Here is a 56093-nt window from a genome sequence, read left to right as displayed (position 1 = left end):
CAGGCTACTTCTCATCGGCCAACGTCAAGGCCTGCGCGGAACAAAACATCACCCCATATGGGGATTGTAGGGTTTTGAAGTGTGGCGTCAATCCAATGTCATGAGGGGATGGCAATGGGTGAACCAAACACGGATATCCTGGAGAACATTTGTGGCTTGTACCGACACCAAAACGCCGCACAAACTGTCGGGCAAAGCACCTTTCTGTTGCACGGATGAGCACATCCCGGCTGGTGAAACCACATAACCGTCGGTTGAAACGAGCGTAAAAACAAAAAGGCTTCATGATGTACCCGGCCATGTAGTTATTGTGGGTATTGAATAGGTGCGATCTCGTCGGACAAAACTGGCTAGGCAAAAACTTGCCGGGTAACACTGAATAAATTGACGCTTTCTTAACGGCTTACCACGTTCAATTCCGGCTTCAACTCGTTTTCATCGATATAACCGATGGCGCCGGGTGTGGTTTGGACAAAGCTAATAACTTCGGCGGCACTCGATAGCTCTCTTGGCGGGATACCCTTGCCGATGAAGCGGCGCACCGTCCAATAAGCCGTGTATTTGTCATCTTTCTGATTCAGGTAGCGCTGCAAGAAACGATCACGCAATGCGCCTGCCTTGAGATTCACCGCTGTGACATGCACGCCATCGATTTCGATGACCTTGCCGGTAAATATTCTTTGTACGGTATTCGCGTTCAACTTACTTAGACCAGCATGGCCGATGACAACCACGTTGTCCGCATGCGCCTCGCATATCGCAAGCGCCAGTAGCGCGGAGATCAGCTTGAGTTTGAATTTCATCATGGCTGTCTCCCTTAGAACGTAAAGTTGTAAGAGAGAGAAAACACATTGATGCGTTGATCGCCGGATTTTCCACCCGGCGGCGCATCAATAAAACTGGACGCGATGCCGGTTTGCACGACAGACCATTCGGCTTTGATTTTGCTGTTGATGCCAAGTGAGCAGGAGGTGCCGAGCGCCCATGTGTTTTGGTTATACACCACCATCGCATCGGCTAGGTTGCGTTCAAAAGCATTGACCGCCGGGATAATCGTCTGAACGCCATTTACCGCCTGATACAGGTCGCGGTTTTTCGTGGTTAGCTTGGCGTAGGTCAGATAGGGTGTCCAGTCACCGATTTCTTTTTGCAGACTCAGGTAAAAACCTTTGCTGTCGGGAGAGAGGGTTGAGCCTTCATTTTTGCGTCTGACATATTCGCCGATTGTGCGAAAGCCGTGCCCCAAATCAATGCTGGCACCTAAATTGGTGGTAACGGTTTGTATCTTGGATGGGCCGTCCGCAGCAGGGCAGTAATAGTCACCAATGAATGCCGGCGGGATACCAATCGGTGCGCAACCGCCAGCCGGCGCGGGCACGTACGTCGAAGGCCCCAGTGTCGTGCCGTTGCGTGCCGTGGTATCGGCGAAATGCATACCCGCCAAAAAGGTGTTTCCGCCGCGATTCAAGCTCAGCCGCAGTCCTTTTGACTCGATCGCCAAGGGTGCAAAGAATTCACCCGCCGCACCGCTTTTGGTGAGTACATTACCGGGGTCACGCGCATAGAAGCGCCATGATTCATTCACGGCATTCCCCCAATAGCCATCGAGAATGAATTCGTTCTCGTTGAGCTGCCAGGTCTTGGCGAACGATGCCCCAATGAAGTCCACCGTAGATGCGGAGGCATAAACCTCAACCGGCAAGCGGGCGGACACGTAAGTCTTGCCTATGTTGGCATTCTCGGAATTCAGGTAAAAGGGAATACGTAATTTCCCTACGCGAAACAACCAATCGTTAGTCGGACGGTAGGATAAAAATGCCCAAGTAAAGGTTGGTTGCCAGTTTTGATTGTCACTTAGCAGTGCGGGCGGCGCTACGTTGACTTGTAGCGTTGCGCTCCATTCGGGATTGAATTGGGCATTTAATTGTGCGCCGAATATGGTGTCACGTTCGAAGCTGCCTTTGTTATTGATATAACGCTGATAGGTGTAGTTTTGGTCGGATATGGCATAGCCTATCGTGCCATAACCCGACAGGGAAAAATCGACGGCTTGCGTCGATAAGCTGACTGCGCCGAGTAGGAGGCAGGCAAGCGTGCGCGAACTATTTCTAAGCCGCTTTTGCATGGTCATTAGCATTGTATGAGGCGGATCAAGGCGGCTGCAGGATTTTAGAATTCAACGGCTCTATTGAGAACGCGGCAAATTATAACCGTTTGACTTTTCCTTGGCAGGTTTGCTCAATGCGCAGGCTTTGGACATTTGCAATAGCCATTTAGCTCCACATAGGCCTGGCCGCTTACTGCGCCGCTGACGGTGCACGCGCCTTCCCAATACACCGGACCGACCCAGAAGCTGTGGCTGCCGCGCAGTTCCTGGTTTTGCACGGCAGGCTGCACGGTGAATGTTTCGCTGCCGATTGTCACCGTCCAGCCGGCGGGATAGGTGCAGCCAGTGGTGGGGCTGGTCCAGTAATCCAGTATGGCCACGTCGAATTGATGTGCGGCGAGATTTGTGGTTCGCCCCTGTACGTCGGTGATTGAACCTGATTTTTCTACCGTGGCATCTTCGCCGTTGAAATCGAACAGCATGAATTGGCGGTTGTCTGCCAGTTCGATGGCAAACCATTGCCAGCCTTTATCGATCGCTTGAAACAGCTCGCCGTACTGGCGGTCAAACCAGCTGGTTCCGGTGACTTTGTAAGACTTGTCTTTAATACTCAAGGTGCCAGTCGTCGCCATGTGAGTGCGCGAGTACTAGTAGGTGTAGCCGCCAAAAACATAGGGGTGTGCGTCGCCGCCGTAGTGCAGCGCGGGCGGTTTGGTTGATTGCAGGTCAATATCCAGCACGTAATCGCCGATTGCGCTGTGCAAATGATCTGTGCCATTGCCACCCACCGCGGTGACGGATTTGTTCGCACCGGCACTGAGCTTGAAGCCATTGGGGGTTTTGTTGGGAAGATGGAATTCGACAAATTCCTTGAATTCAAAGCGATTACCGTTCACATCGGTGATGGCCGCTTGCACCAGCTGATCGCGCATGAACAGGAAAGCATCGAAGCTAAAAAACACCACTTCAAAACCGAAACGCTGGCCGTCTTCCGTTTCCAGATGGCCCGTCCAGTACCACCACTGCACCTGCTCGGTGGATAAAAATGCATCGTCTGCGGGCAAGCTCACCGGACCAATCAGACCGCGCTTTGGGCTAAACCAGCACATGAAAATGACCGCTATCAAGAGTATCCACGGCAGTAACGGTGGGTATTTCCAAACCATCAGCGCCAAAATCAGCACGATGAGCCAAGGTAATTTTTGCCAGATTATGCGCATGCTTAGACGTTCCTCGGGGTGGATTTTTTGTGATGCCAAGACTTTACCTGATTGCGTCCAGATTGTTTGGCTAGGTAGAGCGCCTGGTCAGCCAGCTCGAGCAACTCCGCAGCTGAGTTTGTTTCGCTCTGGGTGTTGCAAGCGACCCCGATGCTGATCGTGATATGTGCTGCGGCCGGTGAGTGGGCGTGGGAAATCTGCATGGCAGCAACGGTTTTGCGCAAGGACTCGGCCACTTTGCGCGCACCTTCCAGATCGGTTTCTGGTAGCAAAATGACAAATTCTTCGCCGCCGTAACGCGCTATCAAATCCATCGGACGGTTAATCTCGGCCTGCATGACTTGGGCGACCCGCGTCAAACACTGATCACCCAAGCCGTGACCATAGTGGTCGTTAAACAGTTTGAAGTAATCCACGTCCAGCATCAGCAAGGACAGTTCATGTTGCTGCCGTGCCGCACGCCGCAGCTCGTTGCCCAGCGTTTCGTCGAAACGACGTCGATTGGCGACCTGGGTTAGTCCATCCATGAACGAAAGGCGTTTTAACGCATCGGTTTGCAGTTTGAGCGCAATGTGGTTGCGCACCCGTGCTTTGATAATCGGCGGGCTAATCGGCTTATGAATATAGTCCATTGCGCCCAGCGTCAGTCCAAGTTCTTCATCTTCGGTTTGATTGCGGGCGGTGACGAACAACACGGGAATATCACACGTGTCTGGATTGGCCTTGAGGCGTTTGCAGACTTCATAACCATCCATCTCCGGCATCATCACATCCAGCAAAATCAAATCCGGCGAGCTGGCCGCAACTAGTGCCAGGGCTTTGGCGCCGCTGGTCGCCAACTGGACACGGTAATCCTCGCGCAAGATACTGCTCAACACGCTCAGGTTGGCGGGCACGTCGTCCACCAGCAAGATAGTCGCGCGTTCTGTTTTGGCAAACATGGGGTTGTATTCCGCTATGTTATAAAGTTTCAAGGTTTTAAAGTTTCAAGATTCCGGCAACAAGGCCAGGGCAATATCAAAATCAAAATTATCCAGCGCCACCGAGATGCGATGTACGGTTTGCACTGGCAGCAGGCTTGAAAATGTGGGCATGTGGGCTTGCCATAAATCTGCCGCCTCAACATTGCATTCTCTCAGCAATATTCTGAGTTGGGACAAACAGTCTGGCCATTGCCCTGGTAGCGTGACAGCCTCTGGCTGTGCGCTTGGTTCATACGGCGGCGATGCGGGCGCATTCTCCGACAGATTTTTGAGTAAATGCCGCAGCGCCTCAGGCAATACAGGTTTGGACAAGAATAGATGAGCATTCAACCTGGAGGCCGTGTCGTGCATGAAATCCGTATCGTAGGCGGAGACGATTACCGGTAATGGCTGGTTGTCTGGAGGTTGTGCATGCAGACTGCGCAAGACTTGTTCGCCGTCCATGTCGGGCATGACCCAGTCCAGCATAAGCAGATGATAGGGGCGGCTTTGTTGCCGTGCCTCGGCAATCATCTCTAGCGCAGTCTGCCCGTTTTCGGCGCTGTCGATGCCGGCTCTCGGTGTCTGACCCACGCCAAGATGACGCAGCATTTTAACCAGCGCCATGCGCGCTTCGGGTTGATCGTCCACGACCAAAACGCGCAGGGTCTGTACGCCGGGCAAGCTCGCTGGGGTAGCCGTGCGCTGTTGCGCGCGCAAGAGGCGGGCGGTAAAGATAAAGCGCGAGCCTGCATCGGGTTTGCTTTCCACCCAGATACGCCCTCCCATCAGCTCGACAAAACGCTTGGCAATCGCTAGCCCCAAGCCCGTCCCCCCGTATTTTCGCGTGGTGGAGCCATCCGCCTGGCTGAACTCTTGGAATAAGTGTTCTATCTGTTCCGCCGTCATACCGATACCCGTATCGCTCACGGTAAAGCGTAGTGTCATCGATTCGGCATCTTGTACGTCGATGCCCAGTGTCAACTTGACATGACCGTTATGCGTAAATTTGATGGCGTTAGATAACAGGTTGATAAGGATTTGCCCTAGGCGCAGCGCATCCCCAACTAAAGCGCCACCTTCATCCAGCAAATAAGGGGTGTCCACTTCGAACAATAATTCCACTTCTTTTTCGTAAGCGCGTTGCTGCAACAAGGCCAAAGCATTTGAAACTACCTCCTCAACTAGAAAGCGATTTTGTTCCAGCTCCAGCTTGCCAGCTTCAATCTTGGAAAAATCCAGGACGTTATTTATGATGTCCATCAACATCTTGGCGGCGTTATGCACCTTGGAAACGTAATCGCGCTGACGCGTATTCAGGTCTGTTTTTAGCGCTAAGTAGGCCATACCAAGAATAGCGTTCATGGGCGTGCGAATTTCATGGCTCATCGTAGCCAAAAACATGGATTTGATCTTGGTCGCATTCTCGGCTTGATTGCGTGCTTTTTCCAATGCCACCTGTACGGTTTGACGGCGGCTGATATCGGCTTCAATTGATTGCGCCATACTATCAAACGTCTCGCTCAACACGGCCAGCTCATCTACCTCTGAGTCCCGTGCCGAATCCAGTCGGGTGCGGCTGGTGTAGTTACCCGCGGACAATCGGTCGGCAGACAGCTTGAGTCGCTCGATCGGCTTTAATACTTGGCGACGCACGGTATTAAAAGCTAACCCAACCAGACAGATGGTGACCGCCATGCTTGCCAGCAAAACCATAATGAGCCGCTGCAAGCGTGCGGTTGCTTGCTCGACCTCGCCCTGAGTTCGCTTGCTGACTTGTTCCTTCAGCCCCTCTACAGCGTGTGCCAAATTGGCTTTCAGCTCGTTATAAGCCTGGCTGTAAACCAGCTTGCTGGCAAAATCGAGGCGGGGAGTCCCTTCGGAAACGAATGCACGTTTGTCTGGGTCATAAAGCCCTTGCGTAGCGGCAAAAGCGATCTGTTCGGTTTGTTTCATGGCCTCGGTGGCCGCGAAAACCTGTGTTAGTGTCTGGAGTTCCTGTGCGTTGAAACCCAAAGCGCGCATCCTGTCCGTTAATACATGGCGTTCAACTTGTTCGGGTAGGACATGCAGCACCCGCTCTGCAATCACATCATCCCAATAAGTCGCGGGATTAAACATGGCAGGCGCGGATTTTTTGCCCTGACGTACGGCGAGGATGTCGTAGTAATAAAACAGATAGCGCGGTTCACCGGTGGTCGTGTAGGCGCGCACCAAACTGGCCAGTTGCTCGGTCTCTTGTTGCAGTTCGTTGGACAATTGAATGGACAGCCGCCGATGCTCTTGCACGGCCATCATTTTGCTGTACGCCTGCTCAATCAGCACGACACATAACATATTCGCGCCCAATACCAGCAGCACCCCCACAGAAAACCAGATTGAGAGTTTGCGCAGTTTCATCAGTGCGGGCGACTGTCTAAAGCGATGTGTTCACAATGTTCAGGCATATTCGTCGCGCATGACTGCTTTCAGCATAAGGTTTCATCATCGTGCCACAAGTTTCACCGTCAGGCCATCAGAGTTCACCATCCGGATAGCTGGATTGTATCGAATACTCTCAGGCACTTCACTAACCGCAACATAGCCGTGGTCATATCACGACCAACGGCATGCAGAGTGAGAGCATCAATATTTCCTCGATCACCCTCACTCCATAAACTGCTCAAGATGCGCAAGAAAGGCGCGCGTCTTGGCGGGCAGGTAGCGGCGCATGGGCATCACTGCCCAGGCGGGGACGACGGGTAGACACCACTTCGATAATATCCGCACCAAACGTTTGTGGCGCACGTCTTCTGCCACAAAATAATCCGGTAACGCACCGATACCAGCACCATCCAGCAGAAGCTGCTGGATCATGTCAGGTGAATTCAGGGTGAGACGTCCGGGTGGAACCCCTTCCCAAACAGCCTTGTCACGTATTAGTTTCCATGGGACTGCGCTTCCTCGTGCCGAGAGCAAACGAACCGCCGCATGATGCTCCAGCTCATCAGGATGCCGCGGTGCAGCATGAAGTGCGAGATAAATAGGGCTGGCGTAAAGGCCGAAACGAAGCTCGTCTATCTTGCGTGCCACCAGCGTGGAGTCGTTTTCCAGCGCACCCATTCGAATGGCAAGGTCGAAGCGTTCGCCGATCAGATCAACGCGCCTCGAAGACAGATCGAGATCAAGTTGTATCTCGGGATAGGTTTCGATGAAAGTGGCGATGGCGCGCGAGAAATAGTGTCTGGCATAGTCACCCGGCATGGAGACGCGCAAGCGTCCACGCGGCTGCACATCCTGACTGCGCACGAAATCTTGCGTGATAGCGACCTCTTCTGCAACGCGCCGACAATGATCAAGGAATTCCTGCCCAAAGTCGGTGAGTGTGAGTCGACGAGTAGTGCGCAACAGCAGCCTCTGTCCAAGTGATGCTTCAAGATTCGTCAAGCGGCGAGAGACCGTGGCTTTGGGCATGCCGAGATGTTCTGCTGCACGCACCAAACTTTCTTGCTCGACGATGGCGGCGAATAGGATGTAGTCGTCAGCGGAGATATTTTTTTGTTCCATTTGTGGAACAGTTTATCCCATATTCATGGCTTTATCTATTTTTTCGAGCCGTCTAATATGTACTCACTATCTGTCAATTGAGGAGTCAACATGAACACCATCAATCAAACAATGCTGCACCAATCGCGCGGTGTCGACCGCATCATCGAAGGTGTTGCCACCTCGGATGGCGCAGGCGTGAAACTGACCCGCGTGCTTACGGGCAAGCTGCAGCACCGCCTTGATCCATTTTTAATGCTGGATGCATTCGGCAGCGACAACCCGGACGACTACATCGCGGGTTTCCCGGATCACCCGCATCGTGGTTTCGAGACGGTTACCTATATGCTGTCCGGACGTATGCGGCATCGAGATAATGCAGGACACGAGGGGCTGCTGAAACATGGTGACGTTCAGTGGATGACTGCTGGACGCGGCATAATTCATTCTGAAATTCCCGAGCAAAAAGATGGCGTGATGGAAGGTTTTCAGCTGTGGCTCAACCTGCCTGCGAAGCGTAAGATGGCCGAGCCTTGGTATCGCGACATCGCAAGCCAGGAGATTCCAGAATACGTAACGGCAGAAAACGTTACCGTGCGTGTGATTGCTGGAACAAGCAACGGCGTGGCAGGCGTTGTTACACGCGAAGATACAGAACCAATGTATCTGGACATTCACTTGCCTGCGGGCGCTTCGTTCTCGACGGCATTGCCTGCCACGCATAACGCTTTCATCTACGTCTATCGCGGCGCGGTGAAGGTTGGTGACACGCTGGTGGAGTCTCATCGCATGGGTATTTTGAACAATATAACGGAAGCCGATGGCGTGACGCTCACAGCGACGGAAGATGCGCGTCTGCTTCTTATCGCCGGCAAACCGCTCAACGAACCGATCGTGCAGTACGGGCCGTTTGTGATGAACACGCAGGAAGAGATCCATCAAGCGATGGACGATTTCCGCAACGGGCGCTTTGCATAGGTTTCAAGTTTTTTACGACTCAATTCAAAAGAAGGAAAATAACATGACCACCACTTTGTTTACCCCCACCACGCTAGGCAAACTGCAACTGAAAAACCGCATCGTCATGGCACCACTGACGCGCTCACGCGCCATCGGCAATGTGCCGAACGAACTGATGGAAAAGTATTACCGGCTGCGCGCCGGAGCCGGACTCATCATCACTGAAGGCACATCGCCCTCGCCGAACGGACTCGGCTATGCGCGCATTCCCGGACTATTTAATGACGCACAAGTGCAAGGCTGGCGGCGAGTAACGGACGGCGTTCATCAGGCAGGTGGAAAAATATTTGTGCAACTGATGCACACAGGACGAGTTAGCCATCCAGCCAATATGCCAGCCGACGCCAAGGTGATCGCACCTTCCGCCATTGCCGCGCCGGGCGAAATGTGGACGGACAGCAATGGACTGCAGCCACATCCTGTCCCTACCGCAATGAACGAAGCCGACATTGCTCAGGCCATCGCCGAGTATGCGAATGCTTCCACGCGGGCGATTGAAGCTGGATTTGATGGTGTCGAGTTACATGCAGCAAACGGCTATTTAATCGATCAATTTCTTAACACAGCTTCCAATCAGCGCACTGACCGCTGGGGCGGCAGTATTGAAAATCGAATCCGCTTCGCCGTGGAAGTTGCCAAGGCTGCTGCCGTTGCTATCGGTGCAGATCACATCGGTATGCGCATTTCACCTTATGGTGTTTTCAATAGTATGACTGCCGATGCTGAAATGGACGCGCTTTACGAACGCTTGATCGCCGAATTAAACAGTATCGGCTTGGTGTATATCCACATCGTGGATCACAGCTCGCAGGGCGCACCGGAAGTTAGCCCAGCGTTGAAGGCAAAAATACGTGCCGCGTTCAAAGAGAAATACATTTTGTCAGGCGGCTATGATTTGACTCGGGCGAATGCCGATCTCGATTTACAACGTGGCGACCTCGTCGCATTCGGCCGCCCATTCATATCCAATCCCGATCTGGTGGAAAAACTACGCAATGACAGCCCCTTGGTTTCACCAGACTCCAATACCTTTTATACACCCGGAGAAAAAGGATATACCGACTATTAATGGATCAATGGCTATGACGGAGCCATTGCTGCTAGTCTTCTATTCTATGGTTAGCTGCTATCTTATGATTCGGCTGCTGACCAGCATATTTTGTTTGTTGGGCTATACCTAATGGAAGAATACAAGATGAATCTGCGCTTCATAAAATCCGCAACCAGTTCTACTGAATATAAGGGCTATGCATGAACAACAATACCAAGGCAGTGGCTCTGGTTATCGTCGGGGCTGCCCTGATGGCAATACTTGCTTTTTACTTCAAGGACAATCTCGCTTCTGCAGTGCAGTGTAATGATGGTATGCGCAATCCTGTAAATATCGATAATTTCACCACCAAATATTGGGCTAACTCTGCCGAGTTTGAAGCCAGCATTGGGGAAAAGGGAAAGCTGTCTGGAAAACTGAACCCGACGCAACTTAAAGCTGTAACTGATGCGTTGCAGCAGGCGAACAAATTCAGGAAAGTTGTAGTGGCTGGGTCTAATAGCTGCGCAATAACGAAGCTACAATACGCCAAATTCGGTAGCCGTTTTCAACAGTTGGACAACTTGTCGCGGCAGATCGACAGTCTCGCTGCTGTTCCGAGCCCGACTGATAGCGACAAAGCCGGGCTAACCCGGCTGATTGACGAATATGTCGCGATTAGCCAGCAGCTAGCGAAGAGTTCCAAGAACCAGTAGATGATCACCGGCTGGACACTCATCGACAGCACATCCGCCCAATTTACGCCTGGAAAAAAAAGTGGACGCTACCCTTTTAAGCACGCTTGGATATACGGAAGAGTATTGTGGCCATGCTTCACGAAAAGGGTAGCGTCCACTTTTTTCAAATTCACATAAATTCGTGCGGTCAAGTTTTGGGGTTTGCACCTAGGAATTACAGGATTGATCCTAATCTCGGCTGAAATGTTACATTAATAATTTAACGGTTCCATAGCATAAAATTGCCGGGATGCGTTATGCGAACTCAGGCATGGGTGGTGAAACATGAGGAGGTATATTGCACAGCTTGGCCAAGATTAGTTGAGCATTCCACAACCTGGCCGCCTGAGTGCGGTTTTCTACGTCAAGCTATGCAAGAGGATCAGAACAGCAGCAAGAATCAACTTAGCAAAAAAATAAAAAGCCAGCATATTCACTGGCTTAATTCGCTTTCTTGGCGGAGAGGGTGGGATTCGAACCCACGGTACGGAAAACCGTACAACAGATTTCGAGTCTGTCGCATTCGACCACTCTGCCACCTCTCCGCAGGAGTTGATTTTACCATCAAAGGATAAAATCAGGCAGAATGTTCATATGATCAAGTCTATACATTCATTCCTTTCAACATATATCAGAGCAAGACTCTTCGCACTTGCATTGCTGAGTGTCGCTTTGCTCGCCGCCTGTGCGCCTGAAGAACCATCCAAAAAGCCATGGCGAGAAGAATTAACGGTCATCGTGGTGCCAGCTGAGAATAGTGTGGACTCTGAATTCGAGCTTCAACTCGTTAATCTTTTTGCCGAAAAATTGCGCGTAAAAATAAAGTTTATACCGCTGCCGCTGGATCAAGTGATGCAGTCCATTGTGACGAACAAGGCACATTTCGCCGCATCCGGATTACGCAGCAACGGGGGTGAGAGCGTGAGGTTTGGCCCGTCCTATCAAACGGTAAGTGAGCAGGCGGTATGCAATGGCGCGCCTCTGCGGCGCATGGAGGGGCTCCTTAAAAAAAATATCGCCGTCGTGGCCGGTTCCGCACAAGAAACTGCCTTGCATGAAGCACAGAAGAAGTTTCCAGCCCTGCACTGGCACATACGCCCCAATCAGTCAGCTGCACAACTACTGAAAGAGGTGGCGGAGGGCAAGCTGGAATGCACTGTCGCCAATGAGGAACAACTTGCGCTGGCACGCAATTTCCATCCCAACCTGGATTCCACGCTCGATATTGCTACACCTTCCAAGCTAGCTTGGGCGTTTGCGCCGGACGCCGACGCTGAGTTATTGGCAGAAGCAGAGAAGTTTTTCACTCTCATTAAACAAGATGGCACTTTGCACCGCCTGCTGGATCGCTATTACGGACACAACAAGCGGCTTGAATCGGACGACGCGGTTGCATTTATCACCAAGGCGCGAACTGTGTTACCACATATTCGAAGTCTGTTTGAAGAAGCGGCTACTATAACCGGGATGGAGTGGCAACTATTCGCCGCTCTCGCCTATCAGGAATCGCATTGGAATCCGCTTGCCACTTCGCCTACAAAAGTGCGCGGCATGATGATGCTGACTGAAGAAACAGCTGACCGTATGGGCGTAACCAACCGGCTAGATGCACGCCAGAGCATTATTGGCGGGGCGAAATATCTGCTGTTGCTGAAGGAGCAACTGCCACCACGCATCAATGAACCAGATCGCACCTGGCTAGCTCTGGCAGCTTATAACCAAGGATATGGGCACCTGGAGGATGCACGCGTGCTGACACAACAACAAGGTCACGATCCAGACAAATGGGCAGATGTGAAGAAGGTGATGCCGCTACTGGCGCAACCACAGTATTTTGAACAGACCAAATACGGTTATGCACGCGGCGGCGAAGCGGTTAATCTGGTTGAGATGGTGCGTATGAACCATGACATGTTGAATAGCCTGCCTTTAGGCACCGTGCCGCGACTGATTCCTCCGGCGCAAGATAATAAGATGCTGGGAAAGAGTAAGAAAGAAACACAACACCACTCATCCTCAAATGCCATCAATGATCTATCTGCGTCCAGTAAATCTCTCAGCATCTATCACCCTGCAAAGGACGGGGCACAGCATGCACGCTAATTCAACTCACCCCGCCTCCAAATCATTACACTTCACGAATCACCAAGAGAACTTAATAGCCATAACTTTCATGTACTCTTTATTAACACGGCCCAGCATTGTTTCAAGTTCACCTTGCCAAGCGCCTGTCACCTTTAACAAACCTTCCTCTTTACACAGCGCTTTAAGAGCAGTCGAATCCGGTATATTGTCATTGAGAAGTTGTTTCAGGTTAAGAACCGACTGGTAAAAATCTGCGCAACTTTTTGCGAAATCCTTGAATCGCATGTCGATTGCCAAATGCTGAAGAACTGGACTCTCCTCTTCCAGAAATGTGCTATCCACATGCTTTAAATCATCCATCAGATTCATGATTTTATTTTCAGAAGCTTCAGAATCCACTTCGTTCACTTGCTTCGCAATGTGGAACGTGTTTTTCAATGATGTCGCCAGTTTTTGGCAGTTTTCCTGCAACTCAGCTGCCATCTCTCTGCGCTGGGCAAGAGCATCACTTCTAAGCTCAATGGGGCGCTTCAAAATGGTGCTCAATGTTGAAATTCCCGATATTTCCATTTCTATCTCCTTATACTCATACAACAACGACTACCTATCAGGTAGACACATTTTTTAAAGGCACCTTAAATATACATTGCTACCGGGAATGGTATGTCACACCATTCCCCATTGCGACAACCATGATCATCACGATGCCCTGATATATTCCAATTTTCCCATATAAGGCCGTAACACCTCAGGTACAACAACACTCCCATCAGCTTGCTGGTAATTTTCCAGTATAGCAACCAATGTACGCCCTACCGCAAGACCGGAACCGTTAACTGTATGCAGCAATTCCGGCTTTCCCTGTTCATTTCGGAAGCGCGCCTGCATACGTCGTGCCTGGAAGGCTTCAAAATTGGAGCAGGAAGAAATCTCGCGGTAGGCATTCTGGGCCGGCAACCAAACTTCAATGTCATAAGTCATTGCGGCAGAAAAACCCATATCACCCGTACACAGTTTCATTACCCGGTATGGCAAAGCCAGTTTTTTCAAAATCGTTTCGGCATGTGCCAGCAATTGTTCCAGCGCATCATAGGAATGCTCAGGATGCACAATCTGCACCAACTCTACTTTGTCGAATTGATGCTGACGGATCATGCCGCGCGTGTCGCGCCCGTAGGAGCCGGCCTCGCTGCGAAAGCAGGGGGTATGCGCCACAAATTTCAGCGGCAGTTTCTCTAGTGGAGTGATGCTGTCACGCACCATGTTGGTCACTGGGACTTCAGCCGTGGGAATGAGGTAGAAATTCTGTTCACCTTCTTCACCCAGCTGACGCGGCACACGGAACAAATCCTCCTCGAACTTCGGCAGCTGTCCGGTGCCACGCATGGAGTCTGCATTTACCAGATAAGGCACATACACTTCGGTATAGCCGTGCTGCTCGGTATGAATGTCGAGCATGAACTGCGCCAGTGCACGATGCAGGCGCGCCAGCGGGCCTTTTAACAGCGAGAAACGCGCGCCGCTGATCTTGGTGGCAGTTTCGAAATCCAGCCCACCCACATCCTCGCCCACACTGACGTGATCCTTAACTTCAAAATTAAATTCAGGCGGCGATCCTACACGGCGCATTTCAACATTGTCGGCCTCTGACTTACCTACAGGCACACTGATGTGTGGTGTGTTTGGAATGACCGAGAGAAAAGCCTGCAAATCTTGCTGTATATGCTCAAGTTGCGCCTCAAGTTCCTTAAGCTCATCGCCCAAGCCGGCCACTTCCGCCATGATGGCCGACACATCCTCGCCCTTGGCCTTGCCCATGCCAATCTGTTTGGAGGTAGCATTGCGCTTGGCTTGCAACTCTTGCGTGCGTGTTTGAATGGTTTTACGCGCACTCTCCAGCTGCCCAAAACGAGCCGTATCCAGCGGGTAACCCCGTGTCGCCAGACGTTCCGCCACACCGTCCAAATCATTGCGTAATACTTGTAGATCTAACATGCTCTTCTCCAAAGCGAAACAACTCTTACTCGGTTACATGCTGTAATCATTTTTCATTTCTCTTTGCCGCAGCATCCAGCTCACGAAGGTGGGCCAGTTTTTCCGCGATCTTAGCTTCCAGGCCTCGCTCGGCAGGTTGGTAAAAACTGACCTCCGGCAACCCCTCCGGAAAATAATTTTCTCCTGCTGCATAGCCTTCCACTTCATTATGTGCGTAACGATAGTCTTTACCGTAATCAAGCTGCTTCATCAATTTGGTCGGCGCATTGCGCAAATGCAGCGGCACCGGGCGCGACCCGTCTTGGGCAACCAAGGCGCGGGCGGCATTATACGCGACATAACCCGCATTCGACTTGGCCGCAGCTGCCAGGTATAGCACCGCTTGCGCCAATGCCAGCTCGCCCTCCGGCGAGCCCAGTTGCTCGTATGTCTGGGCGGCATTCAGCGCTAATTGAATCGCGCGCGGATCGGCCAAACCAATATCTTCCCATGCCATACGCACAATGCGTCGCGACAGGTAACGCGGATCGGCACCGCCATCCAGCATACGCACCAGCCAATACAGAGCGGCATCAGGATTGGAACCTCGCACCGATTTATGCAAGGCGGAGATCTGATCATAGAATGCTTCGCCACCCTTATCGAAACGACGCAGGTTCTGCGCCAACGTGTTGTCCAGGAAGTCGGCATCGATGCGCGTAACATGTGCGGTCTGAGCGGCGGTTTGCAACTGCTCAAGCACGTTGAGCAAGCGGCGCGCATCGCCATCTGCATAGCCGACGATGCGTTCACGTACCGCATCGTCAAATTCCAAATCCGGCAAGGCAAGCTGTTCCGTGCGTTTGAACAGTTGATTCAATTCTGCCTCGGACAAGGCTTGCAACACATAAACCTGGGCGCGCGACAACAACGCGCTAATCACTTCAAATGAAGGATTTTCGGTGGTCGCGCCAATGAAGGTGACCAAGCCCTGTTCGACGAAAGGCAGGAATGCATCCTGCTGCGATTTATTGAAGCGATGTACCTCGTCCACAAACAAAATGGTGTGGCGCCCGCTCTGCTGCAAGGTGTGCTGCGCTTGCGCAATAGCGTCGCGGATGTCCTTCACCCCGGACAGTACCGCCGATAGCGGAACGAACTCGGCATCAAACGACGAGGCCATGAGCCTGGCCAAGGTGGTCTTGCCCACTCCGGGTGGCCCCCACAGAATCATGGAATGCAGCTTGCCGGATTCAAACGCCAAGCGCAGTGGCCGGCCCGGTCCCAGCAGATGGGATTGCCCGATAACCTCGTCGATATGCTTGGGCCGCAGACGCTCGGCCAGGGGCGCGGCGGGTGCAGGAGGATCGAACAGGTTTTCACTGGTGGGGGACATAATCCGGCAATGATTAAGGAGAAGTTGCCTTTTTTAAAAAAGGCTGAATAATACTGGCTATGAGATGCTATCTTAAATAAGTCTAAAGTGATTATTTTGATTGCGCAAAAAAAAAATAAATTTCCTATAAATAATTTATTGAACCCATTAGCGCTTAAATATTTAACTACATTAATAAATCAAAAACAATGAGAACTTTAACTAAACAAATGCAATCAGCCATTACTCCTGCAATGGCATTAATGTTATTAAAAGAAGGCAATAAAAGGTTTGAAAAGAACATTAAAATAAACCGTAATCTGTTGCAACAAGCCGGTGAAACATCAGAAGGTCAAAATCCATTTGCGGTTATTTTAAGTTGCATAGATTCTCGCACCTCAGTGGAATTAGTTTTTGACCAGGGTTTAGGCGATGTATTTAGTGTGCGAATTGCCGGCAATATCATGAATGAAGATATTCTTGGCAATATGGAATTTGGCTGCAAAGTCGCTGGCTCTAAAATAATAGTGGTTTTAGGCCATTCCAAATGCGGCGCCATAAAAGGTGCTTGCGACCACGTAGAAATGGGTAACCTAACCGCCCTATTAAGTAAAATACAGCCAGCGGTTTATGATGAAAATAGCGAAACCGAAAATCGTAATTCAAGCAACCCTGAATTTGTGGAAAAAGTAGCCACCATCAATGTAAAAAGAACATTACACGCCATCATGGAACGTAGCCCCATTTTAAAAGAGATGGTTGAAGCAGGTGCGATTGGCCTTGTCGGCGGAAAACATGACATCGCAACAGGTGTGGTAACTTTTTATGACGACACGTTGATTATCAATAATCCTAAATAGACTGCTTTCAAATATGATCTTATCCCCAGAATAAGTTAGGGTTAGGAAAGGGTTACTCACCCAGTACGTCCGCCCCTTTGGGCGGTACAAACTTGAACAATTGCGGTGATAGTTGTGGGTTGCGTTGCAGCTTCGAAAAACGAAGCACGGTGGTATGGCCAAAAGCATCTTGCAATTCCATAACCATTAGCTCGGATTGCGCGTTAAACCCCATGAGAATTTTCTCGAAGCTGGTGTCCTTCGCACGGGGCGTAGCTTGCAGCCATTCCAGGCTATCCTTGGTTCCGTTATCTTTCAACTTAAAGCCGCGCTCAATTTCATTGTTACCAGACAAGAGCGCCGCCGGGCTGCTGCCCAGCGCTGCATCTATTTTTTTCACTGTGACCTGATTAAGTTCCACGTCGTGCAGCCAGAATTTCTCGCCATCGCCCACGATCAATTGTTCAAAAGGCTTCTGATAGACCCAGCGAAATTTTCCGGGCCGTACAAACTGCATGGTGCCGGAAGCCGACTGAATGCGCTTGCCACTTTTGTCCCGAACCTCTTGAGTGAAATTGGCCTGTGCTGAATGCGTGGACGCGATGAAATTTTTCAGCTTATCAGTGGCTCCGGCATACGCGGAGAGAGGCAAAGCAAAAAATAAAAAAATAAAAAACTTGTACATGTGGAATTCCTCTCTGCATTGACCTCTTCTTGTCGGGAGAGGTTAGATGGGTTTGGGTTTAACTGCTCACTCCTGCCTGGCAGGCGCAATCACTTCACGGTTGCCATTACTCTGCATGGGCGTCACCACTCCGGCGCGCTCCATCTGTTCTACCAAGCGCGCGGCACGATTGTAGCCAATACGCAAATGGCGCTGCACCAGCGAGATAGAGGCGCGACGCGATTTCACCACGATATCCACCGCCTGATCATATAGTGCATCGGCTTCTACGCCACCTCCACTTTCGACTTCGCCGCCCGCGTCAAGTTCATCCAATGAAGTTAGCACGCCTTCGACATATTGCGGTACACCCAGCGCCTTGAGATATTCGGCGACGCGGTGCACTTCCTGGTCGGAAACGAAGGCACCATGCACCCGCTGCGGGTAGCCAGTACCAGGCGGTAAATAAAGCATGTCGCCTTGGCCGAGCAATGCCTCCGCACCCATCTGATCGAGGATGGTGCGCGAATCGATCTTGCTGGACACCTGGAACGCCACGCGTGTTGGCACGTTCGCCTTGATCAGGCCTGTGATAACGTCCACCGAGGGACGCTGCGTCGCCAATACCAGGTGAATACCGGAGGCGCGCGCCTTCTGCGCCAGACGCGCAATCAACACCTCGACCTTCTTGCCCACTACCATCATCAGGTCGGCCAACTCGTCGATAAACACCACAATGAACGGTAACTCTTCCGCCGCTTCAGGGTTTTCCGGAGTAAGCGTGAATGGATTGGTCAGCGGTCGATCCGCCTTGATGGCATCGCGCACCTTCTGGTTGTAACCGGCAATGTTGCGCACGCCGAGTGCCGACATCAGGCGATAACGCTTGTCCATTTCCTGCACGCACCAGTTGAGCGCAGACGCAGCTTGGCGCATATCAGTCACCACGGGGGCTAACAGGTGCGGGATGCCTTCATACACTGACAGTTCGAGCATCTTGGGATCAACCAGCAACAGCCGTACCTGCTGCGGCGTGGCCTTGTACAGCAGACTCAGAATCATGCCATTGATCGCCACCGACTTGCCGGAACCGGTGGTACCTGCCACCAAGACATGCGGCATTTTGCCCAGATCGGCAACCACGGGTTTGCCGGAAATATCCTTGCCCATTGCCATAGTGAGCGGCGAATTCATACCCGCGTAATCCTGCGAACTGAGAATTTCGGACAACCGCACCATCTGCCGCTTCGGATTGGGCAATTCCAACGCCATGTAGGATTTGCCCGGAATAGTTTCCACCACGCGAATGCTGACCACAGATAGTGCGCGCGCCAAATCTCTCACCAGACTGGTGATCTGGCTGCCCTTTACCCCTACTGCAGGCTCGATCTCGTAGCGCGTAATGACCGGCCCCGGGTAGGCCGCCACCACTTTCACTTCCACGCAGAAATCTTTAAGTTTGCGTTCAATCAAACGCGAAGTAAATTCCAGCGTGTCGGCAGACAACATTTCAACCTCATGCACCGGCTGATCCAGCAGATGCAGCGGCGGCAGCGGCGAATCGGGCATATCCGGAAACAATGGCACCTGCCTCTCTTCCGACACACGCGCAGACTGCCGCACTTCAATCAGTGGCTGCTCGATATATATCGGCAGATGGTTCTCTACACGTTTTTTTTCTTCTTCCACCACAACCTGACGCTCGCTCAATGCTTGTGCACCAACACGCTTGTCCTGCCAGGTCAGCCAAGCATTCTGCGTCCAGAAATAGAAAGCTTCAAGAGCCGTTCCTAATCGGTCAGTAAACCGCAGCCAAGACAGACCACTGAACAAACTAAATCCGATGGCTATCAACACCAGCAGAAACAAGGTGGCACCGGTAAACCCCAGCAAATGCGCCAACCCGTCACCCAGCACCACGCCCAACATACCGCCTGGCGCGTATGGCAGCGCGGCCTTCAGGGTATGCAGCCGCAGCGCTTCCAATGAACTGCTGGCCAGCAACAACACGACAAAGCCGATCAGCGCTACCCATAAGGCACGACGATCGAACAGGCTGTTTTGCGATATGCCGCGATAGTCCACCCATATCTGCTGCAACAGGAATGCAACCCACCACCAGGCAGAGAAACCGAATACATACAGCAGCACATCCGCCAACCAAGCACCGAACACGCCGCCCGAATTATGTGGCACAGCACCGCTGGCGCTATTCGACCAGGCAGGATCGTTTCGATCATAACCATACAAAATGAGGATTAAATAAATTGCCACCGCAACCAGCAGCAACAAGCGCGATTCGCGCAGCAATGCAGCCAACCGACCTGATAGCGGAGAGGTTTTTTCAAGCTTTCTACTCAATAACGCCATAGTGCGTTCATACCCCATTTTCTTGACCATCACACCTTACAGATAGGTGAAACCTTCCCCCGGCTCAAGACATCTTGGCGCGCCATGTGCGGTAACAATTATAGCTTGCGCGCGCAATCCGGCGCACAGGCCATTCTGTTTCTGGAGAAATAGACAGTTTCATTTACAGCCTCTCAACTCCGAACTGAACCGTTACATTTCCTCAAGCAATTCGAGTTTGAGCTGCATGGCCACCATCCTCGCATCCGGCTGTGGCTGCCAAGGTACCACGCCAAGCAGCGGTGCGGCCAAGCGTTGCTGTAATGCCACAACATTGTCTTGTACCGCGAGCATATCTGCATCCAGCACATTGGCCACCCATCCGGCACATTTTAATCCACATGCCTCAATCGCGCTTGCTGTCAGCAGCGCATGGTTGAGACAGCCCAAACGCATGCCCACCACCAAAATAACAGGCAAACCCAATTGCAGAGCCAAATCGGCAATGTCTTGATTGTTATTCAGTGGCACTCTAAATCCTCCCGCACCTTCTACTATCACCACATCCGCTTGTGATGCCAGCTCGTGATATGACGTCAGGATGCGGGCGAAATCGATGTGCACACCTGCATTCCGTGCAGCAATATGCGGCGCAATAGAACTTAGAAAACAATAGGGATTAATCTGGCCATAGCTCACCAGTACATTGCTGACCGCCTGCAATTGTTTCACATCCTGATTATGCCCATCGTCATCGCAACCCACCGCCACCGGCTTCATGCCGACTACGCGCTGTCCTCGCGCAGCAAAGGCATGCAGTAGTGCGCAGCTAATCAGCGTCTTGCCGACTCCAGTATCAGTACCTGTTATGAAGTAATTCATATTATCCTCGAATGCCTGGGTTTCCTGCGCGTAGGCTGGGGCGATTTGACGCATAGCAGGCTGGTGCTGAATGAATAAATTCGCCACAGACATAGGGTCATATAACAGGTTTCAGCGAGATATAAAGGATTGCACTAAAGATAAGGTCAAGATACTTAACTATCACGTTTCCCATATGCAAAGAATGAGTGTGGTAATTAACTGTGCCAAGCTCGAAACCGAAATGAAGCTGTCTAGCGTGTAGTGAGGCGACTGCTGGGTAGCTCGTGCTGAGTGTTACTAACGCCTTGTCTCTTTAATTTTACATAGCGTTAATTTATGCACATCGCAACTTGAATAGATTGCGATGTGCACATAGGAAGCTTATTTAAGAAATTATTTTAGTACACATTTATTTCCGAGCTTACTCTCCGCCTTGAACACCAAGGTGACCGCCCGTTCCAAGCCCGCCTTTAACCTCTTGTGCTTTGTAAGCACGCACGGCTTTCACCATATTGTTGTAGGAATCGGTGAATGCGGCCACAATAACTTTTCCTTCAGCAGTGTTGGAATAGCCTCCGCCTACCCCGCCAAGCGCACTTCCGAATAAGCCGCCCATGAATCCAAAGTCCATGTTGCGTGAACTACCCTCAGCTGCAGCTAGCTGAACGCCAGAACGGTTATCAACCAAGGTCAACATGGTACTGGACTCTTTGGCAGAGATACTGCTGCCCAGTAGAGCGCCAAATGACCCAAAGAGGCCGCCAATAGCAGCACCAGCACCTCCGGCATTAGTGTTGCTGAAAGTGATGGAAGGACTCATAGAGTAGTCAGCCGCTACCATTTGTCCTTTTTGGAACTTGGAACCCTTGCGCATCTCTCCTGATTCCGCCAATGCACGTTCCCCCATCATATTGCCCATCGCACGCCCCCGGTCTACAACCACAAAGCAGTTAGACTGTTGAACAAGCATCTTAAGTACGGGAGTAGTGGATCCTAGTTTCATTTGCCCAGTTAGGATGCCATACCATGGGGCGTTGGTGTCCTCGACGACTGCCAAGGTACCCAGAGATTCGGCACATTTTTCAAGCTTGCTGTTGGCGTTCTGTGATGTTGCACCACCCGCAGAGCCTGTGGCGGTCGTTTTCGCTTCCTGAGACCCCATCTGCATGTTGGCACAACCCGCCAGGAAAATAGAAACAACCGCTACCGTGGTTGTACGGCAGAAACTGAACTGAACAGTCTTCATAATTTACCTCCCCTTAATTGTTTTATATTATCGAACACAATAGTAAATGATTTTTTGACAAATCATTTACTCATTACGGATGCAGCTGACCAGACTTTAATAGTTGCAAACTATACTTCAGCTTCACAAGCTGTACGACCTACCCTGAAATGACATTGTATTCATATGCAGCCTCTTCTAATGAGACTACGCATAAGCCGTGGTCAGCCTCCGGCTTTATTCGTAATCCACTCGCCTCGGAATTTTAGCCACAGGTCAAGGTAAGGATGTAGCGTTATTGCTCACCATCTGGTCAAACCGAGATTTAAGCTTCTGATCTATCGTCTGCCATTGCGCAATATATTGGCTGGGCAGTTCATACCTCAGAGAGAAAACCGTCTTTTTTATGGGCGCAGATATCACCATGTCCGGTGCAGGGCGGTAAGACGTTTCAACTACGCAAATTGGGTATGCACTGTGGAAAAAATTCTCGTCCGCACATCGGATACGTACTAATTCATCCGTCGGGTGATCATGGCTAAAGAATATATTGGCTTTGCCGGATGGGTCGTAGTAATGCAACATTCCTGGTAAGTCTGGCGAATCTGGTTGCCGCTGCAATCTCTCAATAAAATATTTAAAATAGTGATCCCACGGCCTCATATGCGTAATAGAGGCGTGCAAGTTTTGTCCCCATGCTAATTTTTCAAATTGCGCTAGATTCTCTTCCCTCAGTGGAGAAAGGTCCGGCAATATGGCATCAATTTTGATGAAGTCAACAGCCAGCCTTTTCTTACCTTCAATCTGTTTTTGCGGCACATTCCCCCAGCCGCGTAATTGCTGGTTGTATCCTTTAAAGTTATATACAAGCGGCACATCAAAATTAACGTCATCCATACTTACGCGAATATTGATTTTTTTAGCCTCTGCCAGGTTGATTACCTTCCGCTGCGGAATGGTCGATTGCTTTATCTTCCCGCGATAAAAAACAGTCTCCGCCCATACTGGCAGCTGTTGCCATGTCACCGCGGTTATCACAGCAACGGTGAGGCTTCCCCACACCCACGGATTTCTGCCGCGCATCCTTGCCGCTTTGGCCGCAAAGAAACCCAGCAAAACAATACCCAACATAATGGGTAGCAGTCCGATTTTGAACACCATTATCATTTCGCCCGGCAAATTTTCAGATGACTATTTCCATATGGTTAACTCAGAGCTAACTGGCGCGCCGTTTTTGCGTGTCCGGATTGAGCGCCAAGTTAGCGCGTTCATACCGATGAGCATAAAACGCTAATCCAAGTGCATAACTTGCAGCCAAGCCTACCATTACCACCCCACCCCATAAGGAAATCGGCAGAAGATACGAAACGTCACTTCCATCGGTTGTAATGAGATATACCCACTCGTCGAGAGCCATACTCAACCCTGCCCCGAACGCTATAGCCGCTAAGTCAAGTTTCCAACTATTACCATTAAACAGGACAAGAGGCAAACCCGCGAATGTAATAAGCAGCAAACCAATAAAAAGGTGGTGGATATTGTATGAGCCAATATACAGATTGCTGCCCGGAGAGAAGTGCAAATACGCTCGCAACACTACGAAAGTCAGGAGCAGCGCCGAAACCACCCACACAACCCGTCTGATATTTAAACTCACTTGAATGACTCCTTTAAGTTTGCGCGCTAACATCAAAAAACACTGAATCCCGCGGGCACTCCGATGAATTGCTCATTAGGCAATTTCTTACTCCGATGCACAACATCCTGCCTCGATATTGTGGGCATCGGAATTGGGAAAAAAGCGTAATCGTCCTCATGCCTGCTCCACCCGTCTGTCGGCGAGGAAGTATATCGGAGACGCAGTCCTCCAAAGGAAGCGGCTTATATATTTGTTGTGGCATGACACGTTTCTCTCACTGCGTACATGCGAATTTACATGTGCATCTTAAGGCCAGGAGCAAGGAAAAGTTTAATGCGCCGCATATTTTAAAGATTTTATAAATCAAAAATAAGCAATTTGCTTATTCACTTTTCTGGGTGCCACTCTACTATTTGACCCTCACAGGGATATTTAATTGCCAGCCAACTGTCGGAGCCGGGAATGTTGGCGTTAATTGGGCTGGAGGTCGCAAGTCCATCCACCATCGACCATCCACCGTCGACCACCCCTTGCGAATTTCGCTTTGTCTGTGAGGAATAACTTGAGCCTGGCTTCTTTAGATATTGCTTGGATGTTGATCGTCAAGGGTAAACAATCATTATGACAATGCAGACAGTGGAATTTCAATTCATCACCGGCCTTAAACGGGCGATATTCCGCAACGCCCGCTTGCGCGGCAGCTGGGACGGTAGCGGCCGATATTCGGATGACTGGACGGAATCTCCGATGCAGGAGGAAATCGGCGTGGATGGCTGTCCAGTCTTTACGGCCACAGTCTCACTTCATCTTGCCGATCAGGATAATACCTTCAAGTGGGGGGTTATCCTTGACGGGCCGCAGGGTGCCAACTTCTGGGGCATTCCGACTGAGGTGCAGGATGTTAATTCCGTTGCGCGCCATCGCCAGTTTCGGCTCAACCGCGAGGCAACCGTGCCCCAGGTCGAACGCTATTACTTCACTTATAACCGTCATTTGGGAGCCAACAAACACTTCGCTACTGGAAGCACCACACCCGGTCTGCGTTTTGCCGTATGGGCTCCAAATGCCAAAAATGTGGAAGTGGTCTTCGGAAATCCGGCCAGCGGCTACATAGCCGACGATAACACCGGAGTGAACCAAGCACTGCCCATGATCACCCTTTCCCGCCTGGCTGATGGTACATGGGAAGGCGGACCGCAGGGAGATTTTGAGACTTTCAAAAGCCTGCCTTACATGTATCGCATCCTGAACGCGCAAGGGCAGCGCGTCTATCGCACCGACATCTTCTCCCGCAGCCAGATCGGCAGGGGCAATATAAATCCTGTCAAGATTGCTTGGCCGGGGACGGTTGAAACTCTGGACGGGTCCGTGAGTTGCAGCGTGGTCATTGATGCCGATGTGGTGCGCCGAGATTTTGCATCCACGCCTCGCGGAATGAAACTGGACACCATTCCATCGGAAGAATTCTGGACAAGAGAATCTACGTCCGGCCTGCCGGTACCTTCGCACCTCGAAGACCTGATTATTTACGAATTACATGTCGGGTCATTGGGGTTCGGAAAGCCCGGCCCCGGTGATTTGAGTGACGCGCTGCAATTCCTGGACCATCTCGTTGAACTCGGTGTGAATGCCATCGAACTGCTGCCCATGGCAGAGTTTTCAGGCAATGCCGCCTGGGGCTATGGCGACAGTCATCACTTCTGTATTGAATCCAGCGCTGGAGGCCGCGACAAGTACCGTCACTTCGTGCGCGATTGTCACCGGCGTGGCATCGCAGTCATCCAGGACGTGGTCTACAACCATTATGACAACGAAGCGGAACGCGCCCAGTGGCAATATGATTCAACCATGCCCGAAGAAAATATTTATTACTGGTATGAAGGGCGCTCTTCCGACTACAAAAAAAATGATGGCAGCCCGTTTCCGGAGGGTGGCTATCTTGATAACGGCTCTACCGGCTTCACCCCGCGTTTTTCGGAAGAAATTGTGCGCCAGCAATTCATCAGCAGTGCCGCCTTTCTTATTGAAGAAATGCACGTCGATGGGCTGCGCGTGGATCTGACCCAGGCGATTCACCGCGACAACGCGCTTCACGCCGATGGGCGGTCGATTGGCAACGCCAACGTCTTCGGGCAGAAATTTCTGCGGGAGTGGAGCCGCACTCTGCGCATGATCAAGCCTACGGTGATGCTGATCGCAGAAGATCATACGGGATGGGACGCCGTGACGAAATTACCGGCGCAAGGAGGGCTGGGCTTCAGCGCCAAATGGGAGTTGGCGTTCTACCATCAGTTGATCGGCGACTCCGACATGGCTGGGAATCGGGCGCGCCTCTTGAAACAGGCTGGATCCGGCAGCAACGAGCCACTACAGATGGACTGGTTTGCCAGCGCCCTTTATAACAGCCGTTATAACCAGGTCGTGTTCCACGAATCTCACGACGAAGCCGGCAATGCCGGTGGCACGGCGCGGACCATGGTAACGGCTGTCAATGGTGCGCCTGTCATTGGTGCCACGCGCACCGCGGCGGAAGCACGCTCGCGTGTATGCTTTGGTCTGCCCCTGCTTTCGGCGGGCACTCCCATGTTCTTCATGGGCGAAGAGATCGGAGCACAGAAACACTATACATTTGATCGCTTCCTGCTGAACCGTGAAAATATCATCGGCGAGCGGACTGGTAACGGCAAGGCACTGTTTCGCTTTTATCAGGATCTAATAAGTCTCAGTCGCCGACTGCGCTCGATCCGCAGCCAGGACATTGACATCCTCCACCTGTCGAATTCCAATCGAGTGATCGCCTTCAAGCGGTGGCGCGGGGATGAGGAAGTCATTATCGTCGCCAGCTTCAACAATACTGCCTTCGCCGACGGTTACGTCATCGAGAAGGACTTGCTGGCCATCCCTAATGCCGGATGGAAGGAAATATTCAATAGTGACGCCGCCATCTATGGTGGCCAAAATAGGGGTAATGGCGGTGCCACTATCCCCTCCAACCAAGGTCGTATCAATGTAACGATCCCTGCCAATAGTTTCGTGGTGCTCGTAAAACAATGATGAAGAAAACACTGGTAATCACCTAAATGTCCATATTCGGTGCAATGATGCGCAAGCTCATTCATGTTGCCTTTGGAAGGTTATATTGGAACCAGCATTTTTTACCGCTCTAGTCCTGACCCTGATTTCGCACCATAATAATTATTACGAATCCACCATCCGAAGGAGCTTATTAATGAAAACAAGAACATTTATCACTGTTTTGTCTGCCCTTGGCTTATTAGCTTCGTGCGTGCAGATGGATCCTCATCCGATGGACATGACCCAAGCTGTTCAGAGCGCTACAACTCGCCCCGATCACAATGCATTGGCTAAACATTATGAAGATACTGCCAAAGAGATGCAAAGCAAGGTGCAAGAGCATAAAAAACAGCTCGAAGAATATGAAAATCACAGCTACAACTATGGTAAACGAGCTCAAGACCTGCAGGGGCATTGTAAAGGTTTGATACGCTATTATGGGCAAGCAGCAGAGGCAAATAGCAAGATGGCTGAAATCCATCGTCAACTGGCCGAGGAAATAAAATAGCCCAGGCTTTAATAAGGTTCTGTTGCAGAAACCGAAACTGAGTAGGGTCGGATTTGTGTGAATTTATTAGGCGCACAGTGAGTCAGGATGCAATTTATCCGCCTATCCTTTTTCGCTGTTTCCCCCACAACTACGGCGGATCGACTGCCAGATCAAACAGCGTGAGGTGATTCGACAAGGCATCGTCAAGGATGGCAGCAACGATGTCCGGTGCCAGCATGGTCGCGGGTGTCCCGGTTTTGTGTAGCGGGGTAAGACGAAGACGCGAATTGCCGAGAAAAAAACTGAATTGAAAATGCTGATTCGCCCAAGCCTCAAAGTTTAAATGGCGTTTGAATAATATGCGCGCCATCCGCTGTCACCCTGGACTTTGGCTTCCACGCATGGCCATAGATCACTTCGAAAGTCGCAGGTAGCTTGCCGTTTTTCCGAAATCGTTCGTAATTCTCCTGCAGCGCCAGCCAAGCAGCCTTGCCCATCATGCCGTGCCCACGTCCGGCAGTGGCATTGTGCGCGCCTATGCTGCGCAAATCCTGCATCACCGCTTTCACATTATCATAAGTCAGCGTGATAATTTCCATGTCCATCACAGGCGCGGCAAAACCGCTGGCCTTCAGCATGTCGCCGATGTCGTGCATGTCCGCGAAACGATTAACATGTCTGTGCTCATCCACGCTATGAAAAGCGTTGCGTAGTTCCTTGAGCGTGTCCGGGCCGAAGGTACTGAACATCACCAAGCCCTCCACTTTCAATACGCGATGTAATTCGCTGAAGGTGGCGGGCAGATCGTTGCACCATTGCAGGGTCAGATTCGACCATGCCAGCTCGATGCTGTTAGCTGCTAACGGCAAGGCTTCGACATCGGCACATACATAACTGTGCTTGCCACTGTCGAATAACTTGCGCCACCAGCTTAACCTGCTGCGCGATACATTGAGCATACTAATTGCCATGTCGAGCGCCAGCAGATGCGCCGCCGGATAGCGCTGCGACAGCTGACGCGTGCCCCAGCCAGTACCACTACCCACATCCAGCACAGACGTTGGCTTCTGTTTTATATAATCCAGCCGTTCCAGCATGCGGCTGCACACCTCACGCTGTAACACCGCAGCGGTATCGTATCCATTGGCCGCACGATTGAAAGCCATCCGCACCTGGCGTTTGTCAATCAGGAAATCATCCATTTAAAAATGCCTCGATCCGTTGCACAAAAATATCCGGGTGGGATAAAAACGGCGCATGTGACGCGCCCTTGATATTGAACAACTGCGCATTGGGCAATTGCTGCGCGAGATAGCCCGATGCTGCGGGTGAAGCCAACACATCGCGCTCGCCCGCAATGACCAAAGCAGCTTGAGTAATTTGCGGCAACACCGCACGCAGATCGGTATTGCGCAATATTTCCAGGCCCCCGCGCAATGCCGCAATATTCGGTTCACCGCGACTGGACAGGCGGGCGCGCAAATCTGCCAGCAACTCACGTTCGTGTTCGCTGCCGCGCACCTGCAAGGCAATAAACCGCTTCAACGTCAGCGCATGATTTTCCAGCAACGCAACAGAAAATTCATGCAAGGTATTCGCCGCCATTGCACATTCCCAGTCGCTACGCTGCACAAAACTAGGCGTGGTAGCAACCAATACGAGCTTATCGATCTGGTGTGGCGCATGGAGCGCCCAGCGCAACGCAATCTGTCCGCCGAGCGACCAGCCACACAACGCCAGCGGCTCATCGCCATGTTCAGCATGCCAATACCCAGATAGCCGCTGCACCAACCCATCCAAATCATATTGCGCGATGATCGAGCTGGCACCGTATCCCGGCAAGTCCACGCAGTGCACGCGGAAGTGTTGCGCAAGTTGTGCGGCCACGCTGCCCCAGATGCCGCAGTGCATCCCCCAGCCAGGTATCAGTAACAGCGGCGCGCCGGCACCGCGACTTTCAATGTGCAAGCTCATGCAAGGCTGAAATCAATTGCGCCACATCCTGCTCGCTATGCGCCGCCGAGAGCGAAATACGCAGTCGCGCCGTTCCCTGCGGAACGGTAGGCGGGCGAATGGCTGGCACCCAGATGCCACGTGCGCGCAGAGCTTCGCTCAAGGCTACCGCAACATTATTGTCGCCGACCAGCAGCGGCTGAATAGGGGTATCGGAGTGCATCAGCGCCCACGGGAGCCCGATTAGACCAGCACGCAACTGCGCAACCAATTTCCATAATTGTGTGCGTCGCCACTCTTCTTTCTGCAACAAGCACAAACTGGCCAGAACCGCGCAGGACAGTGCAGGTGGACTGGCTGTTGTGTAGATGTAGCTGCGCGCATTCTGTACCAGCGTATCAATTACCACCTGTTCCGCTGCAATGAAGGCACCGGATACGCCCGCCGCCTTGCCCAGCGTCGCCATGTAGATGATGCGCGGCGAGGCGAGGCCAGATGAATCTCTATGGTGAAATAATGAGCCGCGCCCCTGTTCACCCAATATGCCAAAACCGTGCGCATCATCCACCAGTAACCAGGCATCATGCTGCTCACACAACTCCAGCAGTTCCGGCAACAGCGCAAGGTCACCATCCATGCTGAATACCGCATCGGTAATAACAAGTTTGCGACCGCTGCTTGGCTGCCCCAACAATTGCGCGAGATGTGCCATGTCGTTGTGGCGATAGCGGTGCACCTGCGCACGTGACAACAACATGGCGTCATTGAGTGATGCGTGATTCAGCTTATCGGCAAAGATTCTATCGCTCCTGCCGACCAGCGCTTGCACCGCGCCAAGGTTAGCCAGATAGCCAGAGGAAAATAACAGTGCTGCGGGCTTGCCGACGAATTCAGCAAGTGCTTGCTCCAACTCGTCGTGTGCGCTGAAATGACCACTGACCAGATGGGATGCGCCCGCACCCAATCCATACTGTTGCGTCCCCGTCTGCAAAGCGGCAAGCAACTGCGGGTGATAAGCTAAACCGAGGTAGTCGTTGCTGGAAAAAGACAGAGTCGGCTTGCCATTTACCTTGACGCGTGTGCCTTGCGCACTTTGCAACTCGTAGCGATGGCGTAGAAGTCCTTGGGCTGCGCGGGTGTCGAGTTCGTCCTGCAGCACTTCAAAAGGCATTGAAATTTTCCATCACAAGCAAGGGAGTTTGATCAATGCACTCTAAATTTTTGCCGCAAGCGGATACATACCCAATTTATCAAGTAGAACGCGGTCGCGCTCCACCTCTGGATTACCGGTAGTCAGCAACTGGTCGCCATAAAATATTGAGTTGGCGCCCGCGAGAAAACATAAAGCCTGCACCGCTTCGCTCATTTGTTGCCGCCCGGCAGACAATCGCACTCGCGCCGTGGGCATGGTGATGCGCGCCACCGCGATGGTACGAACAAAATCCAGCGGATCCAGCGCTTTGGTGTCGGCCAGCGGCGTGCCTTCTACCTGCACCAGCAGGTTGATGGGTACGCTTTCAGGATAGGGGTCCAGGTTAGCGAGTTGCGCGACCAAGCCGACGCGTTGAGTAAGGCTTTCGCCCATGCCAACGATACCGCCACAGCATACATTCAAATCAGCATTGCGGACACGCTCCAGCGTGTCCAGTCTGTCCTGATAATCACGAGTGGTAATGATTTCGTCGTAAAACTCGGGCGCGGTATCCAGATTGTGATTGTAGTAATCCAGCCCGGCGTCTTTTAGCTGCTCGGCCTGGCCGTCTTTCAACATGCCCAGCGTAGCGCAGGTTTCCAGCCCCAGCGCTTTGACTTCGCGCACCATGTTCAGCACCGATTCCAGATCGCGCTGTTTGGGGCCGCGCCAAGCAGCGCCCATGCAAAAGCGAGTCGCGCCAGCAGCCTGGGCAACGCGGGCAGCCGCCAACACGTCATCAAGCTCCATCAATGCCTGGCTATTCACGCTGGTATCATAGCGTGCAGCTTGCGGGCAATAGCCGCAGTCTTCTGGACAGCCACCTGTTTTAATGGACAGCAAAGTGGACAGCTGTACCGCATTGGCATCGAAATGCTCACGATGCACCTGCTGTGCGCGATAGAGCAAATCGGCAAATGGCAGCCTGAACAGCGCCTCAACTTGGGCGAGGCTCCAGCACTGCGAATCGCTTGATGGTTGAGAGGGTGCCGAGGGTTTGGAGGGGCGGGTAAATTGAACGGTGTGAGTCGTCATGGCTTGCAGTCTAATGAATTACAATGATCCGGCATCATCCATGAAAGGGCGCAACCTTGTCAATTTTGACTCGTCATTTTTTGAACATCCGCACAAAATTGTGGCAAGCCCTGCCCGCGCAACCCTGTTTCCTGTGCGGCACAGCCAGCCGCAATGGCGTATGGTGCGCCGCTTGCGATGCTGATTTACCCTATTTGACTGCGGCACGTTGCCCGGTGTGTGCCCTGCCTACGCACGATGGCGCGATCTGTGGTCATTGCTTGCAACAAGCGCCGCATTTCGACCGCACAGTGGCCGTGTTCGCCTACGCTTTCCCGCTCAACAAGCTAGTGCAGGCGCTGAAGCATAATGAAAAACTGGTATTGGCGAACAGCCTTGCAGACAAGCTGACTCAGCGTATTGCGGTGCGTCCTGATTGCCTTGTTGCAATGCCATTGCATCCGGTGCGTTTACGTGCGCGCGGATTCAATCAGTCATTTGAACTGGCGCGGCATATTGGGCGGCAGATGAATATTCCAGCACTGCTGAATGCCTGCCAGCGCATGCGCGATACCCCGCCACAAACGGCGTTATCACGAAAAGAAAGAGACCAAAACGTGCGTCAGGCATTCATCTGCACGCAGGATTTTTCGGGCAAGCATGTCGCCATAGTGGATGATGTAATGACGAGCGGTGCATCGCTGAATGAGGTGGCACAAACCTTACGCAAAGCAGGCGCGCGCGAAATCAGTGCCTGGGTCATTGCGCGGACATTGCCGCATTCTGCTTCGTAGGGTTATTATTCACATCAGTTCGTCACGCGTTTTCCAGCCCCTGTCAGCAGACACCACCATCATTGCAGGGAAAAACCAGATGCGCATCCATTCAAAACGGAGGCTCCCATAATGTTTAATGTGATCCTCTTCCAGCCCGAGATTCCGCCTAATACCGGGAACGTCATTCGCCTGTGCGCCAACACCGGGGCGCAACTTCATTTGATCCGACCGCTCGGATTTTCGCTGGATGATAAACAATTGCGGCGAGCCGGGCTGGATTATCACGAATACGCCGATCTTCGTGTACACGACGACCTCGCTGCCTGCCTGCAAACCCTGCCGGGTGCGCGTCTGTTTGCATACACGACCAAAGGCAAGCAGCCTTATCACAAGGTATGTTATCAGGCAGGCGATGCGTTGCTGTTCGGGCCGGAGACTCGTGGCTTGCCTGCGGATATATTGGCATCGTTAGCACCGGAGCAGTGCCTGCGCATGCCTATGCTACCGAATAATCGCAGCCTGAATTTATCCAACACAGTCGCGGTAGCGGTGTTTGAAGCATGGCGTCAGTGCGGGTTTGCGGAGGCTGATAAATCGTTCCGTTAAAACAATTACAATGTTGGTCTGACCTCTTTGACCTTGGGGCTCGCCCACTTCTGGACGAATCCTGCCCGAATGCCGGGTTCGACCTTAACCTCACACTCTACGTGAATGGCGTGAGACGTAGTTACGTAGCACTTCGTCCATGCGTGACTGCCAACCTTCACCGGAAGATTTAAAAAACTCCAAGACCTCTTGGCTGTAGCGCACTGATACGAGTTGCTTTGCATTCTTTGACTTTGGGCGTCCGCGCAGTGCTTGAATTGGAACCATTGCCTTTAACTGTTTCGGGGTGAGTGGCTGCGCGTCTGGATCAGCCTTGGCAGCAGCGGTAATAACCTTGTCTTCTTGCAAGGTAGGCATTACAACGGATGGGCGTTTAGATATTTTTGACATAGTGTGTAACCTCACGGCGATTGGCTTGGCGCAAACTAATAATCCTTCGCATTTTGCCACGATCAACAAATGCCACGTAGTAGAGGATGCCAGTCTTTGGTGCGAGTGCGATCATGCGCAACTCGCAATACTCAAGGCGGTCATCGATCCAAACCAGCGCAGCTTCCCAGTTCGTCTGCCAACGCAAGAGAAACGCCATGTTTCATCTGGTTTGCTACATCTTTGGCTTGATCGAACTCAATTTGCATTATTTACTGTAGCTACAGCAAATTAATTTGTCAATCGAGAAACGTGGCATATTTTTACGGGGCCGAACGTAATGCGCAATTAAAAGTCAAGTAGGGTGGGCACGTCTTTGTGCCCACGCTGGCAGCTAGCCATCTGCGAAGTGTAACAAAGCTTGTTGGAATGTTAGAACTGACCCCATGCATTCTCTGTTAGAACTGACCCCGTGGTTTGCTACTCGTTAGCCGCTGCCATGACGAAGGCGGAGAAGATAACAATGTCCTGCAAAAAATGAATGGTCCACGCCCAAAACATACCGCTCGTCTCAATCACCGACTTGGCAAGTAACCACCCCAACAAACCTGCCATCAGCGCACCTACGATACCGTTGGGCATGCCGCGAAGGTGTGGCGCACCAAAGGCAACCGCCGAAATGAGAAATATGTAGTCGGTATCAACAGCGCCAACAAGCGGCACAATAACGCCAAGACGGTAAACCACTTCTTCGGAGAATGAGTTGGTGAGGGAAAATAACAGAACCCACGGCAGGTAGGGTACGAGTTGCTTAAAAATGCCGCCAGATTTACGGAACTGCAAATAGACAAAGGTGGATGTAGCGAGTGTGATGAAAATCGACAGACTGGCTCCGAGGCTACGCCATGACTCACCCTCAGAGATTCCAAGCCACGAAACTTCTTTGGCGGGAGCCGCGATATTGCCCGGCGTTAGGAAGACCGATAAGTTCGCACCTTTCATGAAATAGATGGCAAGCAGAACAAGCATCGCCACACCAAACAATAGCGCCTGATATTTGGATTGGGTGTTGATGTATTTCAGCTCGCTCACAGAGAACGGCGACCTTTCCGCGAACCGACTAAGATTCAGGATAACTGCCGTAGCACCAATGACGATTACCAACGCGATCATGATTTCCATTCGATTTCTTTTCCTAAGCGGCTAACGTAATATAGAAAACATTTTCATAAGCGAGTAGTACTGCCTATATCGGTACACATTGTCAAGCATCACCAACTCCCCAATATTTTTCATTACCTAGCCGTTCATTTGGCTAAACCTTTGTTATAGAGCAGCCTAAAACTCTGCAGATGAAAGCTCAAGCTGTTTCTCTGGATTCTCCCAAATTACTCGATCGGTTACTCTCTTAAACTCAATGCATTATTTTCTTGAATACGGGGGCCACTATAGTCTTCTTTATTTCATGTCTGAGAGTGCTGCTTCAGTTTACGTTTGGTCATCATCTGCAAATCGGTTCCAACAAGTATGGCTGAGCGATTAAGGCCCAACGACTAATTAAATTCGGAGTTGGGCGCACGATTGAGCAATGCCTCGACCGCGCTCGCCGCCGGAACCTGCTCATACAAGACGCTGTACACCGCCGCACAGATCGGCATGTCTACGCCCAGGCGTTGCGCCAGGTGATGCACTTCACGAACTGTATAGACGCCCTCAGCCACGTGACCCAGTTGGCTCAGGATGTCCGGCAACGCCTGCTGTTGTGCCAGCAAAATGCCCACCTGTCGGTTGCGAGACAGGTCTCCGGTGCAAGTCAGGATCAAATCGCCGGTGCCAGATAACCCACTCAAGGTTTCCGCACGCACACCCATTTTCAATCCCAGTCTCGTCATTTCTGCCAGCCCGCGGGTAATCAGCCCGGCGCGTGCATTTTGCCCATAACCCATGCCTTCGGCGATGCCAGCGGCAATAGCCATCACATTCTTGACAGCGCCGCCCACCTCTACACCCATCACATCGGTGCTGGAGTAGATACGCAAGGACGAATGATGCAAGGATTGCGCCACCTGTCTGGCAAATTTGCCATCGATAGATGCCAAAATCATGGCTGTGGGAAGACCGCGCGCCACTTCCAGCGCGAAGCTCGGCCCGGACAGCACGCCACGGGGGAAGTTTTGCGGCAAGGTTTCTGCGGCCACTTGATGCGGCAGTTGTGTGGTGCCCGCCTCGAAGCCCTTGCACGCCCAGATTACCGGAATCGGCATGGGAATTGCCGCGATCTTCTGTAGCGTGGCACGCAGAGCGGCAATTGGCACAGCAACCAATATTAATTCCGCGCCAATGAATGCGGCATGCAAGTCAGCAGTAAGGTTCAGGTTCTGCGGTAATGGAATTTCCGGCAGGTAACGCTGATTGTAGCCGGTGGCACGCATTGCTTCGATTTGCGCCGCGTCGTTCGCCCACAATGTGACACGATGACGCGCAGACAGATTGATAGCCAGCGCGCTACCCCATGCGCCAGCACCCAGTATAGTAATGTTCATCGTATTAGGAAGGAGCCGGTTAATCGCCCCACACTTCGGTCGCCCTCACATAGCCTGTCGTGCCATCCAGATGACGTACTTTGACCCAGCCATTGCCCGAGCTTTCCAACCACTCCAGCGCTACATGCTGACGCGTATTGAACGCTGCCGGCGCACCCGCATCTGCCGCCTGATGCACCACAGCAAGTGGTGTCATCACTGCCACAAAGCGCTTGCTGCTTAGGGCACGCTTTTCTATCCAAGCCAAGCTACCGGAGCTGTCACGAACTTTAACCCAATCATCCAGGCTAACCACCTGCTCCAGCGGCAAGTAACGATTAACCACAAATATTTTATTTGCTTTAAGCGATGGCGCATCATAAAGAATGGCGGAACTGTCCGCGACAGACGCATAGTCCAGCGCATGCGCGGAACCTGCCGCTGTGGCTAAAGCAATAAACAGGGTTAAAGCGACAGGCGGTTTCATTTTCAATGCTGGGTGGTCGTTGCGGCCTGTGCCTGTGCCTGCTGCTGTTGCTGCTGTTTCTGCTGCTGGTACAACGCTTCGAAATTGATCGGGTTGAGCAACACGGGCGTGAACCCGGCGTGAATCGCCATATTCGATACCACTTCCCGGAGATAGGGATAAAGGATATTAGGGCAGATGATCGCCAATACCGACTCCAGCTCATCCGGCGGCAGATTGCGCACCTGGAAAATACCGGCCTGTTTGGCCTCGATCAGAAACATCACCTTGTCTTTTTCCGGCAGCTTGGCAGTGACTGTAACAGTAACGGTTACTTCATATAGACCCTCTTCCACAAGAGTGCTCTGGGTATTTAATTGCAGATCAATTTTAGGATTCTCGCGTTCCAAAAAAATGCTCGGCGCATTAGGGCTTTCCAGCGACAGGTCTTTCACATACAGCTTCTCGATATTGAATAGGGGTTGTTGCTGTTCGGATGCGGGTGCGGCTGCGGCTTCTTCACTCATTATATTTATCCTTCATTTTTAATTTAACTATTCAACAACTGACTTAATTCACCACTATGCTCCAGCGTCACCAAGTTATCGTAGGTACCAACAAGGCGTGTGCCTATGAAAATTTGCGGCACGGTACGACCTCCGGTAATTTCCATCATTATCCGACGCAACTCCGGCTGCAGGTCCACACGTATTTTTTCGATTTCCGTCACACCTCTGGCGCGCAACAGCCGCTCGGCCAGCACGCAATATGGACACACTGCGGTGCAATACATCAATACTTTTGGCATCGTTATTTTTTCAATGGCAGGCCGGCCTTCTGCCAAGCCAGCACGCCACCCGCCAAATTATACGCCAACTCAAATCCATGCTTGTTTAGCAACACACATGCTGCAGCCGAACGTAGACCACTGCTGTCCATCACTACGATGGGTTGCGTACGATAACGTTCCAGTTCTCCGATGCTCTCATCAAGCTTACCAAATGGAATTTGTTTCGCATTCAGGACATGCCCGGCATTGAATTCTGCCGCTTCGCGCACATCCAGAACTAAAGCATTCTTGTAGTTGATCAGTTGCAGAGCGGCAGCAGTGCTTACTTCTTTTATCCCACGTATGCTGTTGCCAATAAACGACCATAGCAGCATTAAACCGCTACTCACTGCCACTAAAATCATCCAGATATTATCTTGCACGAACTGCATGCTGCCGCTCCTCGTATTTTTGGAGGGCAAATTCTAGCAGAGCAGCGAAGTTCTCGGGGTTTTTCTGTGCCAACGCGCTTAATTCTTTACGCGCCGCCTGGAAATCATCGGGATATGACCAGATGGCACGTTCCATCTGTAATTGTGCCGCAGCCTGCTCTCCGGACAGCGCCAACAGTAATGCCTCGCGGTACACCACTACACCAATCGGTGCAAAAGACATCACTCTCTCATTCAATATGCGCTTGTCAGCGAGATAGTCGGTGCCCACCTTTATCTTGCCACTCATGAACAAATCAAAGTAAGGGCACAGCGGGACTTGCGCATGTGCTGCCATCAGATCCTCACGCCAGAAATTACCGTCTTTGCCTACTGCCTGCCGCAGCCCCATTAACATTTCCAGATTACGGTAATTCTGCAACATTTGCCCCAAGGACAGCACCCCAAGCAACAGTATGATCGCCAGCGACAGACGCCCCAGAAAGCGTGATTCCAAGCGATAAATGGTGGTATCCAGCATGCCCAGAGTAAGCGCTGCCACCCCAAGAAAATATGCATACCATAACGGATATTCCAACAGGCTGTGTATAGCCAACACACCAAGCAATGCGTATCCCCACCAATGGTAAATGGTACGCTGTGCGCGACTACATTGAATTAGGCACATCGCCAACGTACCCAACAGGATAAGCAATCCAGCCAAGCCCATTTCTGCGGCAATCTGCATTACCAATGAATGCGCATTGTTATACAGACCGACAATATCAGTGTTCTGCAAAACAGGACCAAGTTGAAAATGCTGCCATGCGAACTGGCCAAAACCTGCACCCAGCAGAGGAAACTGGGTAAATATCTGCCATCCCTCTCGCCACAAATACAACCGGATGCTGCCGCCAGTCCCTTCGCCAAACAGACGCCGCATCGTGGTAATACTGCCGGCCGCCCCTTCCAGCCAAGGAATTTGCACCACTAGATGCATCAAACCGAAGCCCAGCAACAGCAATAAGGTATAACGCAAAAGGGGCAAACAAGATTTATCGCTACGCTGCCACAACCAGGCCATTCCCGCCATAAACAGCAAATACAGCCAGACGCTGCGCGAGCCGCTCAATACCAGAACGAATAGCAGCGGCATGGCCAACAGCGCAACATTCCATGCGCGTAACAGGCTGCGCATACGCAACAAGCCCAACGAGATTAACCCCAGTGTAATGTAGTTGGCGAAATGGTTGGGTTGAGCCACATTGCCGTAGACGGCTACGGAAATCTTGACCGTAACCACAGCATCCAGGAAAGTGTGCCAGCGGTAATGTTGCAATATGCCGGCCAGAGCATTGAGTTCAGCCCCCACCAGCAGAAATGTCGCCAGCGCTGTCGCCAATGCAGGCAAACCGAATTCCTCGCGCAGGCGTTGACCGAGCATCATTAGTAGCGCCGCCCATAGCAAGTACAGGGCGAGCAACAAAATCTGATCAAAATAGCCCACCCTGCCCAGTACAAACTGCATCATGCCTAACAGCAGCAGCCCTATGGGCAACAGAACGATGAGCGGAATTTCCGGTTGCAGCCAATATCGTTTTGTCACCAGCAGAGGCATGGCGCATAGCCCAAGAACAGCGGCACTCCATTCCTGATAGAAGGTGGTGAGCGGATAGGCATGGTAATAATACAAAAACGGCAAAACCCACATTAACCCGACGAATGTCAAGCTAATGTGGGCGATATTGGGCAAACGGTCTCCTCATTCTCTATAAACGGTATGGCATAACAAACAGAATATAAAAAAAAGAGGTGCTAAGGTTTGATGCGATAAAATCGCGCCACCAGTGTTTTCCCTTTTACATCTTCTAAGCGATCATTCATGACAAGCCCCAACTTTTCTAATCGGTCATCTGGATGGGGATGTGTTTTGAACAGCAGCGCCACGCTGCCGTCATCTTTGGCAAAATGACCTATTTGCTGTAGCACTTCGGGCAAAGCAAAGGCGTCATAACCGGCGCGCGCGGCAAGCACCACCGCGATGCGGTCAGCCTCGAACTCGGCGTTTTTGTCGAGCGAACGTGCCACAATTTCCGCACCGTTACCAATCAGTTTCTGTACTTTGTCATTGCCGCCGATCCGCCTGGAAATTAATTTTCCGCCCAAGTCTACCAGGCTGCTTTGCTGTAAAATTTTCAAATGATGCTTGCGGATGACATGGCCGATTTCGTGCCCCAGCACCCCGGCCAGTTCTGCCTCGTTTTGCAATAAGCTATACAGCCCGCGAGTCAGGAAAATATAGCCTCCCGGTGCGGCGAAGGCATTAACGTCGCTCGATTCAATCACACCGAAATGCCAAGTCAAATCTGGACGCTCGCTTTGACTTGCCACCCAACGCCCGACATTATTGACATATATCTGCAAGCTCTGGTCTTTGATAAGCGCAGAAGCACCTAGCAAGTTGCCCGCAATTTGTCGGCCTATTGTAATTTCCTCTTCCTGCGAAATGCCGACAAGTCCCAACAACGCACTACTTGTTGCGGCGTCAGATTTTTCTTCAATCTTTTTTTGCACGCCGTCCTTGATTACTTTCTTGAATTCCTCCTCGAAATCGAAGCTCCAGCCAGTACTGCAGGCAAGCATCAATACAGTAACCGACAAGTATTTCATTATCGCTTTCATCAGAACTATCCTTTATTCTGGGGAGACTTCTGGGGAAGGAAGGTAATCGAATTTGCGCGCAACAAGCTTCCCTTGAATGGCAAACATCTGAGCTTCAGCTCGGCTTATAGCATACGACTCGACCAGATTCAGTTCGGTCTCATTATATTTTGCAGATTGCAATTCTACTTCGTCTAGTCCGCGGATACCTGTAGTGCCAACTACTTTTCCTGTCCCTGCACGCCCCGACGCCATGCCCAAGAGTCCGCCTATATCACCAGAATCCTTACGCATACCTCCTTTGCGGACATTCAACATATGCACCCAGCCGTTACCCTTTGGGCTTTTTATTTGGAGCCAGCCGCCCTTTTTTTTGACAATTTCCACTTTATCGCCAACAGTTAGCGTGGCTATTGTTTTAGCGTCTCGGAACGGCTCGACCTTGATTCCATCGGTCCTGATTACACTTCCTGTTTCTGCGGCAAATGCAGGCATAGCCAGCAACGCGAACAGAACAGCCCCTAACCTGATCGAATTCATAGTGCCTTCTCTTGTTGTTCATTCCAGCGCAGCAATGCTTCAGCAAACATCACGCGCCAGCAATCGCGCGCTTTTTTGCCACCGCAAATTTTTCCTTGGTGTACAAACCAGCTAACCACAATATCAGAATCAATTATACATTTGCTTAACAATTGCGGAAATGCAGCGATAACCACTGCAACATCCTCGGCCACCCGTGCAGCCCCATTCGCATCTTCCTCATCCACTATCCAGGAAATCGTAAATGTCTTTTCGAATAAATCCCACATGCCTTTTTGATGACCTCTTAGCACTTCTGCGCTTTTCTGTTCAATTCCCGTATTTTCAAGGCCGTAGCGGATTTTTTCCAACATTGCATCGGTCAGTATATTTTGAGCTACGTCGAGACGAATTAATAACAGCGTGGCATATAATTCACCTTCACGCTCGATGGAAGCACGCACCATGTTTTGTTCCAGCATCTTGCCAGTGGCAGCAGAATACACACGTGCGATGGCAAAGTAGACCAGCCCTATCGTCACCGACCCAGTGATGTTGATGTAAGTGTCGGTGAAGTTAATGCTGGCATAAGAAATACCAATCAATATAAATTGCGACGCGCCAAATAATACGTCTATTTTGCTACGCCCGACATTATTATAAAAGCCCCAAGCTGTGGCCCAAATAATGCACAGTGTAAGCAAAAGATACGCTACGCGTGCTTCAGGAAAACGCAGGTAATCATTATGTTTAAAGTTATCTATGGCGGTAGCAAGAATCTCCACGCCTGGGTGCATTTGGCTCATCGGCGTGGGTTTGATGTCAAACAAGCTGGGCGCGGTGGAGCCGATAATGACAATTTTGTTTTTGAATTCGTCTTGCGGGCGCTTTTTTTCCTTGCTGCCCATGTCCGTGAACACATCGTGGAAACTGACGTATTGGTAAGAAAATGGCGGGCCGCGCCAATTGAGCAGAACGCGTTGTGCAGCAGGCTCAGGCCAGCCAAGATCACGCGCCACTCGCGCTGGCAATGACGGCAATTTCCATCCATAATCGTCGCGGTAAATAATATATTGGCGCACGATGCCATCGGCATCGGGATAAATATTATGCAACCCAAGACGCCCACTTTTAAGTGCTGCCGGAAAATGTGGCAGTACCACAGCAACGGTGGCCTCCGGCTGGGCGTCATTGAGTAGCGGCACAACACCGGGAATCATGGCGGGTTTCACCAGGCTCAAGGCATCGCTCGACGGATCAAGACGCAGCAAAGGGAAATAAGTATTGTTTGTGGCGGCAATGGCGGAGTCGAAATAGGCATCGCTGTCAGGGTTGTATATGTCAGAATCGCTGAACAAAATGTCAAACACGATTGCTTTAGGTTGCTGTTTTTCGACCTGCTCGAGAAATTCCCCCAGCACTTGGCGCGGCCATGGCCAACGCCCGTAGTCCTTGGCCATAGCGGCGAGGCTGGCCTCATTGATGTCCACGATTACAATATCGCTATCAGGCTTGGGCACAATGATGCGGTAGCGCACCATCGCGTCGAAAGCCTCCTGACGCATACCAGAAATGATATGCAACTGCACGGTATCAAGCACGGCAAGCAACGTAAGCAGTGCTGCAAGGTAAAGATAGAATTTTTTTTTCCAGAGCTTGGCGAGCAGTGCGGAGGATTTGGAATAAGCCAAACGCAACCGATTAGAGAAATAAATATTAAGGTTCATTGCGAAAACCCAATATTAATGTCATATCGCTCTGTTTTACGCATTTTGAACGGCGCATGTGGCTCAACTTATGAAAGAAGATTGCGAAATATCATCATGCTTGTTATTTAATTTCATTGTCAAAGTTTTTTCCCATTATTCTTTAATTTGGCATTGTGCGAAGCCCGGAATGCCTGGCAATCCAGAAATCAGCTAAAATAGTATTCTAAATAAATAGCCAATCAATATTTAACTTCCCCCAAGTCCGGTATGAAAATCACTCCTGTCCTCCTACTCATCCTCGACGGCTTCGGCTACAGTGAAGAGACTGACCACAATGCTATCGCCCATGCGCACAAACCGAACTGGGACAGGCTATGGCGTGATTATCCGCACACGCTAATCAGTACGTCTGAATTATCGGTAGGGCTTCCGCAAGGCCAGATGGGTAACTCTGAGGTTGGCCATCTCAACATTGGCGCGGGTCGCGTGGTGTATCAGGAGCTCTCGCGGGTAGATGCAGCCATTCAGGATGGAAGCTTCTACAGCAATCCGGCGTTCATGCTAGCTATTGAACATGCCAAGCAACATAACACTGCGCTACATATCATGGGGCTGCTGTCGCCCGGCGGGGTGCATAGTCATGAAGATCATATCCACGCCATGCTGGAACTGGCAGCGCGCGCTGGACTGCGCAAGATATTTATCCATGCCTTTCTCGATGGTCGTGACACACCACCGAGAAGTGCCTCACATTCACTACAGCGGCTACAGGAAAAACTTGCCGCATTGGCCGTTGGGCGTATTGCTTCCATCATCGGCCGCTACTATGCAATGGACCGGGATAACCGCTGGGAGCGAGTGCAGGAGGCCTATGACTTATTGACGCAAGGCAAGGCTGAGTTCCACTCATCTGATGCCCAGGATGGATTGCAGCAAGCCTATGCACGCGGAGAAAACGACGAGTTCGTTAAAGCAACTATCATCACCTCGCCCACCGAACCACCCGTTATCATGCAGGATGGAGACGTCGCGGTGTTCATGAACTACCGCGCCGACCGCGCGCGTCAGCTGACCCGCGCGCTGACCGATCCGACGTTTGATGACTTTACACGTGCATGTTTTCCCAAGCTGGCGCACTTTGTCACTCTAAGCAGCTACGGTGAGGACTTCCATCTCCCGGCTGCATTCATGCCCACAGCCATCCACAATTGTTTTGGCGAGTACCTTTCCGGCTTGGGGCTGAAACAATTACGTATCGCAGAAACGGAGAAATACGCACATGTCACTTATTTCTTCAATGGCGGCAAGGAGCATCCTTACCCGGGCGAGGACCGTATCCTGGTGCCATCTCCCAAAGTGGCAACCTACGACCTCAAACCAGAAATGAGTGCTTTTGAGGTCACTGACAAACTGGAAGCTGCAATTCGTAGCAGGCAGTATCAAGCCATGATCTGTAATTATGCCAACGGCGACATGGTAGGCCATAGCGGTATTATGGAAGCGGCGGTCAAGGCCATTGAAGCCTTGGATGTGTGTATCGGGCGGGTAGTAAACGCAATGCTTGAATGCGGCGGCGAGGTGCTGATTACCGCCGATCACGGCAATGCTGAGCAGATGCTGGATCGCACCACGCAACAAGCACATACCGCACATACACTTAACTTGGTCCCATTGCTGTATATCGGTCGCAAGGCGCAAATAGCTGACAGTGGCTCGCTGCAGGATGTTGCCCCAACTTTGCTCGCTATGATGGGTCTGCCACAACCGCCTGAAATGACGGGTCGGCCGCTTATCTCAATCCGGTGACCTCACTCACCCGCCACGCATTATTGCTGTGCATCTGCTTGGTGGTAGGCATAAACAGCACCCAAGCCGCACAGCAGGAAGAGCTGGACAACCTGCGCAAGCACATCTCTGTGCTGCAAAAGGAACTGGAAAAAACCAGTGAATCTCAATCCGAAGCAACAGACGAGCTGCGAGAATCAGAACGGGCCATCAGCAATAGCAAGCGCAAACTGGCTGAACTCTCATTGCAACACCGTGCTGCAGACCACACCTTGGGGAAGCTGCGACAGCAAGCACAGCAACTGGAAAGGGATATACAGAGTCAGCAGGCAATGCTCAGCAAACTGCTCTACCAGCAATATTTGGGCGGCAAACAAGAATACTTCAAGCTGTTGCTCAACAATCATGACCCCGATCAAGCCGCACGTGAAATGCGCTATTATGAATATATCGCGCGCGGCCGTTCGACTTGGCTCAATATGCTACGCGTAAATCTTGCTCAACTAAACGAGGTCGTCCAACAAACTCAGCAAAAAAGCGGGGAAATTGCGGCGCTACAAGAAGAAGAAAATGCGCAGCAGAAAATATTGGAAAAAGACAAGCTTGCGCGTCAGCAAGTAATCAGTCAGTTCGCCCAGCAACTCAAACAACAGCGACACGAAATTGGTCGCCTACAACGCGACGAAAACCGCTTGTCGCAACTGGTGGCCAAGCTCTCTAAAATATTGACACGGCAAAAAGGCAAAGGGGTATTCAACAATGACAAATTGCCTGATAATCGCTTCGACGGCAAGCCGTTCGAGCAACTTAAAGGCAAGCTGACGCTGCCGGTAATGGGTGAAGTGGTCAATAAATTCGGCAGCGCGCGTCCAGACAGTACCGTGCTTTGGAGAGGTTTACTATTACGCGCAGCAAGCGGTCAGCCAGTGAAATCGGTAGCGGCCGGGCGTGTAGTATTTGCCGATTGGTTGCGCGGCTTCGGGAACTTATTGATCATTGATCATGGCAAAGGCTACATGAGCTTGTATGGCAATAATGAAACGCTGTACAAGCAGGTAGGTGACGTCTTGCGTGGGGGCGACACCGTAGCGGCCGTTGGCAACAGCGGCGGAAATGAGGATTCCGGTGTATACTTTGAATTGCGCCATAGGGGCGAACCTCTAGACCCCATAAAATGGATAGCACGATGAAATTACTCGTGAAGAAACATGTTGCAACAAAACAACTTTAAAGGTCAGACATGCGTAGTCGTATTGAAAAAATTGGATTAATCGGACTTGGGCTGATCGCAGGTGTGTTGATCAGCCTGCAATTCTCTGCCATCGCGAATAAGGACAGTGCTGAGCCGCTGCCGATCGAAGAGCTGCGTGCCTTCTCAGAGGTGTTTGGCCGCATCAAGAGTGACTATGTAGAACCGGTCACCGACAAAAAACTTATCACCGAAGCCATCACAGGTATGTTGACCGGTCTGGATCCGCACTCCGCCTATCTGGATGCCGACGCGTTCAAGGAACTACAAATCGGCACGCAGGGCGAATTCGGTGGTTTGGGTATTGAGGTAGGAATGGAAGACGGACTGGTGAAAGTGATTTCGCCAATTGAAGATTCCCCTGCTTATCACGCTGGCATGAAGAGCGGCGATCTGATCATCAAACTCGACGACGTGATGGTTAAGAGCCTGACGCTAAGTGATGCGGTTAAACGCATGCGCGGCAAGCCAGGCAGCAAAATTGTCTTGACCGTGATTCGCAAAGAAGCGCCCAAGCCGCTGACCTTTACTTTAACTCGCGCCATTATTAAAGTACAAAGTGTGAAGTCCAAGCTGATCGAGCCTGGCTATGCTTTTATTCGCATCACCCAATTCCAGGAGCACACTGGCGAGAACCTCGCTACTGCGCTTAACAACCTGTTCAAACAGAACCAGGGCGCCATGAAAGGCTTGGTGTTGGATCTACGTAACGACCCAGGTGGCTTGCTCAATAGTTCGGTAGCAGCATCTGCCGCATTCCTGCCCAAGGATGCTCTAGTGGTGTATACCGAAGGGCGTAACTCAGATGCCAAGATGCGCCTGTCTGCCGTTCCTAATGACTATCTGCGCAACAACGAGAAGGATTACCTGAAAAATCTGCCTGCGGCGGTCAAGACTGTGCCGATGATAGTTCTGGTGAATGGCGGTTCTGCATCCGCTTCAGAAATCGTCGCAGGTGCATTGCAAGATCATAAACGCGCTGTCATCATGGGCACCCAAACCTTCGGTAAAGGCTCGGTACAGTCCGTTCTGCCGCTAGGCAACAATACCGCAATCAAGCTCACCACAGCGCGTTATTTCACGCCTGGCGGCCGCTCTATTCAAGCCAAGGGTATCGTCCCTGACATCGTAGTGGAAGATCCGGCGACTATCGATCAAGATCAAACTTTCCGCATGCGCGAGGCTGATTTGGAGCGTCACTTGAGCAACAGTCAGCAGCTTGATGTGAAGGTAGACGTCACCGTAAAACCCACAGCTCCGGCTGCGCCAGCTAAGTCTCCGACCAAACGCGAGGAAGGCGATGCGACAAAGCCAAAAATGCTCGAGTTCGGATCAAAAGAAGATTACCAGTTACATCAAGCTGTAAACTTGTTAAAAGGTATAAATATATTGCAAGGGAAGTAAGCGAGTACTAATAACTTTCTTCTCTTCCATATCGCATGAATGACGAACAGTTACTGCGCTATAGCCGCCACATCCTGTTGCCTGACATTGGCATCGAAGGACAACAGAAATTACGGGATGCGCACGCACTGATAATAGGTGCTGGCGGACTGGGTTCTCCTGCTGCCATGTACCTCGCCTCCAGCGGCGTTGGCACCCTGACCCTGTGCGACGGTGACACTGTAGACCTGACCAATCTGCAACGCCAAATCGTACACCGCACTTCCAGCATCGGAATGGCTAAGGTAGATTCTGCACGTACCTCGCTCGCTGAAATCAATTCCGATGTTCGCGTCATAGCCCTGAATGAACGCGCGGATCAAACGCGTTTATTTGAACTAGTTGGCCAAGCCGATGTAGTGCTGGATTGCAGCGATAACTTCGCCACGCGCTATGCGCTTAACCAAGTTTGCGTGCAATTAAAAAAACCTTTTGTATCCGGCGCGGCTACCCGCTTTGACGGCCAAGTAGCCGTGTTTGACATGCGCCATCCCCACAGCCCTTGCTATCATTGCCTCTATCCAGAACAATCTGATGCTTTAGAAACACGTTGCGCGGTAATGGGTGTATTTGCTCCACTAGTTGGCATTATCGGTAGCATGCAAGCCGCTGAGGCACTCAAGCTATTGATGGGAATAGGTACCCTGCTGTGTAGCAGATTGCTGGTAACAGATTTGCTGCATATGGATCTGCGCACCGTTAAGTTGAACAAGGATCCAGCTTGCCTAATTTGCGGCGCGTCATAAATGTAGCATTTGGCTAGCATCGCCGCGCCACGCATTCAAAATGCTGCAGCTATACGTTCCAGCAACTGCCTAAAGTAGCTCAACCCAAGAAATTCGGGCATTTAGCAACTCATCTGCAGGCACAATATTAAACGCATTGGCTTGTCTCAGCGTATGGGCACGTTACTCATCATCCATTAATTTCCTTACATCAGGCGATAGGCAATGGAACTGATGTTAGCCCCTAACCCACTAGGCGTTGCAGAAACGGTTAACCATAGCCAGCATGACACGGCCAGTGGGTGCGGCTGTGCACGACCACCATCGTGTAGCAACAGCTTCTGCTTTTCTCTTCATTGTGATGCTACCGTTGTTAATCAGCGTCTGAATTTTTCCAGTAAACAACGCCGTAATTTTCCAGTATTAATTTATATACAGCTGTTTAACTTAGCTAAAAAATGGTAGTTATTGGGCGCTGTTTTACACCGGTAGTGCCTACATTGAATGGTTCTACCACTGTGACCGTGCCTCCTGGCGCCCAGCCCGACGCGTATTGCGCCTGAAGGGAAAAGGTTTGCCGGAGTTCGGCAACAGCCGGCATGGTGATTTGTATTTACGCATCATGGTGCAGGTGCCGGAGCGCCTTTCCCGCGAGGAGCGGGAGTTAAATGAGCGGTTGAATGCTATTGGTGGCAAGGTACATAAACGCAACTATGGCGGATATAAGTTGTCTGATTTCTGCTATATAAAGAGTCCACAATAGTGTGCGTACTGACTTGCATATAGCTATACAAAGAACCGCCATATGGTATGAAGATAAAAGGAGTAAATTATGGATGAACCAATCGGCATGACCGAACGCCATCCCGCAAAATACTGGCACAGGCTGGATGATGGTCGCATTCAGTGCGATCTGTGTCCGCGTGATTGCAAGCTGCACGAAGGCCAGCGCGGAGCGTGTTTCGTGCGGGGCATGACGGGGAATGCCATGGTGCTCACCACCTATGGTCGTTCCTCCGGCTTCTGCATCGACCCCATCGAGAAGAAGCCGCTCAATCATTTTTATCCTGGCTCCAGCGTGCTTTCCTTCGGCACCGCAGGCTGCAACTTGGCCTGCAAGTTCTGCCAGAACTGGGATATCTCCAAGTCGCGTGACATGGACCGGCTGATGGATTGGGCTACGCCAGAAGCCATTGCTAAAGCAGCGCAGGCACATGGCAGCAAGAGCGTGGCCTTCACTTACAACGACCCGGTGATTTTTCTGGAATACGCACTTGACACGGCTGACGCCTGCCATGCGCTGGGCATCCAGACCGTGGCCGTCACCGCAGGCTACATACACGATGCGCCACGCCGCGAGTTCTACGCAAAAATGGACGCGGCCAACATCGATCTCAAGAGCTTCACCGATGACTTCTACGTCAAGCTCACTGGCGGTCATCTACAATCGGTGCTGAACACATTGGCCTATGTCCATCACAACACCGACTGCTGGTTGGAGATCACCACCCTGCTCATTCCCGGCCGCAACGATTCCGATGCCGAGATCAAGGCGCTGAGCACTTGGGTGGTGAATGAGCTGGGGCCGGAAGTGCCGTTACACTTCTCCGCCTTTCACCCGGACTGGAAGATGGAGGACGTGCCGCCCACACCACCATCCACACTGAGCAAGGCGCGCCGCATCGCGCTGGATACGGGCCTTCATTATGTTTATACCGGCAACGTGCACGATGCGGAGGGCGGCACCACCTATTGCCCGAAATGCCATCACGCGACTATCGCGCGCGATTGGTACGACATTCGCCATTATGACCTTACGCCGCAGGGCACCTGTCCGGAATGCGCAACAAAAATTGCCGGACGTTTTGGAAAATTCGAAAAGCCGTTTGGCCCACGCCAGATTCCGGTTTACATGCGGGCGGAGCACTCATGATTAATACACGGCGGATTCAATAACCAACCTCAACAGTTAATGTTTAGTAGCGAATTTAGTAGGTTCCATATTGAGCAATAGCTCGCTGTAAACCTCTTCAGGTGATCGAAATCCGAGCGACTTCTTCGGGCGTGTATTCAAGCTACATGCAGTGCCACCTAGAGTAGTGCTGCATTCTTGATGGAACTTATTTTTGAGATCATTTTTTCAGCATTTATTGCATGAAGTGTCAATTTTCAGAAATTAAACCATTTGATTTGGTTGCTACGTTCACAATAATATTTAGCAATGAGCCTCTTCTGTGACCAGTTGTATAAGTTCCAATTAGCGTGCAACACTACACTTGTTGCTCTTGCGTGTAGACTGGCAGGGCAGCCCGCTGGCGTTCTTGCTCCGCTACAAACTTGTCGACCAGCTAATCGAAAAATGAGCAAGGACAATACTGCAGGGTCTGCGAGGTTGCTGGCACTCAACGTTGCACACTATCCGTCGAAGTACGATGAATTGCCGCTAGATGAGACGCTCGGCATGATAGACATGGGCAAACCAAATGCCGTGCAACTTCAGTTAATGGCTTCTGGAATGGAGGTATTTGTTGGAGTTTTGGGATGTGCCGTATCTGGAATAGAAGAGCTGAGGCATTGAGCGGCTTTTCTTACATCAGCCTTACATATACATTACACAACTAGAAATAAAAAAGCCTGCATCTATGCAAGCCTTTGTTTATATTGGTGCCGCTTGTCGGATTCGAACTGACGACCTACCGCTTACAAGGCGGTTGCTCTACCAACTGAGCTAAAGCGGCGATAAAATTATTAGTGTAGCGTTCAGATGTTCTGATTCACCTGAACTGCACACTGAAACTGGTAGGTCGTGCCAGATTCGAACTGGCGACCAACGGATTAAAAGTCCGCTGCTCTACCGGCTGAGCTAACGACCCATATCCCTTAAAGAAGGGCGCATTATACGGACTTTACCCGCCCTGTCAACGCGACAGGGCGCATCATCCTGCAATGCGATAGCGTGTCGGATCGACTATTCCAGCGGTCTTGAAGCCGGCCCGGCGCAGTTGGCAGGAATTACACACAGCGCATGCGCGGCCATCCGAATCGGCTTGGTAACAGGATACGGTCAGGCTGTAATCCACGCCAAGTTCCGTACCTAGTTTAACTATATCGGCCTTGGACAGGTGCAATAAAGGCGCGTGCAATGTCAAATATTTGCCCTCTACCGCTGCCTTGGTGGCGAGATTAGCCATACTTTCGAAGGCCGCTATATATTCTGGACGACAGTCGGGATAGCCGGAAAAGTCAACTGCGTTCACCCCAATGAATATGTCCTGCACCTGCAATACTTCCGCCCAAGCCAGGGCGAGCGATAGCATGATGGTGTTGCGAGCTGGTACATAGGTGAGCGGAATGCCTGCTGTTGCCTGTTCCGGCACTGCAATGCGCGTATCTGTCAAGGCAGAGCCACCAAATCCAGTCAGGTCAACGCTGATAACACGCTGTTCAATCGCACCCAGTGCCTGTGCCACACGCTCTGCTGCAGCAAGTTCAGCATAATGGCGCTGCCCGTAGTCCACACTCAACGCATGGCAGATATAGCCCTGCCGTTTCGCCATGGCCATCACCGTGGCTGAATCCAGACCGCCTGACAATAACACTACTGCATTCTTCATTTTCCCTGCTGGCTGCCCCACAATAACTTATGCAATTGTACTTGCAGGCGCACTGGCAAACTATCGCGCAGAATCCAATCGGCCAGTACTGTAGGTGACAATCGATCTTGTACGGGCGAAAATAGTACGGTGCATTTGTCAGCCAAATCACGTTCACGCAGCACCTGTTTGGCCCATATGTAATCGGACTCATCACATAAGACAAATTTTATTTCGTCGTGTGCATGCAACGCAGCAAGATTGCTCCATAAGTTCTTTTTCACTTCGCCTGATGCTGGTGTCTTGATGTCCAGGATCTTCATCACACGCACATCGACACTAGACACATCCAGCGCCCCGCTAGTTTCCAGCGACACCTCATAACCTGCATCACACAAGGCACTTAGCAAAGGCAGGGAGTTTTTCTGCGCCAGGGGCTCACCCCCGGTAACCGTAACATAGCGCGTATGATACCGTGCTACTTCAGAGAGTATTCCCGCAACTGTCATATTCTGTCCGCCGCTAAAAGCATAAGTAGTATCGCAATATGAGCAACGTAACGGACAGCCAGTCAGACGCACGAAGACCGTCGGCAGGCCGACGCGGCTCGTTTCGCCTTGCAAGGAATAAAAAATTTCGGTGATGCGCAACTGCTCGCTGACGGAGCACGTAATCATGGAAATATGCTCTATTTAATATTCGCCAGCCGTTTCATGGTTTTATCGGCCGGGGCGGCACGGCTGCTTCAAGCTTTTCAAAACGACGCACGCGGGTATCCAGATCAATGTAGGAATCTCGCTGCCGCTTCTCCGCATCTTGCAGACCATGCACTAACTCTTCATTCTGCCCACGCAACCTGCGCAATTCAGTTTTCTGTGTCTCGATCTGCGCTTGAAGATCGAGTACCTCACGGGTTTGCTGCTTGCGAGTCTCAATCTGTTGCTTTATAGTTTCAGCTTGCTGCTTGATTGTTTCAGTTTGCTGCCTGCCGCTTCCTTCCAGATTGGACACGCGCTCTTTTAGTTGCCGGATTTGGTTATGTGCCTCTTCATCGGTAAAGAAGGCCGCATGTGCAGAACATGCTGCAATGGTACTCCATCCGGCAAACAGTAAAACGGGAAGTTTCATGCCCAGCCTACTTTGAAGTATAGTTCAACTCAGTGCGGCGATTTTGAGACCAAGACGACTCGTCATGCGTTTTACCTATAGGTTTCTCTTCGCCATAACTGATCGACTCAATCTGGCCTTCTCTAACACCACCCATTAGTAACCTCTTTTTAACTCCATCGGCGCGACGTTGCCCCAAAGCCAGATTATATTCACTGCTCCCACGTTCATCTGAGTTTCCTTCCAGGCGCACTGTACGGCTTGGGTGCTCGACCAGATATTCAGCATGTGCCTGAACAACAGGTTTATCCTGCTCAGAGATGGTATCTACATCGGTTGGATAATAGATAACGCGCTTAGCCAGCAAACTTTTCGGGTTATTTAAAGGATCATTCGCTTCAGATTCAGCTGAACCTGAACCTGAACCTGAACCTGAACCTGAACCTGAACCTGAGCCTGAGCCTGAGCCTGAGCCTGAGCCAGGATAAATTGAAACACCAGAGGCACTAGTAAGTGGCTGATCGCCAGTTCCTGATGCATTCGCAGGAGCAGTTCCATCCAGGGATGCATCACTACCGTCCTTCTTAATATTGGCTACAGGAGGTTTAGCGCAAGCGACTAAAAAGTGGATTAGTAATACAACCATTACTAATTTTTTAACATTTTTCATTGTATTCATAATATCAGCTCTCGCAAAGTTGCTATTTTAAAAAAAGTTCTAACGTTAGCCGCATACATCTTTGGCTTGCTAGAACATCTTCTTATTAATCCTATCATCGCAATGATCAAGGTGACGCTCAAATGCTAGCTGGCAAAATACCAAGAATATAGATGCACTTACTTTAAAGTATCGGACATAGACACACTTACTTGAGGGCGTCGAGGCGTTTTTTGGCCTGATCAGCTATTTTGCTTCCGGGGTATTTAGCGATTATTTGATTGAGTGTTTTCTTGGCCCCAACTATAGCCTTAAGTTGATGTTGACTATCAGCAATACTTAACATAGCGTCTGGTACATTAGGGCTAGATGGATGCTTGTTCACCAACAGCTGATAACTGTCCAATGCATTCTTGTAATCTTTCAAAGCAAAATAGGCGTTACCCATCTCATAGTGAATATTAGCCACATGCTTCGATTCAGGATATTTTTTCAGAAATTCCTGGAAGGCATTAATGGCATTCTGATGGTTACCAGCTTTAACATGGCCATGTGCCAACTCATAAGCACGATTTTCCATGGTGACAGCATCTGTTTCCAAGGCATTTCCATTAACTGCCTTGATAGACGAAGATGGCGGAGGTGAATTTCCACCCCCAGCCGTTTTGGCGGGCTGAGCGGCAGTAGGTGCTGATGTCCCAGCTACTATCGCTTCAAAATGACGCAGGCTGGCATCCATATCAATATAGAAATCTTTCTGCCGTTTCTCCGCGTCCTGCAAGTTGCGTAACAGATCTTCGTTCTGGCTGCGCAACCTGCGTAATTCTGTGTTTTGTGCGTCATCAATCTTCGTTTGCAGATCGAGCATTGAATTGGTTTGTTGCTTGTTGGCTTCTGCCTGCCGCTGCTTCGATTCCTGCAAGTTGTGCAGTAAATCTTCGTTCTGACTGCCCAACTTGCGTAATTCTATGTTCAGTGCATCAACCTGCGCTTGTAGCTTATGTAGAGAACTTGTTTGTTGCTTGCTAATTTCTGCCTGCCGCTTCTCCACTTCCTGCACGTTATGCATCAACTCTTCATTCTGATCTCGCAACATGCTTGCTTCATCATCCTGGGTCCCAATCTTTTTTTTCAAATCAAGAACAGCTACCGTTTCAACATGGCGTAAGCGGCTATTTAAATCACTGTTGAAATTTTTCTGTTTTTTCTCTATTTCCTGTAAATTGTGGATAAGCTCTTCATTCTGACTGCGCAATTCGGTGTTCTGTGCCTCAATATTTTTTTGTAATTCAAGCATGGAACTAATTTGTTGCTTGTTGGCTTCTACCTGCCGCTTTTCCATATCCTGTAAGTTATGCGTTAATATTTCTTCGTTATGACTGCGTAACTTTTGCAATTCTTCATTCAGAGCCTGGATCTGCTTTTGTAGTTCAAGCGGAGATACAGTTTCAAAATGGCGCATACGGGTATCCAGATCGGTATAGACATCTTTCTGCCGTTGATTTGTATCCTGTAATCTATGATCCAAATCTTCATTCAGCCCCTGCAACTTTCGAAGTTCTGCGTTTTGAGCCTCGATCTGTACTTGGAGATCCAGCATAGCTTGGGTTTGTTGCTTGCCGCTTTCTTCCAGCTGGGAGGTTCTTATCTTAAACTCAGCTTGCTGCTGGTCGAGAATGGAATTAATTTGTTGCTTGCTGATTTCCTCCAGCTGAGAAATGCGTATTTTGAATTGGGCTTGCTGCTGTTCAAGCATGGCATTAACTTGTTGCTTGCCATTTTCTTCCAGATTTGACATACGCTCATTGAGCTGCATTTGCTGACCGAGCAGAGAGCTGGCTAGTTGTTTGCTGGTTTCAATTTGTTGCTTGCCGGTTTCTTCTAGATGAGAAATGCGCTCAGTGAGCTGCGTTTGCTGGCTAAGCAGAGAACTGGCTAGTTGTTTGCTGGTTTCAATTTGTTGCTTGCCTGCTTCTTCCAGATGAGAAATGCGCTCAGTGAGCTGCGTTTGCTGGCCGAGTAGAGAACTAGTTTGTTGTTTGTATATTTCGACTTGTTTTTGATTGGTTTCGGCTTGTTGCTTACTGCTTTCTTCTATCTGAGAAATATGCGCCTTCAGCTGCGTTTGCTGATTTAACATAGCATTAGCATGTTGCTTCAAGGTCTCGAGTTGTTTTATGATTTCGATCTGCTGTTTGCTGCTTTCTTCCAACTGAGAAATGCGCACCTTCAGCTGCGCTTGTTGCTCTAGTATAGAGCTAGCTTGTTTTTTATTAGCTTCAGACTGTCGCTTCTCGGCATCCTGCAAATTGTGCATCAACTTTTCATATTGACCGCGTAAGCTGAGCAATTCCTTTTCGTGATTGTTATAGAGATTTGTCTGTCGCTTTTCCGTATCCTGTAAATTGTGAACACGTTCTTCGTTTTGCCCATGCAACTTGCGCAATTCCGTTTTTTGGACCTCGATCTGCGTTTGCAGCTCATTAAGCAAGTGGAATTGTTGCTTGATGGTTTCAACTTGCTGTTTGCCAGCACCTTCCAGAGTGGTTAGGCGCTCCCCTAGTTGCCGGATCTGATTGTGCGCCTCATCGTCGCTGAATAGTGCAGCCTGAGCCTGCCCTATAACAACACACAATCCTGCAAACAGCAAGGTTTGAAACTTCATGCCTGACTTACTTGACGTTATAGTTCAAGTCGGTGCGGCGATTTTGTGACCAGGCAGCCTCATTATGTGCAGTAGACATTGGCTTTTCTTCGCCATAACTAATCGACTCAATCTGGCCTTCTTTAACACCACCCACTAACAACATCTTCTTCACACCTTCGGCACGACGTTGACCCAAGGCCAAATTGTACTCACTACTCCCTCTTTCATCGGCATGGCCTTCCAAACGCACTGATCGATTTGCATGTTCAGCCAAATACTTGGCATGAGCCTGCACAGTGCGCTTATCCTGTTCTGGTACGGCATCAGTATCGCTTGGATAAAAGATACTGCGCTTAGCCAGCAAACTGCTCGGGACACTAAGAGAATCTTCAGCGACTGCTTCCCGTGCTGCAGCCGCCTTAGCAGCATCTCGTGCAGCATTCGCCTTAGCAGCATTCTGCGCAGCAGCCGCATTAGCCGCTTCGCGTGCCACTGCCACATCAGCGGCTGCCTGTGCAGCAGACGCCTTGGCGGCTTCAAGTTCCGTCGCAACCTTGGCTGCGTTAGCCGCTTCCCGCGCAGCAGCAGCACTAGCCGCTTCGCGTGCAGCTGCCGCATCAGCAGCTGCCTGTGCAGCAGACGCCTTGGCTGCTTCAAGTTCCGCCGCAACCTTGGCTGCGTTAGCCGCTTCCCGCGCAGCAGCAGCACTAGCCGCTTCG

54 protein-coding genes, 3 tRNA genes and 1 pseudogene are annotated in these 56093 nt (G+C 51.0%); 16 read left to right on the top strand and 42 right to left on the bottom strand.

Annotated elements, in window-relative coordinates; genetic code table 11:
* Positions 1 to 395: 395 nt before the first annotated feature.
* The 7 genes and pseudogenes from MJ768_RS08135 to MJ768_RS08105 all read right to left on the bottom strand — a co-directional run bounded on the left by MJ768_RS08135 (position 396) and on the right by MJ768_RS08105 (position 7835).
* Positions 396 to 806, bottom strand: a complete 411-nt coding sequence (locus MJ768_RS08135; RefSeq protein ID WP_239290143.1) for a hypothetical protein — start codon at positions 804 to 806, stop codon at positions 396 to 398.
* Between the two features lie 11 nt (positions 807 to 817).
* The gene (locus MJ768_RS08130; RefSeq protein ID WP_239290141.1) at positions 818 to 2125 is read right to left on the bottom strand and encodes a hypothetical protein; all 1308 of its coding nucleotides are present in this window, start codon (positions 2123 to 2125) and stop codon (positions 818 to 820) included.
* 113 nt (positions 2126 to 2238) lie between these two features.
* Positions 2239 to 2643, bottom strand: coding sequence for a lipocalin family protein (locus MJ768_RS08125; RefSeq protein ID WP_256449842.1), 405 nt, complete (start codon positions 2641 to 2643; stop codon positions 2239 to 2241).
* Positions 2644 to 2670: 27 nt separating this feature from the next.
* A pseudogene (locus MJ768_RS08120) lies at positions 2671 to 3216 on the bottom strand (carotenoid 1,2-hydratase); the annotation flags it as partial.
* 113 nt (positions 3217 to 3329) lie between these two features.
* A complete protein-coding gene (locus MJ768_RS08115; RefSeq protein ID WP_239290139.1) occupies positions 3330 to 4268 on the bottom strand; it encodes a diguanylate cyclase in 939 nt (312 codons plus the stop codon).
* 45 nt (positions 4269 to 4313) lie between these two features.
* Positions 4314 to 6689 carry an ATP-binding protein gene (locus MJ768_RS08110; protein ID WP_239290129.1) on the bottom strand — a complete coding sequence of 792 codons (2376 nt, stop codon included), beginning with the start codon at positions 6687 to 6689 and terminating at the stop codon, positions 4314 to 4316.
* Positions 6690 to 6935: 246 nt separating this feature from the next.
* Entirely contained in the window at positions 6936 to 7835 is a 900-nt protein-coding gene (locus MJ768_RS08105; RefSeq protein WP_239290086.1) for a LysR family transcriptional regulator, read from the bottom strand.
* 90 nt (positions 7836 to 7925) lie between these two features.
* On the opposite strand from MJ768_RS08105, the gene MJ768_RS08100 reads away from it, so the two are divergent.
* The 3 genes from MJ768_RS08100 (at position 7926) to MJ768_RS08090 (ending at position 10580) form a co-directional block, all read left to right on the top strand.
* Positions 7926 to 8792, top strand: coding sequence for a pirin family protein (locus MJ768_RS08100; RefSeq protein WP_239290084.1), 867 nt, complete (start codon positions 7926 to 7928; stop codon positions 8790 to 8792).
* Positions 8793 to 8835: 43 nt separating this feature from the next.
* Complete coding sequence (locus tag MJ768_RS08095) at positions 8836 to 9903, top strand: alkene reductase (protein WP_239290082.1); 1068 nt, start codon at positions 8836 to 8838, stop codon at positions 9901 to 9903.
* A 182-nt stretch (positions 9904 to 10085) separates the two neighbouring features.
* A complete protein-coding gene (locus MJ768_RS08090) occupies positions 10086 to 10580 on the top strand; it encodes a hypothetical protein (RefSeq protein ID WP_239290080.1) in 495 nt (164 codons plus the stop codon).
* Between the two features lie 476 nt (positions 10581 to 11056).
* Here MJ768_RS08090 and MJ768_RS08085 read toward each other — a convergent pair.
* Positions 11057 to 11146: transfer RNA gene (locus MJ768_RS08085), tRNA-Ser, on the bottom strand.
* 49 nt (positions 11147 to 11195) lie between these two features.
* Between MJ768_RS08085 and mltF the strand changes: the two genes are divergently transcribed.
* The gene (gene mltF / locus MJ768_RS08080) at positions 11196 to 12704 is read left to right on the top strand and encodes a membrane-bound lytic murein transglycosylase MltF (RefSeq protein ID WP_239290078.1); all 1509 of its coding nucleotides are present in this window, start codon (positions 11196 to 11198) and stop codon (positions 12702 to 12704) included.
* 39 nt (positions 12705 to 12743) lie between these two features.
* On the opposite strand, the gene MJ768_RS08075 is transcribed toward mltF, so the two are convergent.
* The 3 genes from MJ768_RS08075 to MJ768_RS08065 all read right to left on the bottom strand — a co-directional run bounded on the left by MJ768_RS08075 (position 12744) and on the right by MJ768_RS08065 (position 16056).
* Positions 12744 to 13256: a hypothetical protein gene (locus tag MJ768_RS08075; protein WP_239290076.1), complete on the bottom strand. Its 513-nt coding sequence runs from the start codon at positions 13254 to 13256 to the stop codon at positions 12744 to 12746.
* A 129-nt stretch (positions 13257 to 13385) separates the two neighbouring features.
* Positions 13386 to 14681 carry a serine--tRNA ligase gene (serS, locus tag MJ768_RS08070; protein WP_239290074.1) on the bottom strand — a complete coding sequence of 432 codons (1296 nt, stop codon included), beginning with the start codon at positions 14679 to 14681 and terminating at the stop codon, positions 13386 to 13388.
* 46 nt (positions 14682 to 14727) lie between these two features.
* Positions 14728 to 16056, bottom strand: a complete 1329-nt coding sequence (locus MJ768_RS08065; RefSeq protein WP_239290072.1) for a replication-associated recombination protein A — start codon at positions 16054 to 16056, stop codon at positions 14728 to 14730.
* Positions 16057 to 16244: 188 nt separating this feature from the next.
* Here MJ768_RS08065 and MJ768_RS08060 point away from each other — a divergent pair, with 188 nt between their 5' ends.
* Entirely contained in the window at positions 16245 to 16895 is a 651-nt protein-coding gene (locus MJ768_RS08060) for a carbonic anhydrase family protein (RefSeq protein WP_239290070.1), read from the top strand.
* 52 nt (positions 16896 to 16947) lie between these two features.
* Here the strand turns inward: MJ768_RS08060 and lolA are convergent, their stop codons facing one another.
* The 6 genes from lolA to MJ768_RS08030 form a co-directional block, all read right to left on the bottom strand.
* Positions 16948 to 17559, bottom strand: a complete 612-nt coding sequence (gene lolA / locus MJ768_RS08055) for an outer membrane lipoprotein chaperone LolA (RefSeq protein WP_239290068.1) — start codon at positions 17557 to 17559, stop codon at positions 16948 to 16950.
* A gap of 66 nt (positions 17560 to 17625) precedes the next feature.
* Complete coding sequence (locus MJ768_RS08050; protein ID WP_239290066.1) at positions 17626 to 19908, bottom strand: DNA translocase FtsK; 2283 nt, start codon at positions 19906 to 19908, stop codon at positions 17626 to 17628.
* 192 nt (positions 19909 to 20100) lie between these two features.
* A complete protein-coding gene (gene bioD / locus MJ768_RS08045) occupies positions 20101 to 20823 on the bottom strand; it encodes a dethiobiotin synthase (RefSeq protein WP_239290056.1) in 723 nt (240 codons plus the stop codon).
* 349 nt (positions 20824 to 21172) lie between these two features.
* A complete protein-coding gene (locus tag MJ768_RS08040; RefSeq protein ID WP_239290054.1) occupies positions 21173 to 21997 on the bottom strand; it encodes a CsgG/HfaB family protein in 825 nt (274 codons plus the stop codon).
* Between the two features lie 255 nt (positions 21998 to 22252).
* Positions 22253 to 23107, bottom strand: a complete 855-nt coding sequence (locus tag MJ768_RS08035; RefSeq protein WP_239290052.1) for a hypothetical protein — start codon at positions 23105 to 23107, stop codon at positions 22253 to 22255.
* Positions 23108 to 23192: 85 nt separating this feature from the next.
* A complete protein-coding gene (locus MJ768_RS08030; RefSeq protein WP_239290050.1) occupies positions 23193 to 23633 on the bottom strand; it encodes a hypothetical protein in 441 nt (146 codons plus the stop codon).
* Between the two features lie 603 nt (positions 23634 to 24236).
* Between MJ768_RS08030 and MJ768_RS08025 the strand changes: the two genes are divergently transcribed.
* Positions 24237 to 26669 (top strand): alpha-amylase family glycosyl hydrolase, encoded by a 2433-nt coding sequence (locus MJ768_RS08025; protein ID WP_239290041.1) that lies wholly within the window; start codon positions 24237 to 24239, stop codon positions 26667 to 26669.
* A gap of 175 nt (positions 26670 to 26844) precedes the next feature.
* Positions 26845 to 27198 (top strand): hypothetical protein, encoded by a 354-nt coding sequence (locus MJ768_RS08020; RefSeq protein ID WP_239290031.1) that lies wholly within the window; start codon positions 26845 to 26847, stop codon positions 27196 to 27198.
* Positions 27199 to 27328: 130 nt separating this feature from the next.
* Here the strand turns inward: MJ768_RS08020 and MJ768_RS08015 are convergent, their stop codons facing one another.
* The 5 genes from MJ768_RS08015 to bioB are packed head-to-tail and all read right to left on the bottom strand — an operon-like array spanning position 27329 to position 31360.
* Positions 27329 to 27550, bottom strand: coding sequence for a hypothetical protein (locus tag MJ768_RS08015; RefSeq protein ID WP_239290029.1), 222 nt, complete (start codon positions 27548 to 27550; stop codon positions 27329 to 27331).
* On the bottom strand, positions 27513 to 28382 hold the full coding sequence (bioC, locus tag MJ768_RS08010) for a malonyl-ACP O-methyltransferase BioC (RefSeq protein ID WP_239290027.1): 870 nt from the start codon (positions 28380 to 28382) through the stop codon (positions 27513 to 27515). The genes MJ768_RS08015 and bioC overlap by 38 nt, the downstream gene beginning before the upstream one ends.
* Complete coding sequence (bioH, locus tag MJ768_RS08005; RefSeq protein ID WP_239290025.1) at positions 28375 to 29154, bottom strand: pimeloyl-ACP methyl ester esterase BioH; 780 nt, start codon at positions 29152 to 29154, stop codon at positions 28375 to 28377. The genes bioC and bioH overlap by 8 nt, the downstream gene beginning before the upstream one ends.
* The gene (gene bioF / locus MJ768_RS08000; protein ID WP_239290016.1) at positions 29138 to 30304 is read right to left on the bottom strand and encodes an 8-amino-7-oxononanoate synthase; all 1167 of its coding nucleotides are present in this window, start codon (positions 30302 to 30304) and stop codon (positions 29138 to 29140) included. Before bioF ends, bioH begins: the two co-directional genes overlap by 17 nt.
* A gap of 42 nt (positions 30305 to 30346) precedes the next feature.
* Positions 30347 to 31360 (bottom strand): biotin synthase BioB, encoded by a 1014-nt coding sequence (gene bioB / locus MJ768_RS07995; protein WP_239290014.1) that lies wholly within the window; start codon positions 31358 to 31360, stop codon positions 30347 to 30349.
* 56 nt (positions 31361 to 31416) lie between these two features.
* Here bioB and MJ768_RS07990 point away from each other — a divergent pair, with 56 nt between their 5' ends.
* Both MJ768_RS07990 and trmL read left to right on the top strand, forming a co-directional pair.
* Entirely contained in the window at positions 31417 to 32133 is a 717-nt protein-coding gene (locus MJ768_RS07990; RefSeq protein WP_239290012.1) for a ComF family protein, read from the top strand.
* 111 nt (positions 32134 to 32244) lie between these two features.
* On the top strand, positions 32245 to 32721 hold the full coding sequence (trmL, locus tag MJ768_RS07985) for a tRNA (uridine(34)/cytosine(34)/5-carboxymethylaminomethyluridine(34)-2'-O)-methyltransferase TrmL (RefSeq protein ID WP_239290010.1): 477 nt from the start codon (positions 32245 to 32247) through the stop codon (positions 32719 to 32721).
* Between the two features lie 90 nt (positions 32722 to 32811).
* On the opposite strand, the gene MJ768_RS07980 is transcribed toward trmL, so the two are convergent.
* From MJ768_RS07980 to MJ768_RS07925, 12 genes are all read right to left on the bottom strand, one after another.
* Positions 32812 to 33111, bottom strand: coding sequence for a BrnA antitoxin family protein (locus MJ768_RS07980; RefSeq protein WP_239289999.1), 300 nt, complete (start codon positions 33109 to 33111; stop codon positions 32812 to 32814).
* A complete protein-coding gene (locus MJ768_RS07975; RefSeq protein ID WP_239289997.1) occupies positions 33095 to 33310 on the bottom strand; it encodes a BrnT family toxin in 216 nt (71 codons plus the stop codon). Before MJ768_RS07975 ends, MJ768_RS07980 begins: the two co-directional genes overlap by 17 nt.
* Before the next feature lie 260 nt (positions 33311 to 33570).
* Positions 33571 to 34272 carry a CPBP family intramembrane glutamic endopeptidase gene (locus MJ768_RS07970; protein ID WP_239289995.1) on the bottom strand — a complete coding sequence of 234 codons (702 nt, stop codon included), beginning with the start codon at positions 34270 to 34272 and terminating at the stop codon, positions 33571 to 33573.
* 371 nt (positions 34273 to 34643) lie between these two features.
* Entirely contained in the window at positions 34644 to 35633 is a 990-nt protein-coding gene (locus MJ768_RS07965; RefSeq protein WP_239289993.1) for an NAD(P)H-dependent glycerol-3-phosphate dehydrogenase, read from the bottom strand.
* A 19-nt stretch (positions 35634 to 35652) separates the two neighbouring features.
* The gene (locus tag MJ768_RS07960) at positions 35653 to 36099 is read right to left on the bottom strand and encodes an SH3 domain-containing protein (RefSeq protein WP_239289991.1); all 447 of its coding nucleotides are present in this window, start codon (positions 36097 to 36099) and stop codon (positions 35653 to 35655) included.
* A gap of 2 nt (positions 36100 to 36101) precedes the next feature.
* Positions 36102 to 36605: a protein-export chaperone SecB gene (secB, locus tag MJ768_RS07955; RefSeq protein ID WP_239289989.1), complete on the bottom strand. Its 504-nt coding sequence runs from the start codon at positions 36603 to 36605 to the stop codon at positions 36102 to 36104.
* Positions 36606 to 36628: 23 nt separating this feature from the next.
* Positions 36629 to 36886 (bottom strand): glutaredoxin domain-containing protein, encoded by a 258-nt coding sequence (locus tag MJ768_RS07950; RefSeq protein WP_239289987.1) that lies wholly within the window; start codon positions 36884 to 36886, stop codon positions 36629 to 36631.
* Positions 36887 to 36888: 2 nt separating this feature from the next.
* A complete protein-coding gene (locus MJ768_RS07945) occupies positions 36889 to 37299 on the bottom strand; it encodes a rhodanese-like domain-containing protein (protein WP_239289985.1) in 411 nt (136 codons plus the stop codon).
* Positions 37280 to 39031, bottom strand: a complete 1752-nt coding sequence (locus tag MJ768_RS07940; protein ID WP_239289983.1) for a PglL family O-oligosaccharyltransferase — start codon at positions 39029 to 39031, stop codon at positions 37280 to 37282. The genes MJ768_RS07945 and MJ768_RS07940 overlap by 20 nt, the downstream gene beginning before the upstream one ends.
* A 62-nt stretch (positions 39032 to 39093) precedes the next feature.
* Positions 39094 to 39960, bottom strand: a complete 867-nt coding sequence (locus tag MJ768_RS07935; protein WP_239289981.1) for a M48 family metalloprotease — start codon at positions 39958 to 39960, stop codon at positions 39094 to 39096.
* A gap of 12 nt (positions 39961 to 39972) precedes the next feature.
* Positions 39973 to 40479: an SH3 domain-containing protein gene (locus MJ768_RS07930; RefSeq protein ID WP_239289971.1), complete on the bottom strand. Its 507-nt coding sequence runs from the start codon at positions 40477 to 40479 to the stop codon at positions 39973 to 39975.
* On the bottom strand, positions 40476 to 42185 hold the full coding sequence (locus tag MJ768_RS07925) for a CHASE2 domain-containing protein (protein ID WP_239289969.1): 1710 nt from the start codon (positions 42183 to 42185) through the stop codon (positions 40476 to 40478). The genes MJ768_RS07930 and MJ768_RS07925 overlap by 4 nt, the downstream gene beginning before the upstream one ends.
* A 249-nt stretch (positions 42186 to 42434) precedes the next feature.
* On the opposite strand from MJ768_RS07925, the gene gpmI reads away from it, so the two are divergent.
* The 7 genes from gpmI (at position 42435) to MJ768_RS07890 (ending at position 49947) form a co-directional block, all read left to right on the top strand.
* On the top strand, positions 42435 to 43973 hold the full coding sequence (gene gpmI / locus MJ768_RS07920; protein WP_239289967.1) for a 2,3-bisphosphoglycerate-independent phosphoglycerate mutase: 1539 nt from the start codon (positions 42435 to 42437) through the stop codon (positions 43971 to 43973).
* Positions 43970 to 45142, top strand: a complete 1173-nt coding sequence (locus tag MJ768_RS07915; protein ID WP_239289965.1) for a murein hydrolase activator EnvC family protein — start codon at positions 43970 to 43972, stop codon at positions 45140 to 45142. Before gpmI ends, MJ768_RS07915 begins: the two co-directional genes overlap by 4 nt.
* A 50-nt stretch (positions 45143 to 45192) precedes the next feature.
* Positions 45193 to 46605, top strand: a complete 1413-nt coding sequence (locus MJ768_RS07910; RefSeq protein ID WP_239289963.1) for a S41 family peptidase — start codon at positions 45193 to 45195, stop codon at positions 46603 to 46605.
* A 35-nt stretch (positions 46606 to 46640) separates the two neighbouring features.
* Positions 46641 to 47390, top strand: coding sequence for a HesA/MoeB/ThiF family protein (locus MJ768_RS07905; RefSeq protein WP_239289961.1), 750 nt, complete (start codon positions 46641 to 46643; stop codon positions 47388 to 47390).
* A gap of 553 nt (positions 47391 to 47943) precedes the next feature.
* Positions 47944 to 48132, top strand: coding sequence for a hypothetical protein (locus tag MJ768_RS07900; RefSeq protein WP_239289959.1), 189 nt, complete (start codon positions 47944 to 47946; stop codon positions 48130 to 48132).
* Positions 48133 to 48201: 69 nt separating this feature from the next.
* On the top strand, positions 48202 to 49302 hold the full coding sequence (amrS, locus tag MJ768_RS07895) for an AmmeMemoRadiSam system radical SAM enzyme (RefSeq protein WP_239289957.1): 1101 nt from the start codon (positions 48202 to 48204) through the stop codon (positions 49300 to 49302).
* 426 nt (positions 49303 to 49728) lie between these two features.
* The gene (locus MJ768_RS07890; RefSeq protein ID WP_239289955.1) at positions 49729 to 49947 is read left to right on the top strand and encodes a hypothetical protein; all 219 of its coding nucleotides are present in this window, start codon (positions 49729 to 49731) and stop codon (positions 49945 to 49947) included.
* Positions 49948 to 50031: 84 nt separating this feature from the next.
* On the opposite strand, the gene MJ768_RS07885 is transcribed toward MJ768_RS07890, so the two are convergent.
* The 8 genes from MJ768_RS07885 to pal (MJ768_RS07850) form a co-directional block, all read right to left on the bottom strand.
* Positions 50032 to 50107 (bottom strand) — tRNA-Thr (locus tag MJ768_RS07885).
* A 59-nt stretch (positions 50108 to 50166) separates the two neighbouring features.
* Positions 50167 to 50242: transfer RNA gene (locus MJ768_RS07880), tRNA-Lys, on the bottom strand.
* Positions 50243 to 50305: 63 nt separating this feature from the next.
* Positions 50306 to 50983, bottom strand: a complete 678-nt coding sequence (gene queC, locus MJ768_RS07875; protein ID WP_239289953.1) for a 7-cyano-7-deazaguanine synthase QueC — start codon at positions 50981 to 50983, stop codon at positions 50306 to 50308.
* Positions 50980 to 51639, bottom strand: a complete 660-nt coding sequence (gene queE, locus MJ768_RS07870) for a 7-carboxy-7-deazaguanine synthase QueE (RefSeq protein WP_239289943.1) — start codon at positions 51637 to 51639, stop codon at positions 50980 to 50982. Before queE ends, queC begins: the two co-directional genes overlap by 4 nt.
* 34 nt (positions 51640 to 51673) lie before the next feature.
* Entirely contained in the window at positions 51674 to 52090 is a 417-nt protein-coding gene (locus tag MJ768_RS07865; RefSeq protein ID WP_239289941.1) for a YbgF trimerization domain-containing protein, read from the bottom strand.
* Positions 52091 to 52097: 7 nt separating this feature from the next.
* On the bottom strand, positions 52098 to 52748 hold the full coding sequence (gene pal / locus MJ768_RS07860) for a peptidoglycan-associated lipoprotein Pal (protein ID WP_239289939.1): 651 nt from the start codon (positions 52746 to 52748) through the stop codon (positions 52098 to 52100).
* A gap of 187 nt (positions 52749 to 52935) precedes the next feature.
* Positions 52936 to 55392, bottom strand: coding sequence for a tol-pal system protein YbgF (gene ybgF / locus MJ768_RS07855; protein ID WP_239289937.1), 2457 nt, complete (start codon positions 55390 to 55392; stop codon positions 52936 to 52938).
* A gap of 7 nt (positions 55393 to 55399) precedes the next feature.
* On the bottom strand, positions 55400 to 56093 hold a 694-nt coding region (pal, locus tag MJ768_RS07850), incomplete at its 5' end, for a peptidoglycan-associated lipoprotein Pal (RefSeq protein WP_239289925.1).

This window comes from Candidatus Nitrotoga sp. 1052 (genome assembly GCF_927312905.1).
GTDB lineage: Bacteria > Pseudomonadota > Gammaproteobacteria > Burkholderiales > Gallionellaceae > Nitrotoga.
This window is presented reverse-complemented; position numbering and strand designations above follow the sequence as displayed.

What these genes read in the sequence shown, in the direction of transcription:
- MJ768_RS08135 (WP_239290143.1), bottom strand. Translation starts at nt 806, where the DNA reads ATGATGAAATTCAAACTCAAGCTGATCTCCGCGCTACTGGCGCTTGCG.
- MJ768_RS08130 (WP_239290141.1), bottom strand. Translation starts at nt 2,125, where the DNA reads ATGCAAAAGCGGCTTAGAAATAGTTCGCGCACGCTTGCCTGCCTCCTA.
- MJ768_RS08115 (WP_239290139.1), bottom strand. Translation starts at nt 4,268, where the DNA reads ATGTTTGCCAAAACAGAACGCGCGACTATCTTGCTGGTGGACGACGTG.
- MJ768_RS08110 (WP_239290129.1), bottom strand. Translation starts at nt 6,689, where the DNA reads ATGAAACTGCGCAAACTCTCAATCTGGTTTTCTGTGGGGGTGCTGCTG.
- MJ768_RS08105 (WP_239290086.1), bottom strand. Translation starts at nt 7,835, where the DNA reads ATGGAACAAAAAAATATCTCCGCTGACGACTACATCCTATTCGCCGCC.
- MJ768_RS08100 (WP_239290084.1), top strand. Translation starts at nt 7,926, where the DNA reads ATGAACACCATCAATCAAACAATGCTGCACCAATCGCGCGGTGTCGAC.
- MJ768_RS08095 (WP_239290082.1), top strand. Translation starts at nt 8,836, where the DNA reads ATGACCACCACTTTGTTTACCCCCACCACGCTAGGCAAACTGCAACTG.
- MJ768_RS08090 (WP_239290080.1), top strand. Translation starts at nt 10,086, where the DNA reads ATGAACAACAATACCAAGGCAGTGGCTCTGGTTATCGTCGGGGCTGCC.
- mltF (WP_239290078.1), top strand. Translation starts at nt 11,196, where the DNA reads ATGATCAAGTCTATACATTCATTCCTTTCAACATATATCAGAGCAAGA.
- MJ768_RS08075 (WP_239290076.1), bottom strand. Translation starts at nt 13,256, where the DNA reads ATGGAAATATCGGGAATTTCAACATTGAGCACCATTTTGAAGCGCCCC.
- serS (WP_239290074.1), bottom strand. Translation starts at nt 14,681, where the DNA reads ATGTTAGATCTACAAGTATTACGCAATGATTTGGACGGTGTGGCGGAA.
- MJ768_RS08065 (WP_239290072.1), bottom strand. Translation starts at nt 16,056, where the DNA reads ATGTCCCCCACCAGTGAAAACCTGTTCGATCCTCCTGCACCCGCCGCG.
- MJ768_RS08060 (WP_239290070.1), top strand. Translation starts at nt 16,245, where the DNA reads ATGAGAACTTTAACTAAACAAATGCAATCAGCCATTACTCCTGCAATG.
- lolA (WP_239290068.1), bottom strand. Translation starts at nt 17,559, where the DNA reads ATGTACAAGTTTTTTATTTTTTTATTTTTTGCTTTGCCTCTCTCCGCG.
- MJ768_RS08050 (WP_239290066.1), bottom strand. Translation starts at nt 19,908, where the DNA reads ATGGCGTTATTGAGTAGAAAGCTTGAAAAAACCTCTCCGCTATCAGGT.
- bioD (WP_239290056.1), bottom strand. Translation starts at nt 20,823, where the DNA reads ATGCGTCAAATCGCCCCAGCCTACGCGCAGGAAACCCAGGCATTCGAG.
- MJ768_RS08040 (WP_239290054.1), bottom strand. Translation starts at nt 21,997, where the DNA reads ATGAAGACTGTTCAGTTCAGTTTCTGCCGTACAACCACGGTAGCGGTT.
- MJ768_RS08035 (WP_239290052.1), bottom strand. Translation starts at nt 23,107, where the DNA reads ATGTTGGGTATTGTTTTGCTGGGTTTCTTTGCGGCCAAAGCGGCAAGG.
- MJ768_RS08025 (WP_239290041.1), top strand. Translation starts at nt 24,237, where the DNA reads ATGACAATGCAGACAGTGGAATTTCAATTCATCACCGGCCTTAAACGG.
- MJ768_RS08020 (WP_239290031.1), top strand. Translation starts at nt 26,845, where the DNA reads ATGAAAACAAGAACATTTATCACTGTTTTGTCTGCCCTTGGCTTATTA.
- MJ768_RS08015 (WP_239290029.1), bottom strand. Translation starts at nt 27,550, where the DNA reads ATGGCGCGCATATTATTCAAACGCCATTTAAACTTTGAGGCTTGGGCG.
- bioC (WP_239290027.1), bottom strand. Translation starts at nt 28,382, where the DNA reads ATGGATGATTTCCTGATTGACAAACGCCAGGTGCGGATGGCTTTCAAT.
- bioH (WP_239290025.1), bottom strand. Translation starts at nt 29,154, where the DNA reads ATGAGCTTGCACATTGAAAGTCGCGGTGCCGGCGCGCCGCTGTTACTG.
- bioF (WP_239290016.1), bottom strand. Translation starts at nt 30,304, where the DNA reads ATGCCTTTTGAAGTGCTGCAGGACGAACTCGACACCCGCGCAGCCCAA.
- bioB (WP_239290014.1), bottom strand. Translation starts at nt 31,360, where the DNA reads ATGACGACTCACACCGTTCAATTTACCCGCCCCTCCAAACCCTCGGCA.
- trmL (WP_239290010.1), top strand. Translation starts at nt 32,245, where the DNA reads ATGTTTAATGTGATCCTCTTCCAGCCCGAGATTCCGCCTAATACCGGG.
- MJ768_RS07980 (WP_239289999.1), bottom strand. Translation starts at nt 33,111, where the DNA reads ATGTCAAAAATATCTAAACGCCCATCCGTTGTAATGCCTACCTTGCAA.
- MJ768_RS07975 (WP_239289997.1), bottom strand. Translation starts at nt 33,310, where the DNA reads ATGGCGTTTCTCTTGCGTTGGCAGACGAACTGGGAAGCTGCGCTGGTT.
- MJ768_RS07970 (WP_239289995.1), bottom strand. Translation starts at nt 34,272, where the DNA reads ATGGAAATCATGATCGCGTTGGTAATCGTCATTGGTGCTACGGCAGTT.
- MJ768_RS07965 (WP_239289993.1), bottom strand. Translation starts at nt 35,633, where the DNA reads ATGAACATTACTATACTGGGTGCTGGCGCATGGGGTAGCGCGCTGGCT.
- MJ768_RS07960 (WP_239289991.1), bottom strand. Translation starts at nt 36,099, where the DNA reads ATGAAACCGCCTGTCGCTTTAACCCTGTTTATTGCTTTAGCCACAGCG.
- secB (WP_239289989.1), bottom strand. Translation starts at nt 36,605, where the DNA reads ATGAGTGAAGAAGCCGCAGCCGCACCCGCATCCGAACAGCAACAACCC.
- MJ768_RS07950 (WP_239289987.1), bottom strand. Translation starts at nt 36,886, where the DNA reads ATGCCAAAAGTATTGATGTATTGCACCGCAGTGTGTCCATATTGCGTG.
- MJ768_RS07945 (WP_239289985.1), bottom strand. Translation starts at nt 37,299, where the DNA reads ATGCAGTTCGTGCAAGATAATATCTGGATGATTTTAGTGGCAGTGAGT.
- MJ768_RS07935 (WP_239289981.1), bottom strand. Translation starts at nt 39,960, where the DNA reads ATGAAAGCGATAATGAAATACTTGTCGGTTACTGTATTGATGCTTGCC.
- MJ768_RS07930 (WP_239289971.1), bottom strand. Translation starts at nt 40,479, where the DNA reads ATGAATTCGATCAGGTTAGGGGCTGTTCTGTTCGCGTTGCTGGCTATG.
- MJ768_RS07925 (WP_239289969.1), bottom strand. Translation starts at nt 42,185, where the DNA reads ATGAACCTTAATATTTATTTCTCTAATCGGTTGCGTTTGGCTTATTCC.
- gpmI (WP_239289967.1), top strand. Translation starts at nt 42,435, where the DNA reads ATGAAAATCACTCCTGTCCTCCTACTCATCCTCGACGGCTTCGGCTAC.
- MJ768_RS07910 (WP_239289963.1), top strand. Translation starts at nt 45,193, where the DNA reads ATGCGTAGTCGTATTGAAAAAATTGGATTAATCGGACTTGGGCTGATC.
- MJ768_RS07905 (WP_239289961.1), top strand. Translation starts at nt 46,641, where the DNA reads ATGAATGACGAACAGTTACTGCGCTATAGCCGCCACATCCTGTTGCCT.
- amrS (WP_239289957.1), top strand. Translation starts at nt 48,202, where the DNA reads ATGGATGAACCAATCGGCATGACCGAACGCCATCCCGCAAAATACTGG.
- MJ768_RS07890 (WP_239289955.1), top strand. Translation starts at nt 49,729, where the DNA reads ATGAGCAAGGACAATACTGCAGGGTCTGCGAGGTTGCTGGCACTCAAC.
- queC (WP_239289953.1), bottom strand. Translation starts at nt 50,983, where the DNA reads ATGAAGAATGCAGTAGTGTTATTGTCAGGCGGTCTGGATTCAGCCACG.
- queE (WP_239289943.1), bottom strand. Translation starts at nt 51,639, where the DNA reads ATGATTACGTGCTCCGTCAGCGAGCAGTTGCGCATCACCGAAATTTTT.
- MJ768_RS07865 (WP_239289941.1), bottom strand. Translation starts at nt 52,090, where the DNA reads ATGAAACTTCCCGTTTTACTGTTTGCCGGATGGAGTACCATTGCAGCA.
- pal (WP_239289939.1), bottom strand. Translation starts at nt 52,748, where the DNA reads ATGAATACAATGAAAAATGTTAAAAAATTAGTAATGGTTGTATTACTA.
- ybgF (WP_239289937.1), bottom strand. Translation starts at nt 55,392, where the DNA reads ATGAAGTTTCAAACCTTGCTGTTTGCAGGATTGTGTGTTGTTATAGGG.